Here is a 56453-nt window from a genome sequence, read left to right on the forward strand (position 1 = left end):
ATTTCTTTTGAAATCTGTCATTTTTTGCAGAATCAAGCCATTCAAGAAAAAACGCGGTGCCCTGTAACACTTAGGCTATGATTATTTTTCTTAGCTCTGTTAAACTTGGCTGTTGATTTGCGTTACAGGCACTCGCTTTCCACTTCAATCAACTGGTTTTAAAAATCAATATTAGGCTTTAACAGTGTCTTTTTCTTTGCAAAAAGAGAAGCTTTCCAGTAAGCCCCTTTTATAGATGTCTACCCGCTTGTTTTCACTGATTTCCGTTCCAATCAGCCTAATCCATTTATTTAGATCAAACGATTTCTCACAATAAAACCCCCGGTATGCTTCAAATCATGAAAGCATACCGGGGGTTTTCTATTCCACTCCATTATGTTCTGACAGCATCTTAAGCGCGGCTGTACAGATTAAAAAAATTATATTGAATGAGGCTAATTTCCTCTTTGGGATTCTCCGCTTTTCCGCCATCCGATTGTGTCTGTTTTCCGAGATTCTCAACCATTTTTAATAACGACTTATGCCTGAACTTCTTCAACTGGCTGATTGTTTATGAATTTCCGGTACTTGGCGACTGCAAAAGCAATCGTTCCTGCCCATAAAATGAGAATTGCTGCATAAATGAAAGGGTGAAGACTCTGATCTGGGACCCAGATTTGCAAAAGGGTTTTTGCATTCGTGAGAACAATAAATCCTCCAACCAGCACTCCAAGCAGATGAGCCGGAATTTTCCTGACAAGCCAGGCAGCTATTGGTGCAGCAATGACTCCTCCAAGCATAAGCGCACCTGCCCAAAGCCAATTTACCTGCTCCCACCCCAGAGATAAAATGAAGCCAATGGACGCCGATAAAGCAATGGCAAATTCACTTGTATCCACGGTACCCACTACTTTTCTTGCTGACGTCCCTTTTTGTGAAAGAAGAACCGGAGTAGCGATCGGTCCCCAGCCCCCGCCCCCGGTTGCATCAAAGAAACCTGCTATAAGCCCAAGGGGCACAGCTTTCTTGGCGGAAATCTCCAATTTGTCTTCCACTTGTCTCTGATGGCGGACAAGGAATAAGAATCGAATGGTTACATAGACTCCAAGAGCAAGCAAAAACACGGAAACATACGGCTTGATCAAATCACCAGGAAGATTGCTCAAGAAGCAAGCCCCGGCAAAAGCACCGATGGAGCCGGGGATAATGAGTTTTAACACTGTTTTTTTATCCACGTTTCCGAATCGAATATGGGAAGCTCCTGAGGCTGCGGTTGTGGCAACTTCCGCTATATGAACGGAAGCAGAAGCAACCGCCGGAGCTATTCCGAACGACAGCAGCAGAGTAGTGGATGTGACTCCATAGGCCATCCCAAGAGCTCCATCAATAAATTGCGCTAGTAACCCTACGATAATAAAAATAATGAGCTTATTCATTTTTTACTCCTCCTCTTCCACTGACCGAAAAAAGGTCCTGAACGTTTATACGTTCAGGACCTTCGGTTGACCGATCAGTCTCTGTTACTATTAATGCAAGTTTATTCAAATAATTCCGATAAGTCAACTATGTTTTTAACGACATTTTTTTCTGTGTACTTATTGTGACATTTTAAAAAATGGACATGATGAAGACAGAGGTTTGTATATAATGTAGCTAGATGCAGTAAGAAGGGAGCAAATTTTATGATTTCAACACCTGTACAAAGACTTCGCTTAATTGGAGCTATAGAAGGAATCTCATTTATTGTTCTGCTGGCCATTGCCATGCCTTTAAAATACTTTGCAGACATTCCGTTAGCGGTTACCATTGTCGGTTCCCTTCACGGACTGTTTTTTGTCCTGTTCCTGCTTGCAGTGGCAAACGCCGCATTCAGACATCGCTGGAGTATCATCAAAACGGGAGGAGCCCTTGTCGCTTCGGTCATTCCATTTGGGACTTTCATTCTTAATAAACGGCTTCCGGAAAAATAAGGAGAACGGGTTCAGTATGAGCCCGTTCTCTTTTTGTATCTTAATTAGCGGTGATTGTTTTTCTTTTTTTCTACTGCCTCTTTTAATGGATCACCTTGAAGAGCCTGTTCTGCGTCTGAAAGAGCAGACTGTAGAGCCTGACTGTCATTTTGGCCTTGGCCGGCTTGCTTTTCTGATTTGTGTTCTTTTCCAAATAAGCCCATATGCTCACCTCCTGAGGATTGAATCCTTCTTAATATGGGAAATTCCTTCTCTGTTTATTCAAGAAAACGAAGTGTTCTTGACAAAATCTAACGTTAACGTTAATGTTATATATAGAAGGAAGGATTGGTGCGGATGGATAAATTTAAAATTGATGACGCGGCAAAAGAAACGGGACTTACGAAGAGAACGATCCGGTATTATGAGGAATTGGGCCTTATTAAAGAGCCTGAGAGAACGGACGGCGGCACCCGCATGTACAGCCGGGAAGACATTGAGCGCTTAAAAAAAGTCGTGCTGGCAAAAGATATACTGGGTTTCTCCCTTCAAGAGCTCCAGGATTTTGTGAAGCTCAGGGAAAAAATTCAGCATCACCGGGAGGATTATCAAAATTCAAGCGACATGGCTAAACGAAAAGGTGAGCTTGATTTTATCTCGCAAGGGCTGGCTGAACAGATTGAAATGATTGATGCAAAAATGGATCGCATGCGGGATTTTAGAGATGAACTTTCCCAGCTTCAGGACAAAGTAACACAACTTTTGAAAGAGTAAGGTGATAAGAATGAAAAAACAGGCATTTGCCCGGAATATAACCGTATTTGCAACCTTTCTTGCCTTTATGGGAATTGGTGTCGTTGACCCGATTCTTCCCGTTATCGCTGACCAGATCGGCGCTACACATTGGCAGGTCGAACTCCTTTTCACTGCATACATTTTAACGATGGCGATCATGATGATCCCTGCCGGAATCTTCGCAAGCCGGTTTGGTGATAAAAGAATGATGGTGATCGGCCTTGCGATCGTAACCGTGTTTGCCTTTATTTGCGGAATTTCAAACACCATCACACAGCTCTCCATCTTCCGCGCAGGATGGGGCTTCGGAAATTCTATGTTCTTCGCAACCGCTATGACCCTGCTGATTGCGCTTTCTGCAGACTCGCATAAAGCGGTCGGTTTGTATGAAGCAGCAATAGGGCTTGGGATGGCGGGGGGACCTTTGCTTGGGGGCGTACTCGGCGGCCATTCGTGGAGATTTCCTTTTATGGCAACAGGTCTTCTGATTTTTGCTGCTTTTCTTTTGGTTATGCTGTTTGTATATGAACCTTCTGACAAGAAAGCACGCAAACCTGCAGGGTTTAAAGAAATGAAGAAGCTATTTGGCTACAAACCATTCGTCAAAACTTCTCTTGCAGGCATGCTTTATTACTATGGGTTTTTCGTCGTGCTTGCCTATTCACCGCTGGTGGTCAAACTTGACACCATCCAAATCGGTTTCGTTTTCTTCGGCTGGGGACTTTGCCTTGCCTACGGTTCTGCAGGACTTAGTCATACCCTTGAAAAGAAATGGACGGCAAAAGAAATTCTTCCTGTTACATTAAGTATTTTTGCGGTTCTGCTCTTGCTGCTCTTTTTCATAAGCTCTACTCCTCTCATGATTGCGATCATTATTCTTTCAGGACTTGTCTCCGGACTGAACAATGCATTGTTCACCAGTCATGTGATGGAAGCTCCATTTGAGAGAAGCATTATTTCCGGGGGCTACAATTTCCTCCGCTGGCTTGGGGCGGCATTTGCCCCCGTTGTATCCGGATTAGTCGGACAGGCAGCGGGTGTGAAAATTCCATTTTTAATTGCGGCCATCGTTGGAGTCATCGCTTTGATTCTTGCCTATTCACCGAAGAAAAAAACAGAAACGACTATTTAAAGAGAAGGCTGGGACAAAAGGTTTTCGGCTAATTAAAAAACCGAACGATTACGTAATCGTTCGGTTTTATTGTTTTTCATGCTTTCTTCAAAAGCGCTGTTAAACTTGGCTGTTGATTGCAGCTAGCAGTCGTTCGCTTTCCGCTTCAATCAACAGGTATGAAAAATCAACAACATTCTTTAACATAGCCTTTTCAAAAGACTATTCGGCTTTAGGACAACAATTTTAGTTATGTCCCAACCTCCCTTTTTCTATCCATTTTACAATTTGATCGACAATTTGATCCTGCTGCTGTTTAGCGGGTATTTCTGCCGGGTTATCCCCTTTCTGTTTGCCGTACATGCCGAATTGAGCATGATTGCCCCCCTGAATTTCATAAAACAGCGCATCATCCGGCAAATATTTCTTCGAATTCTCTACATCAGTAAGTGTGGTCAGACCGTCATTCGTGCTGTAAATCGATAAAACATCAAGCTTCGATTGTCTAAAGCTTGCGGATTCTGCAGGATAAGAACCAAGAAAAAATAGACCTGCTAATTTCTTCTCATTCTTTTTGGCATAATTAGCCGCAGCGACCCCTCCAAGAGAGTGTCCTCCAATATACCATTGCTGCACTTCAGGTCTTTCCGAGATAATCCGGTCTGCTTTTCCTGTTCCGAAAATAGCAAAGTGAAAAGGCATTTTCGGGATGGCTGTCGTAACGCCCCTCTCAGCCAGCTCTTGTCCTATATAGGCATAAGCTTCCGGCTCTACTTTTGCGCCGGGATAGAGAATGACTCCCGCTCCGCTGCTGCGTTCAGGATCAAAAAACAGCGTTCCGTCCTTTTCCTTATATGCATCCTTCTCAGTCAGGACTGACAGTTCTTTTGAAGGCTTATAGGTAAATTGAGACCAAATGAAAAAAAAGCCAGCCATCAGCAAAATCAAACTTACTAAAACAACGATCAAAATCCTGAACCATTTTTTCATAATGGGCCTCCCTTTTTTATATGTACTCCATCTTATTTTAACCTTCAGTGCGGACGAAAATAAAAAAATACGGTTAGAGAAGGGTATTTGAGGTTAAATATACACTGTACTGAAAACCCTGGAGGGATGATAGAGATGAAAAAGATACTAATGGTGCTGACAAATTCAAGTCAGATTGATCAAGATCATGAAACAGGATTATGGCTTGGAGAATTTGCCGAGCCGTATAATGAATTTGTAAATAACGGATTTCAAGTAACAGCAGCGAGCCCTAAAGGGGGGAGAATTCCGATCGATCCGAATAGTGTCGAAGGAACACCTCCGGATGAGTGGGATGATGCCATTGCGATGCTTCAGAATACGGAAGTGCTGTCTGCGCTGAACCCGCAGGATTATAATGGAATCTTTCTTCCTGGGGGCCATGGAACGATGTTTGATCTTCCAGAAGATGCCGCTCTTCAAAAAGCGCTTGTGCATTTTGCTGAAAACAACAAGGTGATTGGAGCGGTCTGCCATGGACCTGCCGGTTTTGTCGGCACTAAGCTTTCAAATGGCAAATGGCTTGTAGATGGAGTGAGTATGACCGGATTCACTAATGAAGAAGAGCAGCAGACCGGGCTCGATTCTCTCATGCCTTTCCTTTTGGAATCCAAGCTAAGAGAACAAGGTGCCCAATTTGAAAAAGCAGCCGCATACTCAGACCATGTTGTAGCAGATACGCGGTTTGTTACAGGACAGAATCCGCAGAGCAGCCAATCGGCCGCTGAAGCATTTGTGAAGGCTTTACATTCATAAGAAAAAAAATCGATCCAAAAGAAGGCTGCCCCTGACTCGTCAGCCTTCTTTCTATGCACAGCCAAATTTTTACCCAGGATCCTCTAAAAAAGCAGCGTCCCTATCGGAATAACGATCACGGACGCTGCTTTTTAGGTTATTCTTCTCTTTCCACCATATTCAGAAGCATATGTGCCAGCGCATGCTGCTGCTCTTTATCCCCTGATTTCCAAAGCTCTTTCAGAAGATATTCCTCTCTATTTTTCGGTTCTACGTGATTCGCCAGATAATTGGCTACCCGCTCTGTTGTTTTCGCCAGCTGCTCTTCACTCAGCCCTATTTTTTTGCCGACGTCTACTTTCTCACGGAGGTAGGTTTTAAATCCTTCAAAGCTTTTTAGAATTTCTTCCTGCTTATCGCTGCCTATCCGGCTTACTACACTTTCAATTTCTCCGGGATTCACGTCGCCTGTACGGTCAATCATATGATGTTTCTCTGACAATGGAACCACTCCTCTTTTTTTATGCTATTTATCCTTTCCCTTACCCCGCCGGTTGAAACACATTTTCCCGAAATGAGCAAGGAGAACAAAAGCTGGAACAAAACGATTCCATGAAAAAAACCGGCATAATCGCCGGTTTTCCACCTAACTCTCTGTTAAGCCGGTCTGCAGGAGTCAATCTGACGGCTTTAAGCGTTCATTGCTTCCCATTCCTCTTTGCTCGGGCCGTACATTCCAGGCACTTTTAGACCAGCCTGTCTCATTAGTACCGTCAATTGTGCACGATGATGGGCCTGATGCTGAATAAGCAAATGAAGAACATCCTGAACAGACATCTCGCGGCCAAACAGGTCCATTCTTTCGTCCAGCTTTTCATCTGTAAGCTGCTCAGATACTCTTTTAACTAAGCGGCTGTTTAAAGTATTGTAAGTGTCGGTAATTTCCGCTGCCGATTCAGGGCCTTTTTTTTGTAAATCCGGGTGTTCAAATTCAATCCCGATCTGTGAAGGGAAGTAATAGAGAGAACCCGTAATGTGCCATGCAAGACTGCCGATGCTGTAGAGCCCCGGTGAAACCTCCTGATTCAGGGAATCATCCGTTAATCCATCCAGAACCTTTTGCGTTAATCCCGATTCATATTTCCATTCATTCAGAAAATCAGCTGTTCCTTTAAACATGTTTAACCATTCCTCCTCTTCTTCTCTTCTATCCATATATTTTTTATTGTATCACGGCATGGCTGCTGTAATCGCTGTTCAGCAGATTGTCTGAAAAAATTCTTATGAGGTAAATGGCACGAGACTCAATTTTCAAGCCTGTCATTGACTTTCTTAAGCCTGTCCTTAATCTGTTTCATTTGGTCGTTCTCTTTTTTAATCGCCTTAAACAGTTCAATTTCCTGTGAAAGCTTCCATTCTTCCAGCTTTTCAATTTCTTTGCGATAATCCGCTTGTTTGCTGCTTGCTTTCTTTTGAACGGATTGGATAATCCCGCTAAGATCCATGTCGCTTACGATTTTGTCCGCGCCCCAAAAAAGGCGTTCTTTTGGCTGTTTTACAGCAGATTCCGCAATTTCCCTTACCACACTGCGGTCAAAATGGTAGCTGTACCATTCATCTTCTATTTGGTAAAACAGCTCATCCAATGCGGCCTGCCCTTCTCCCTTTTCAAGAGTTTCAATGATCTGGCCGAGCAAGGTTACGTTCTTTTGAAGCTCCTCATGGGCAAACACCGGCTGTGTTCCCCAATCCAGTTTCATTAAATCCCCTTGAGTCATCTGAAAAATGGCCATCATTTCTTTTTCCGCATTTGCCAGTTCCTCTTTATTCCGGTTATTTTCAAGATTGATGTTTTTCAGGTGTGCAGACAGTACGTCCGCCAGTGCAGTGGCTTCGGCCGTTTGATTTTTCAATTGTGACGGATCGATTCCTGCAGACTTCAGCTCGTCCTCTTTTATACTTTCAAGGAACCGGTTAAGCTTTGTACTGAAATCAATCGGCATGATTGGAAGCTGGTCCGCATAAATGACCATCGATCCATACAGCTTTACGTGTTCACCGAGGATATTCTGATCTGCATGTTCCGCATTATCAAACTGCGTATGATACAAACGGCTGAAGAATGCAGATCCTGAACGGTCATTGGCTGCTGTCGGCACCCCGGCAATCGAATAGCTGAAGTCGTCAGAACCGGTGCTGTTGTTCCCCGAAACCTTATATCCTTTTGGATACACATTCTGATTCACATCGGGAGCACCCTCTTCCAGATACTGATTCACAAAACTGGTAATTTCATCATTCGTACTGAATCCATCTTCATCCTTTAGTTTAATTCCGGCAAACTCCGTATTCACAAACAGCCTGGAGTTCCCCCTCCATTCAGGATGCAGCTTATTAATCATATTCCAGCTGCCCACCTGCCAGTCAAAATAGGAGTTAATTGCACCGTATTCTTCTGCAGCATGGCCCACAAAATAAATCGGATGCTCCGGTTTATATCCGGAGTCTTTCATTGCCTTCGCTGTGCTGAGCATAAGACCGATGGATGCTGCGTTATCATTGAACCCATCGAAATATCCGTCCAGATGGCCTCCGATGATAATTCCGCCGGTATTTGCTTTACCCGGAATTTTCCCTACGACGTTATAGCTTTTTCCGCCTTTTGAAACTTCGTTTCTGTTTTTTATATGAATGGGCAGTGATTTTTTCTTCTTCAGAAGCGCTTTAAGCTGGTCTCCGTTTCTAACCGAAACATTCATCGTCGGAATGGTAACGGGTCCGGTAAAGTCAAATGTGTTTAGCGAATCAGGGCTGACCGTACCGTACGTATCCCGGACAATGGCGATTACTCCTGCGGCTCCCTCTTTTTTAGCCTGCAGCGCCGGGTAGTTGATCCACCAGTCGTTCTTCAGATCTATATCAATGAGAACAACTTTTCCTTTTGCACGGACCTTCTTATAATCCTCTTTCGTTCCCTTCCCCGCATAGATAAGGTCGGCACTCAGCCCCTTTTCGGATGTTCCTTTCGTAGCGTATGAAGCAAGTTTTATTTTTTTGGAGGGATGACCCTTGACCGTCATTTCTGCGCCCTTAAACTCCCATTTGTCTACCGCAAACGCTTCTTTCTTTACATCTGAAAGCCCGATTCTCAGCATTTCCTGACGGACGTATTCAGATGCTTCCTGCTCAGCTTTACTCCCCGCTGTCCTCCAGCCCATCTTATTGCTTCGGAAAGTGGTTAGTTTCGAGGCGGTTTGAAATGCATACTCTTTATCTACCTTTTCTCTGAATTGATTCAAGGCAGACTCTGTCGTGTTCCCCGATTTCGCTTCAGCAGGATGCCAGAATGAAGGCACGATCAGACAAGCGGCAAACGCCATTTTGCTGCATTTTTTCATGATCTCTTTCATTTTTATTTTTTCCTCCTCATTTCATACCGAGTTTTCTGTTTGTATACTTATTACTTTACCTCATAAAATCAGGAATTAAAGGGTTAATTTTCTTACTCTCTCTAAAAGCCGGCTGTCCGGCATCCGCTTTCTGTTCTTCTCTTCTGCGCATCTAAATCTGGTCCCTGTCTGGATGATCGAAAGAATTTTGCCCTTTCCAATTCTTATTCTGACCGTAAAAAAGAACCGGGCCTCTGCCCGGTTCCTGATCCGCACTAAGGATTAGTATACTTCTGCACCCTCAGCTCTTTGATTATTGTACGTTTCTGAATCAAGCTCTTTCGTAACCCGGCTTGCTACAATACCGGCAGTCATACTTCCGCTCACATTTAACGCGGTTCTGCCCATATCGATTAGCGGTTCCACTGAGATAAGAAGACCTGCAAGCGCAACAGGCAAGTTTAATGTAGAAAGGACGAGGATTGCCGCAAACGTTGCTCCGCCTCCTACTCCCGCTACTCCAAACGAGCTAATGACAACGACGGCAATCAGTGTAAGGATAAAGGATGGATCCAGCGGATTAATTCCCTGCGTTGGTGCTATCATAACAGCAAGCATGGCCGGATAAATTCCTGCACAGCCGTTTTGGCCGATCGTCAGCCCGAATGATCCGGCAAAATTGGCAATCCCTTCAGGAACGCCCAGTTTGTTCGTTTGTGTACTTACATTAAGAGGCAATGTTCCTGCACTTGATCTTGAAGTGAAGGCAAAAGCAAGAACCGGAATGATTTTCTTTACATAAAGAATGGGATTCAAACCTGAAATAGAGATGATCACAAGATGGATAATAAACATAACAGCCAGTGCGATGTAGGATGCGGCGACAAATTTTCCAAGCTTTAATATGGAATCGAAATCACTCAGCGCTACAGTGGAGGTCATAATCGCCAGAACACCATACGGCGTTAAACGGAGAATCAGGGTCACAATTCTCATGACTACCGCATAGAAAGCATCGACGATTTTGGAAAATAATTCGGCCTGCTCTGGCTGTTTTCTTTTCACGCCTAAAAATGCGATTCCGATAAAGGCGGCAAAAATGACAACGGCGATCGTAGATGTAGGCCGGTTCCCTGTTAAATCAAGAAATGGATTGGCCGGCAGAAGCTCTACAACTTTTTGAGGGAATGTTTGCCCTTCAATTGCGCTGAATTTTTTCTCGAGCTGTGCCGCTCGTTCCTTTTCAGCTGTTCCTTGATCAATTTGAATCGCTTCCAGTCCGAATCCGTTTGCTGAAGCAATTCCGATGGCTGCAGAAATAGCGGTGGTTCCCAATAAGACGGCTAAGATAAGCGCGCTGATTTTCCCGATATTAGCGGATAGCTTCAGCCGTGTAAAGGCGGCGACAATGGAAATGAACACCAGGGGCATAACAATCATCTGAAGAAGCTTCACATAACCGTCCCCAACAATTCCAAACCAGTCAATGGATGAGATAAGTGCTTCTGATTCAGCCCCATAAGCGAGCTGAAGAACATAGCCGAAAACAATCCCGGCACCTAATGCGGTAAATACCCTTTTAGAAAAAGAAACGTGCTTTTTCTGCATGTAAAAAAGGCCTGCAATAATGAGAAGCAGGAAAACAATATTTAAAATAACAAAACCCATGCCTGTTTCCTCCCAAAATTTTCTTTTGACTTTTTGTACTATAATACTATAATTCCAATCAGTCAAGTAGGAATTACTCTTACTATGCTAATCTTATATGCTATTTTTACCGGAATCATGCCTAAGTTTTCGTTTGCAGAAGATTTATCCAATCGCCCGGTACATGCTGCATTCGCCTACAGCCGGCATAAACTGGAGTATCTGCCTTATTGGGAGGAACTCTCATGATCATTATTCAGAATAAAGAGATGGACTACAGCTCGCTCAAAAAGGAAGCAAAATCAGATGTGCAAAAAGAAATGATCATAAAAATGGATCAATATAAAGAAAGATATGTGTTCGTAAGCAAAGATCAATTTTCATTTGAATTAAGTATGAGAAGCCGTGTCATCGAAGCAGCAAGGACTTTAGCCTATAATGGAGCCCAGTTTGCGACCTTTGAGACGTCGATGTGCAATCCTGCACTGTGGATTTTGACTGAGAGGGGAGCCTTTATTTTAAGGCCCGGAGTTCCTTCATCGGCTGGAATAAGGGATATTTTTCAAAATGGAAGGCTTTATGCATTTGAATGCGCAACCGCTATTGTCATCCTGTTTTATAAAGCAGCTTTGGACAGTTTAGGGGCGCAGGCTTTTGACAGGGTATTCAGAGGAATTATTCTGAGGGACTGGCGGCATGATGAGGACTTGAATATACGGACACAGAGAGGCAATGACTATATACCCGGAGACTGTCTTTATTTTAATAATCCTGATTTTGATGCGCAGTATCCTCAATGGAGAGGTGAAAATACCATCATGATGGGGAATAAAGAATTTTTTGGCCATGGCATGGGCCTAAAAGATGCCGACAGCGTCATTAAGAGTTTAAATGAGTACCGGTTTCCCGGCTCTAAGCGCTCTGCGTATCTTTTATCCCAAACAACAAGACCGGACTTTAAATATTTATATTTCTTCAGCCCGGCCAACAGCGGATTGCCTGTCTACTATCAAAACAGAACGATCGTCTCGCGGATCGGAAGCTCTACAGCAGCCGTATAATCTTACTCTGACTCAGAGGGCTGCTTAAATGCCCTCCTGCGCTTATACCAGGCTTCCAATCCAAAATGCTTGTTCACAAGCCATTCCATGTGTTCTAGATCAGCCCGTTCTACAATGGGATCACGGTCGTCCCATTTTACATAGCGTACAAAGAAGTAATTCTTAATTGGACAGAGGAGCACTCTTGAATGCGGGAAAGGGGAAAAAACAAATTCGACATTGCCTCTCTTTTTATAAGCATAATTCACAATTTCCAAATTCATCACCCTCTTCAGTGTATGACACTATGCGCAGAATTCAAATGTGAATGTGCTGGAAACAGTCAATCACCTCTTATTTTCACTATAACCTCACGGGTCCTCGGGCCATCAAATTCGCAGAAATAGATCCCTTGCCATCTCCCCAGTACGAGCTGCCCGTCTTCGATCAGGATTTGTTCAGACGCTCCAACGGTACTTGCCTTTAAATGGGCAGCCGTGTTTCCTTCCATATGGCGATCTGAATCCATTTCCCAGGGGTAGACTTGCCGAAGGCGTTCAATCATATCCCTCCTCACGTCGGGATCGGCATTTTCATTAATGGTAATTCCAGCAGTTGTATGAGGGCAATAGACAAAGACAAACCCCGTTTCGATTCCAGAGTTCGTAACCTCCCTCTGAACAAGCTCTGTAATATCCTTAAACTCATCATGTTTTGCTGTTTGGATAGAGTGTTTAATCATAGCAGCAGCTCCTTTTTTGCTTTATCAAACCGTTTTCTTATCCATATCACCAATCCTTTTATCTTAAACCAAAAGAGGAGAGCGATCGTTTTAAAATTATGCTCTGTTAAACTGGGCTGCTGGTTTCCGTTGCAGGCGCTCGCTTCAATCAACTGGTGTTAAAAATCAACATCAGGCTTTAACAGAGCCTAAAATGAAAAGAGGAGCAAATAATTGAACCCCCCCGGAGCACTTCGTGTATGCGCATCCAGGGGGGCTGTATTTAACATGTAATTTAAAACAATCTTGGTACAGGCTGATTGGAGCGAAATCCCCCTAACAAACGAAAGCAGAAAAGGCATGAAGTTTCAAATCGGACTTATTGGACAGCCCCCTCTATTTCATCTGTTTCATCTGCGGGAATCAGAATCTGACCATTTAAATCCCGCTGCAGCAGAGTCTGGAGAATCAGCTTTGATAAAAGACTGGGCTGATAAGGTTTAATCAGATAATCCCTAGCTCCGAGTTGAATGCCTTTTTCTTTTTCTTCAAGTGCTGAGGATATAAAAATGGGAACGTGCTTCATTTTTTCACATCTTTTTACTTCCTCGAGCAAATCCCATCCGGTATAGGAAGGATCATCAAGCATAATATCGAGAACCACGGCATCCGGACGCTGTTCACCGATGTGTCTAATGGCTTCTTTGCCATTTGTGAAAATTTCAACCTTGAAGCGGCTTTCTTCGAGTTCTGCTTTGAGAAGGTTTGCAAGATTCAAGTCATCTTCAATGATTATGACATGGTTATAGGCATGATCGGTATCCTCTTCCGAATTTGGCTCATTCTCTATTTGGATGACGAGCGGAAGGCGGACTGTAAATACACTGCCTTTTCCAAGCTCGGATTGAACACTGATTGTTCCTTCATGCGCTTTGACGATTTCTTTTGCAATAGCGAGCCCGAGACCCGTTCCTCCGATTCGGCGGCGGTCGGAGTTATCCACCCTGTAAAATTTATTAAATAATTTATCCATCGCTTCTTTCGGAATGCCTAATCCTTCATCTTTGATGGAAATGTTCAAATATTGTTCTTCTTCGAATAATCGAATTTCAATGCTGCCTCCGTTTGGAGAATATTTAATCGCGTTGCTGATTAGATTGCTGAAAACTTGCGAGAGTTTATCTTTATCTCCAAGCACAATGGTTTGCTCAGTGAGACGCTCAATCCTTATGGCATGGTTTCGGGTTTGAATTTCCTGCAGCTCTGCGAGTTGCTTCAAAATTGGAAACAGATCATCGTATTTTTTTTCATACGTCTGTTTTCCCGCTTCCATCCTCTGAACATCCAAAAAGTCATTTATCAGTGCCGTAAGCCGCTTTGCCTCTTGAAAAATTGTCGTTAAATACTTTTTTTGTCTTTCCGGCTTCAGTTCTTTATGAAGCATTAACTCAGTAAATCCCAATACACTTGCAAGCGGAGTCCGAAGTTCGTGGCTCACGGTGCTTACAAATTCCGACTTCATTTTGTCCACTTCATATTCCCTTGTAATGTCACGGTGAACGATCACGGTTCCAATTCGGTGATCCATCCGGTAAAGAGGCTCTACATATACTTTTATTACCTTCGTTTCATTGTCTCCGCGGAGCACGTATTGGAAAGGTTCATTATCTTTTCCTTTTGCTTCTGCAAAAACTGCCTGCTGAAAGAAGTGGCGGAATTCTGCCTGGTTTTCTACATTCGGCTCAAACAGGGACATCCACTGACTGAACTGGGAACGTTCAGCCGGCTGCTCCTTCCAGTCATGAATGATTTCATGCATCGTTTTATTCATGAGCAGAATCGTTCCCCGTGTATCAACGAGCTGAATGCCTTCATGGACAGTATTCATAATGTCCCGGTTAAGCTGTCTTTCTTCCTCTGTCTGCTCATATAATTTAATTTTTTCGAGGGAAATCGAGATGTTTTTGGCCAGGGCCATATAACTGTTCATTTCTTCCTGAGAGAAATCTCCGGAATACCTTGTAAACAGCAGGACCGCTTCCAGTTCATCATTTGATGAGAAAACCGGCAAAAACAGATCATAGCAAAACATGTGTTCGATGTGGTACCCTTTTTCTATTGGCTCCATCCCTCTTTTGACTGTAAACGGCTTCCTCATTTCCTTTAATTTACTCACGAATCCGGAATGAAGGTTTTTAAGGAATTGTTCTTCCTCTAAAGCTGCCGCACCGGAAGATGCATGATCCTGATTCGGGTTCATCAAGACAATCATTGCTTTATCAGCCCGGGCAATCGGCGCAAGGGAATCGATGATGCTTTTTAGCAGTTCTTCTTTATTGAGCGTATTGGACATTCCATTGATCAGTTCATTTCTGAGCTTCAGCTGATTTTCCCGGTCCCGCATTTGCTCCAATACTTCCTCAAGCTCTGCCTGCTGGGCCTGAAGCTCATCTTGCTGGGCAAGCAGCTCTTCATTCTGGGCACTAAGGTCCTGTTCCTTTTCATGAATACTGTAGCTCATTCTTTCAAATGCCTGATGAAGCACTCCAAGTTCATCGTCCCTGCTTGTCCTGTTTTCAAACAGAACATCCTTGCCTGAAGCAATATTGCTGGCTGCAGCTGTTAATTCTATTAAAGGTTTGCTGATTCTGCGCGTTAACAGCCTGATGAGGACAGACATGCATCCAAGAAGAAGAACAAGCAGGATGGAAAACCCGATCTGGCGGTTCTGCATCCCGCTAGTATATAACTCTTCATTATCTTCAAGTTTCCGGTCCAGGCTTACACGGTAATTTTTCATGCTCGTTTGAAAGGCACGGACATTTTCAGAACCTCCGCCCTGGATCGCAAGCCTTGCCACACTGTCTCGGTCTCCTGATTCATACAGCCGAATAGCTTTAGGAGCTGTTTGTTCAAAATAATACTGATAAAAGCTCCGGGAAGCCTCATAGAAGGCACGGTCTTCTTTCTCCGTAGCTTTCGTTGCAAATTCATTTAGAGTAAGCCTAATATTCTCCTGCTGTTTTAATGCATTATTTTTATAAGATGATTCGCTTCTGCCGCTGCTGAATGCGAAATACGCCCTGAATTCAGAAATGGCCAGATTAAACCCATAATCCAATTCAATGGCCAGGTTCTCCTTCTCATTGAGTCTCTTATTTCTATCACTGAATGAAGCTGTAGCTTTATTCTGGACAATTAAAAACACGGCGAACAGCAGAGCGAATATAAGCAAAATGGAGATGGTTAAAAAACTGAATTGCCTCGTCAGGCTTTTTTTTGCTGATTTTTTCATCTTATCCGAGTATCTCCTCTATTTTGGCGGACAGCTGAATCGGACTGAACGGTTTTGCCATAAAATAATCAGCCCCGGCCTGAAGAGCCGCCTGCTGATCGGACGCCTGGCTTTTGGCACTGAGCATAAGAATCCTGGCATGCTTTTTCCCGGCGAGTCCCCTGACCATTTCCATTACTTCAAGCCCTGTGTATACCGGCATCATATAATCCAGGATGATTAAGTCGTATTCATTTGCCTTTATTTTTTGAAGTGCCTCTTCCCCATCATGAGCTTCATCTATTTCATGTCCGTCATCTTCAAGCGTATCCAAAACAAGCATCCTTAGGATTTCTTCATCTTCTGCAAGCAAAATGCGCGCCATCCTCATTCCCCCTCATGTTTGCCCACTGGCCGGCAGTTAATGGTTTTCCTTCTTTTTATCGGTTTGAACCATCCATTTCTTCACTTGTCCGGGATCAGCTGCTGATTTTTTTTAGAAGATGGCGAATCCTTGATTCAATTTCTGCCAGCTTAAAAGGTTTCGTCAAATAATCATCCGCACCAAGCTTTAATGCCTTTTCAATGTCTTTTTCACTCGTCCTGTTTGTAAGCATCACCACTGTATATCGTTCCTGATCTTTAAGACTTCTGATCATCTTCAGGACTTCAATGCCGTCCATTTTCGGCATCATCCCATCCAGTATGATAAAAGAGGAAGCATCTTTTCCTTCCTCATGCCATCCGGATTGGCAAAACACGAATCCATCTTCAAAGGTTTGGATGGATAAGGTGAATTTCTTTTCCAGGCCGCTGTTTTCAAGAAGGTCTTTCAAAATGGTTCGGACAATGGGATCATCATCTACAATGGCAAACCGCAATGCTCTGCGAACCGGCTTGATTGCCAATGGATTTTGTTCAGATAGAATTTTTGCCCGCCCTTCCTGCTTCGCTCTGTATAGAGCATGATCGGCGGTCTCAATCGTCTTTTCCATTCCCTTTCCTCTGTCTGCAGAAGCTACCCCGGCAGAAAAGGAAACCGAAAATGTGTCTTTATTTGCCTTAAATTCCTTACTCATAAACTGATCAAGCATCCGGTGAAGGATTTGCTCTGCCCTTTGCGTATCGGTCCTTGGAAAAAGAACAAGGAACTCTTCTCCCCCATAGCGGAAGGGAAGGTCTCCTGTGCGGAGATCCTTTTTCAGCATTTCAGCAAAATCCCTCAGGACACGGTCTCCCATTAAATGCCCGTACGTGTCATTAATGGATTTAAAATGATCCAAATCAATTAAAGCTGCACTAAACGGCTGATTTTCACGTTCCATTTGTTCAGCAAGGCGGGTAAAAGACGGGAGCAGATGTTTTCTCGTATACACTCTCGTCAACTCGTCAAGCATAATCAGCTCTTTCATATTTTTTTTCTTCGTGACCAGCCTGCTGACACGCAGAATCAATTCATCGAGATCAAAAGGCTTTGGAATAAAATCATCCGCATCAAGCTGATAACTTTTCATTCTTGTTTCCTTTGTATCATCGACGCTCATCATCACTGCCGGTGTAAAACGGTAATTTGTATATCGTTTAAATTCTTCTAGTATATCAAGTCCGCTGCTTTCCTCCATGTGTACATCAATAATGACACAGGAAGGATCAAGATCAAAAAAGGCTCTTAATGCCTTTGAGGCCTCTGTGAAGGCCATTACAGCAAAGCCTTCCTGCTCAAGCGCATCCTTTACATACATCAGGAGGGCAGGATCATCATCAATAAGCATGACAAGATCTTTTTCTTCCGCAGTAAAGCCAGCAGACAGGGAATGACCTGCCTCCCTGTCCGCTTCTTCATCGTAAGCAATGGAAAGCAATGGGGAAAGAAAGCTCTGAAGGAGTTCCTTCGGCCATTTTTCTGACATTTTCTCTTCCGCTTCTTTCATCAGGACGGCCGCAGAACGCCCGATTTTAGGAAGTCCGATCGTCGGAGCGGTTCCTGCTAAAGAGTGGAGAAATTTATAGAGCTCTCCTCCCTCTATATCATTGGCTCCGTCATGCCAGCTTTGGAGCTGCTTTCTGATATTCTCAAGCAATTTTATTTTATATTTTTCCATCATAATCCCTCTGTTTTTATAGGTTCCTCTTTATTTTACCGATAGTTGCCTCTTAAAGCGTGAGCATTATGGGTAAAAGAAAAAGGCCCATTAAGCAAACAGAAAATCATTCGCTTAATGAGCCGCTGTATCCTTCTTGGTAAATAAAACTGGATTGAACTAGGTCAAATATACCATTTTATTCTGCAAAAAGATAGACACGGGTTTCATATGGTTTTAACGTTTCAGACGTCATATGTTTATGTGATCCGCATTCATAGTTTGATAACAGAAGGGACTCACTTGATAAAGGCAGTTTACTATACTGATAGAATGCTGGTTTAGAACTGATGTTGCTCATAATGAGTGCTTTTTGGGACCCAAGTGTTCTTGTATAAGCATAAATTTGTTTATCTTCAGGCAGAATTAAATCATAATCTCCGTAAACAAACACTTCATTTTCTTTTCGGATTTGAATTAATTGCTTAAAGAAATGATAAACAGAATCCGGGTCCGCCATCTGCGTCTCCACATTGATCGTTTCATAATTATCATTGATGCCGAACCATGGGGTTCCAGTTGTAAATCCGGCATTTTTTTCTTTATTCCACTGCATCGGTGTACGGGAATTATCACGGCCCTTCAGCCAGATAACTTCCATAATTTCCTGATGCGGACGGCCCTTCTCTGTCTCAAATTTGTAGAGATTTTTCATCGCTACATCATCATAATCATTGATGGACGGGAAGCGGACATTTGTCATTCCAAGCTCCTGCCCCTGATAGATGAACGGCGTACCCTGCATGAAGAAATACATAGCAGCAAGCGCTTTTGCACTCTCCGTTAAATATTCTTTATCATTTCCCCATGTTGAAACAGAACGGGGCTGATCATGGTTTTCAAGGAAAAGGGCATTCCACCCGCTGCCTTCAAGACCTTTTTGCCATTTTGTCAGAGTGTTTTTTAACTCAACGAGGTCTACGTGGCCTTCTGTGCCATTGTCCCATAACCCGAGATGTTCAAACTGGAAAATCATATTGAAGATTCCGTCTTCATCTCCAACCCAATCTTCTGCCTGCTCCAGTTTAACTCCGTTCGCTTCGCCTACTGTCATAATGTCATAGCGCGCAAACGTTTGCGCTTTGAGCTCAGTTAAATACTCCATGATTCCGTCTACGTTCATGTGATAATCAAACGAAGAGACGTAATCCAGACCATGCGGATTAGGCAAATCCGGGAAGTTTTCTTTTTTATTAATGTGCGAAATCGCATCCACTCGGAATCCGTCGATTCCTTTATCCAGCCACCAATTAATCATGTCGTAAACAGCTGTGCGCATCTCTTTGTTTTTCCAGTTTAAATCCGGCTGTTTCGTCGCAAATACGTGCAGGTAATACTGGCCTGTCTTCTCATCCAGTTCCCATGAGGATCCGCTGAAAATACTTTCCCAGTTGTTGGGCTCTTTCCCGTCTTTTCCATCTCTCCATATATACCAGTCTCTTTTTGGGTTGTCCTTTGAAGAACGGGATTCAATAAACCATGGGTGCTCATCACTGGAATGGTTGACGACAAGGTCAAGAATCAGTTTCATGCCCCGTCCGTGAACCTCTTTCAACAGGAGATCAAAGTCTTCCATCGTTCCGAAATCTTCCATGATATCCTGGTAATCACTGATGTCATACCCGTTATCGGCGTTAGGAGACTTAAAAATCGGACAAATCCATATGACATCGATTCCAAGATCCTTTAAATAATCCAGTTTTGAGATAATTCCCTGGATGTCGCCAATTCCATCACCGTTTGAATCCATGAAGCTGCGCGGATATATTTGATAAGCCACCGCTTCTTTCCACCAGATTCGTTTCATGTCATGCCACTCCTTTATTTGTAAGGACATCTGCCCTATCGCGTATTCGCTTACATTTTAATCATTTAGAAGAGAAATTTCTAAATCATATTATACTCTAAAAATGTTAAAGATTGAACATATTTTGAGAGAAAATGAGGGAACTTATGAAAAGCGGAAGCGTTTTGAAAGAATGCCATACAGGTAAAGTGCACAGCGTTTTGCATACTCCCGTAAAATCTTAGACGCTGAAGCTGGACAAATCCATCCAACACATGGTGCTGATTGAACCGAAAAGCGCGAGAGCAGCAGACAGTCTCCATGCATGCCAAGAAAAAGCGAAAGCAAGCGTGGAATCTTTAGCCGATAATAACTGTGCTTATAAAAAAAGCTCTGTTACACTTGACTGTTGATTTCCGCTGCAGGCGCTCGCTTTCCACTACAATCAACTGGTGTTAAAATCAGCAAAATGCTTTAACATAGCCATAAAAAAAGCCCAGAAAATTCTGGGCCTTTCCTGATTAAGCCGTTTTGGACATCAGTTGGTCCGCGCGCTTTTTCATCCAGTTTTTACCTTCCACTACTCTCGACACAAGCATTCCCGCTGCGTTATCCCCTGTTACGTTCAGCATGGTAGCCGGAGGATCAATAATCGTTGAAATGGCTGCGATAATCGGCAGTGCTTCAGGAGGGAAGCCGTACAATGATAAGATGAGCATTTCACCGATCATCCCCCCGCTTGGAATCGCCCCCATAACCGTACCGACCAGAATGGCCACAAGTACAATGCTTGTCAGCGTTCCAAAATCAGAAAAATCTTTTCCGAATATCCCGAACAGGAAGACAATTTTTAATACGCCTCCAAGAACAGAGCCATCTTTATGAAGAGCCGCTCCAAGAGGAATGGTCGTTTCACTGATATCAGGTGCAATGCCCATTTTCTTTGTTGCTTCCAAGTTAACCGGTATCGATGCAGCACTCGAGCAAGTGGCAAGTGAGGTAACGGTTGGTGAAAGCATATTTCTCCAAAACACTTTAACCCCTTGTTTCTTCCCTGCCATAAATGCATATACGGTAAAGGCCGCAAAGAAATAGACAAAAGCAGAAATGTAATAAATGAGGCCTGATTTAAAATAAGTGCCTAAAAGCATCGGGCCATACTCTCCTACGAGTGTCGCAAAGTAAGCACCAAGGCCGATTGGAGCGTAATACATAATATAGGAGACAATTTTCATCATTACTTCAGAGCCTGAAGTCAGGAATGAGGAAAATGGCTTTCCTTTCTCCCCTATTGCAGAAACAGCGATCCCAAGCAGAACCGAAAAGACAATGAGGGAAAGCATATTGCTTCTTGAAAATAGGTCGGCAAAATCCGGAACGGTAAACGTACTTACGATTTGATCCGCAAGACTTACCTCTTCTACGGCGTCCGGTTTTTCTAAAGCCATTTTTACTCCTTCAGCCGGAGGGAATATATTGACAATGACAAGCATATAAAGGGCAGCAATGAATCCGGTGAATAAAAACACCCCAAGCATACTTCCCATTATTTTACCAAGACGCTTCGTCCCCCCCATCTTCGCAATAGATGATGCAATTGTAAAAAATACTAAAGGAACGACGACCGTGAACATCGCATTTAAGAAAATGTCGCCGAACGGTTTAAGGACAACAGCCTTTTCTCCAAAAATTAATCCAATTACCGCTCCAATAATGATGGAAGATAAAAGGATAATCGGAAAGCGATAAGCTTTCATAATAGAACCTCCATCCAATATCTCTAATAAGTGCAGAACAGGATAATGCTATCAGAAATAGTGGATGAATACAATGGTATTTCTTTTTAACAATCTTTGTTTTTCTCTTCCGGTACCATACTTGCCGCCGACTTTTTTACATCAATGAGTTTAATGTGATGTCCCTCAATTTCCATCACAAGGAAGGTCAGTGTGCCTTCGGATATGAATTCCCCCTGCTGAATATCAATTTTCTTTGTCAGCATCCAGCCTCCTAATGTATCCACTTCGTCTTCTTTAAGGTCGGAGCCGAGCAAATCATTGATTTCCTCAAGAAGGATTTTTCCGTCCGCAATATAATGTCCGTCCGCAATTTTCCTGATATAAGGCTGCTCATCTGTATCAAATTCGTCCCGGATATCCCCAACAATCTCTTCGACAATATCCTCTACCGTGACAAGACCTGCCGTACCCCCGTATTCATCAACAAGAATAGCCAGATGAATGCGGTCTTTTTGCATCCGGATCAGCAAATCCTGAATGGGAATGGTTTCAATTACTTTTATGACAGGCCGGATCATATCTTTCATCTCGACTTCATTGTTCACATAAAGCGCGTGGAAAACTTCTTTTATATTGATAATGCCGACGATGTTATCTTTATCCTCAGCCTGGACCGGATACCTTGTATACCGCTCATTTCTCATGATCTCCATATTTTCCCGGACACTTGCGTTTTGTTCGACTGTTACCATCTCCGTTCTCGGCACCATAATTTCTCTTGCAAGACGGTTATCGAATTCAAAAATTTTGTTTACATATTTGTATTCAGACTGATTGATTTCTCCCTTTTCGAAGCTTTCCGACAAAATGATCCTCAGTTCTTCTTCACTTAATGCGACTTCGTGCTCTGAAGCCTGATGAAAGCCAAACAGTCTGACAATCGCTCGAGCGGATCCGTTCAGTGCCTTAATGAACGGGAACATGATTTTATAAAAAACGAGCAGCGGCCTTGCAAATAGGAGCGTGACTTCCTCTGCTTTTTGAATGGCAACCGTTTTTGGCGCCAATTCTCCGATTACAACATGCAGAAACGTAACAGCTGAAAAGGCAATGACAAAGGAGAGGATAGATGAAAACGGTTCCTGCAGCGACAGTTGATGAAAGAGCGGGTGCAGCAGTTTTTCTACCGTTGGCTCGCCAAGCCAACCCAGTCCTAATGCCGTAATGGTAATTCCAAGCTGGCAGGCTGAGAGTGCCTCATCAAGATTTGTAATCGCTTTTTCCACGAATACAGCTTTCTTGTTTCCTTCAGCGACAAGCTGATCGATACGCGATTTCCTTACTTTTACAACAGCAAATTCGGTCGCAACGAAAAACGCCGTTGCGGCAATTAATAAACATACAAGTGCTACATTGATCACAATCATGAAAGATCAAGCTCCTCCTCTTCCCTGTTCCTCTAAGCAAATATCATAATAAGCACGGCAAGCGGCAGAGATTCCGATACAGGTGCTTCTGAACGCTTGATAATCTGATTCCACGGACATGGCGGGCAGCCGCCGGCCCTTTCCATCATTGTTTTTTCCTTTATACCGCACCAGCCAAGCCAGTCCGGATGCCAAAGGGTTCTCTTAATTGTACGGTCAGCAGTTCCTGCTAGTAGTTTCTGCAGTTTTTTCTGGTCTATCCAGAAAGAAGATGCCAAAACGGGTGCATACTATCGGTAAAGGACCGATTACAGAAGGTGAAACGATGAAAATATCCGGCAGGGAAAAAGAGAATTTAAGCGAAGCCATTGACCAGATGAATGAAGCACTTGATGTGTTTATTCAAACATATAATCAATCTGAAGAAGATAAACCTGTCATTCGATTCACACAGGATACAGAACAATCCATTCGATCCGCTATGAAAATTTACGGAGAAGCAGTCATTGAGAAAAAAATCAATACGCTCATCAAAGAGTTTCTATCTTTTACTGAAAACAAAGCGGGTAAAAAGGATGGGTAAAAAATGGGTGATTCTGTGGCAGAAGCTCCCTGTTTATGCCAGGATTGCCCTATTTGTCCTTCTGCTCATATTTGTATTCGGAAATTTAATGACATGGATTGAGCCTGAAACCTATCCTACTCTGTTTGATGGTTTATGGTGGACGGTAGTGACCATATCCACCGTAGGCTTTGGAGATCTCGTCCCTAAAACGGTTTTAGGGAAAATGACCGGCATGATCATTATTTTACTTGGAGCCGCTTTTGCAACAGCCTTTTTCGCAGCATTTGCCGCTGCCGCTGTGGAGCTCCAAAATGGGCTGAAAAGAGGGAAGCTGATGTTTAAGGATCAAAACCACGTTGTCATTGTCGGATGGAATGCAAAATCAGCTGAAATCGTCCGATCTATGCTCAAAGCCTCTCCATCACAGCCAATTGTACTTATTGACCAAACACTTGAAGAATCCCCAAACGATCAGCTTCATTTTATTAAAGGCCCGGCCATTCAGGATCAAACCCTTATGCAGGCAAATATTACAAAAGCTAAAAGTATTGTGATAACCTCAGACCACCATAAAAATGAAACGGATGCGGACATGCAGACCATTCTCGTTATATTGGGGGTTAAAGGAATCAGCCCGGATACCTATACGATTGCCGAAATCCAAACCTCGCATCAGGCAGTTAATGCGAAACGTGCGGGAGCGGATGAAATTGTCAAAACCTTCGAACTGTCCAGCCATATAATGGTGAACGGCATTTTGCACAAACATTCTATTAAAGAAAGCACAGAAATGATGAACCCGGGAGAAGGAAAGCATATTGAAGTGGATGAAATTCCGGCTTCGCTTCATGATGTTCCATTTAAAGAACTGAGCCTTTTTTTTCTTGAACAAAACAGCATCCTTCTTGGAATTAAGCGCGGAGAGGAGCTTTATTATAACCCGCCTGCCCATTTCAGCATCCGCCAAGGAGATCAGGCCATTTTATTTATTTGCTGATCAAAGAAAAAGCTGGCCTAACCGGGAATCTCTTCCCTGCTTGGTCCAGCTTTTTCTTTAGGTGATTCTCCCGCTTAATCTAAATCAGAAAGAAAAGCAGTACAGGGATTTTATGAAAGCAGAACTGTTTCCAGCTCTTTTACAAGTGCTTTTCCTAAATCGATATATTTCTCCGGAAAAGAAGCGTCCTTATCCTGCGGCTCCGAAAATTGATTAAACGATGCCTGAAAGTTGCCAATCCTTGCATGATCATCCAGGCCGATTTGATATTTGTGGGATAATAAATAAGGTGTACCGAGCTCTACGGTTGTATTTCTGGAGTCCAGGGCCCCGCTTGCTGCAAAAAATGGGAGCCTTAGAAACTGATACCCCACTTCATCATCTATTTTGTAATCAAACGACCCTTTTTCATAATCCCAGCCCCCGCCGATGGAATAGCCCAGCGGTTTAAGTTCAGATTCCAAATCAAATAAATTATACTGCTGCCCTTCAAGCCTTGAAGGAATTTCAATCATTGGAACACCTCCGTTCTAACAGGTAGGTTTTCCTTTAGACACGCTTTCATGCAAAAAGGAACTGCCCAAAATTGGACAGTTCCTTTTGTCTTCTTATTTTAAGCGTTTTTCAAGCTCTGCTTTCTTCTCTTCAAATCCAGGTTTGCCAAGCAATGCAAACATGTTTACTTTGTAAGCTTCTACACCAGGCTGATCAAATGGATTCACTCCTAGCAGGTAACCGCTCATCGCACATGCAATCTCAAAGAAGTACGCAAGATAACCGAATGTATAAGCATCCATTTCTGGAACATTTACAATCAGATTCGGCACATCTCCATCTGTATGGGCAAGCATTGTTCCTTCAAACGCTCTTTTGTTAACAAAGTCCACGTTTTTTCCGGCAAGATAGTTCAAACCGTCAAGGTCATTTTCTTCCTCTTCGATCAGCAATTCATGACGGGAATTTTCCACGTTCAAGACTGTTTCAAACAGATCTCTGCGGCCTTCCTGAACGTATTGTCCAAGAGAGTGCAAGTCCGTTGAGAAGTTAGCTGAAGAAGGGAAAATGCCTTTTTGGTCTTTTCCTTCGCTTTCCCCGAAGAGCTGTTTCCACCACTCGGAGAAATATTGCAGACCAGGCTCATAATTGATCAGCATTTCGATGGTTTTGCCTTTGCTGTAAAGAACATTGCGGACTGCGGCATATTGGTAGGCAGCATTTTCTTCAAGCTCTGAACTGGAGAAATCGTTCATTGCATCCGCTGCACCCTTCATCATGGCTTCAATATCGTTTCCTGCGACCGCAATAGGAAGAAGTCCGACTGCTGTTAATACAGAATAGCGTCCGCCTACATCATCAGGGATTACGAAGCTTTCATAGCCTTCTTCATCAGCAAGCGTTTTAAGGGCACCGCGGGCTTTATCTGTTGTAGCATAAATGCGGGTACGCGCTTCTTCCTTTCCATACTTTTCTTCTAAAAGCTTGCGGAAAATACGGAAAGCAAGGGCAGGCTCTGTCGTTGTCCCCGATTTTGAAATAACGTTGATGGAGAAATCCTTATCTTTAAGAACGTCCATTAAATCTCTCATATAAGAAGAGCTTATGTTATTTCCAGCAAAAATGACTTGAGGAGTTTTTCTGTCTTCTTTAGAAAGAACATTGTAAAAAGAATGATTCAGCATTTCAATGGCAGCACGCGCTCCCAGGTAAGATCCGCCGATACCGATCACAATCAGAATATCGGAATCCTCTTTAATTTTCGCTGCACTCTTTTGGATGCGGCTGAATTCCTCTTTATCATAATTGACAGGAAGGTCTACCCATCCTAAGTAGTCACTTCCGGCACCTGTTTTTTCGTGTATGGAATGATGCGCTACTTTCACAAAATCGCGCAGATATGTAACTTCATGCTCATTGAAAAATGACAGCGCTTTGGAATAATCAAAACGAACATGTGTCATGGTTTCATCCTCCGATACTAAATTATTTGCCTCTTTCACTTTAACCAAAGTAAATCATGAAATCAAGCCAAGCCCGCACTGAAAGCGGTGCCATCAAAAAAATTCTTTTGATTCCTCCCGAAAAGCTGATACATTTATAGTTAGATGGTCATTTTTCGCTTATCGGAGGAATTCATGAGAACAACAATACGGTTTGCAACGATGGCAGATGCCTATAAAATGACGAGATACATTAAACGAATTCTTGGTGAAACCCCTTATATGATCAGTGAAGCAAGTGAATATCATCCTTCAATCGAAGACGAAGAATACTGGCTGAATCAAACGTATCAAGACGGAGGAATGATTCTGCTCGCCTTTTCAGGCAGGAGCCTGATTGGAATGCTGAGCGTTAACCGGCACAAAAGAAACCGGAGAAATCATGTCTGTTCCTTCGGCATTTCCGTCAGCAAAAGTTTTCAGGGACGCGGCCTCGGAAAAGAATTAATGAGAAGAATGATCGAGTGGTGCAGAAGTGAACCGGGCCTTGAAAAAATAACCCTCGAGGTATTCTCCAACAATCACCATGCCATTCAACTGTATGAAAAACTTGGATTTCATGAAGAAGGCCGGTTGAGGAATGAGATTCGCTATCCAAACGGGCAATACGCCGATATGATCACGATGGCCCTGTTCCTTCACCGTGGATCCATTAGATAAGCAAGTCCTGGATAGAGAAATGAATGAAAGGGAAACCCCCCGGTAAGCCGGGGGGTTTTTTTGTATGAATGGTTACTGAACAAACCCTTTGGTAAACAGCAGCAGTCTTTTTTATAAAGAAGCCTGCAGAATGTCTACTACGTCTTGTTTTTTCAAGGACTTAAAGCGTCCAAACTCACCATTGATCATTGCCTTGTCGGCAATTAAGTCAATGTTCTCATCATTAATGTCATAATCCGCAAGACGTTCAGGAGCTCCCAGACTGCTCCAGAATTCACGGAGACGGCTGATCCCTTCAAGCGCTGTCTCTTCATCTGATTTTCCTTCTGGATTCACATCAAATACACGTACAGCAAGCTGCTTGAAGCGGCTTACATCCACATGGAGATTATGCTTCATCCAGTTCGGGAACAGAATCGCCAATCCGCCTGCATGCGGGATATCGTATACAGCTGATACAGCATGCTCGATATTATGAGACGCCCAGTCTCCTGGTGCACCCATTTGGAGAGTCCCGTTAAGAGCAATCGTTCCATTGTAGAGAATGGTTTCGCGATGTTCGTAATTCTCCAGATCTTCCAGCAGTTTAGGAGCTGTTTCAATGACGGTTTTCAAAACAGATTCGCACATGCGGTCCTGAAGAGGTGTGTTCTCTGCACGGTTGAAATACTGTTCGAATACATGGGACATCATATCCACGATCCCGTAAACTGTGTGGTCTTTAGGAACCGTAAATGTGTTTACCGGATCAAGAATAGAGAATTTAGGGAATGTCAGCGGGCTTCCCCAGCCGTATTTCTCCTGTGTTTCCCAATTTGTGATAACAGAACCGGCATTCATTTCTGAACCTGTTGCCGCAAGGGTAAGAACTGTTCCAAATGGAAGCGCGTCTGCCGGAGTATATTTTTTTGTAACAATATCCCATGCATCCCCGTCATATTTAGCACCTGCTGCAATGGCTTTTGTACAGTCAATTACACTGCCTCCTCCGACTGCAAGGATTACATCGATTCCTTCCGTCTTACAGATGTCTACACCTTTTCTGACCGTTGTCAGACGGGGATTGGGTTCAACCCCTGCAAGCTCAGAGACTTCTGCGCCTATTTCATTCAGGACAGAAAGGACCTGATCATAAAGACCGCTTCTTTTAATGCTTCCGCCTCCGTATACAAGCAGAACTTTCTTCCCGTACTGAGGAAGTTCATTTTTCAGCTGCTCGAGCTGGCCTTTTCCAAAAATCAGCTTTGTAGGATTGTAGTATGTAAAGTTATCCACAATAAATCGCCTCCTTAAATTTACACCTGTATTATGGACTCTCAGCTATCCCCTTGTAAAGAAATGCGCTCCAGTTAGTATGTCTTTACAAAGGGATGTTATGATTTTTTTTTCAAGCATCATCCATGCATAATTTTTTTCTTTCATCACAAATTAAAGGGGAACTACTTAACATCAGGAGGTATTAGCATGAGTGGAATTCAGCGTGCAGCGCTTGTTCTTACGATTATCGGAGCCATTAACTGGGGACTGATCGGATTCTTCCAATTCGATTTGGTTGCGGCCATTTTTGGAGGGCAAAATGCAGCTCTTTCCCGCATTATTTACGGCTTAGTCGGAATAGCTGGTTTAATCAACCTTGGGCTTCTGTTTAAGCCGGCAGCGGAATTGGGCCGTACCGAACCTAAACCGGAAGTCAGATAGCTAAAAGCAGGACACCCCTTACCGGGTGTCCTTTTTTTACGCAGCGCCAACACCTTCATCCGTTTAAAAATTGTCCAGCAGGCTATATTCATTATAAATTTTTTTAAACGGAGAGGGTTTTACCATGGAAAATACTGCCTCCCAGTCCCGGGACGGATTAAACGTCATCCCTATAGTCGCTGTCCTCATTTCAGGAGCGTTCATCGCTATTTTAAACCAGACACTTCTCGCCACTGCACTCCCCCAAATTATGAAGGATTTACATCTATCCTCCAGCACAGCCCAGTGGCTGCAAACCATTTTTCTTCTTGTAAATGGGATTATGATTCCGATTACCGCGTTTTTAACCGGAAAATTTAAAACCCGTTTTCTTTACCTTAGTGCCGTGGGGCTTTTTGCCTCAGGTACCTTTATCTGCGCGGTTGCACCTGGATTTGCCGCATTGATGGCAGGCCGGATTCTGCAGGGAGCCGGAGCAGGAATTATTATCCCCCTCATCCAGACGGTACTGTTCGTGCTTTTTCCGATTGAAAAACGCGGGCAGGCTATGGGTTTTTTTGGTCTTGTTATTTCTTTTGCACCGGCAATCGGACCTACTCTTTCTGGCTGGCTGATTGATCAATATTCGTGGAGATCCCTTTTTTATGTCGTGCTTCCAATTGCCATTATTGACTTTATCATCGCCTGGGCTGTTATTAAGAATGTAACAAAGCAAACGCATCCCCATCTTGATTCCGCTTCAGTGATTCTATCCACAGCAGGTTTTGGCGGACTCCTGTTTGGTTTCAGCAGCGCTGGAAACACAGGCTGGACCAATCCTGCTGTGCTTGGCGCACTTCTCATCGGAGCGGTTTCCCTTACCGTTTTTATTTCAAGACAATTTAAACTGAAGGAGCCCATGCTTGAATTTAAGGTGTTTCGGAATCCTGTCTTTTCTGTCACGACAGCCATCGCTGCTATCGTCTTTCTCGTTATGATATCAAGCGCCACTATACTCCCGATTTTCATGCAAAACATGCTCGGCTATTCAGCCCTTAAATCAGGACTGATGCTGCTGCCGGGAGCGATTGTCATGGGGGCGCTGTCCCCAATTTCAGGAAAACTGTATGACCGGATTGGCGCCAGAAAACTGGCCATCCCGGGGCTTATCATTGCAGCCGTTACGACATTTATGATGAGCCGCCTATCGGCTTCAACGACATTTTTTTATTTATCAGCCGTAAATACCATCAGACTCTTTGGAGTTGGCCTCGTTATGATGCCTGTTACGACAGCAGGATTGAACCAGCTCCCTGATCACCTTATTTCCCACGGGACGGCTATGAATAACACGATGCGTCAGATTGCAGGGTCTATTGGAACGGCGATTCTTTTTACCGTAATCGCTTCTTCAAAAACGCCTTCTCATGGAGCAGAAGGAATGATTCACGGTGTAAACGTATCATTCATCGTAACAGGATGTATATGTGCTCTTGGTATCGGATTAGCCTTTATGATCAAAGAAAAAACGGATCAATAGTGGAAGAACAACGAAAAAGGCACCCTTTAGCAGGGTGCCTTTACATAATTAATTATTTTTTGGATTGTTCGATCCATTCTTCAAGCTTTTCTTTCAGTGTGTTGAATCCTTGAGAAGAATCACCTGAAGAGTAAGAAGTTGCTGCTGATGCTGCAGCCGGCTGTTTCTTTCTTGGCTGTTTTTTCACTTCCGGACGCTCTGGAGCATCTTGAGTAGCACGGATAGAAAGGCTCATTTTCCCAGCTTTTTCATCAATGGAAAGAACTTTAACTTGAACTTCTTCCCCAACTTTCAAATGCTCGTTAATGTCTTTTACAAAGCTATGAGTTACTTCAGAAATATGAACAAGGCCTTGAGTATCGCCATCAAGCGCTACAAACGCTCCGTAAGGCTGAATGCCTGTAATTTTTCCTGTATATACATTTCCAACTTCATAAGTGGCTGTCATCATTAAACACTCCTAAAAATTTATATTTCGCTCTACATATACGCAAGTAAAAAGTATATCATAAGTTGCTTATTTTTTCAAAAGACTCTTTTTAAAAGATGGCGGCTTTTCATTTAGTTCTTTCATGCGGAACCCTCTTTCCATTTCTCTGTGAAGGACTTCGCTTGGAGCCATGAAAAAGAGGCTGGCACAAAAGGTTTCCGGCTAATAAGAAAACTCTGTTTAACTTGGGTGTTGATTTCCGCTGCAGGCGCTCGCTTTCCGCTCCAATCAACAGGGTTAAAAAATCTTTAACATAGCGAATAAAAAAACCGAACGATTATCTGAAACTCTGGTATAGAGCTTCGTAATCGTTCGGTTTTATTGCTTTTCATGCTTTTTTCAGGACTACAATTTTAGTTTTGTCCCAGCTTCTTCCCGCTAATCTGTCACTGCCTTAAGATGAGTTGATTGTCTTTTATGGAAAAAGTCTTCTCTTTGCCTTCCGAAGAATACAGTTCAATGATTGTCAGACCTTCCTCTGATTGAGAAGATTCCGTAGAAATATACCGGACTTTATGATTTAAACTTTTATATTCCGGTTCCGCTTTTTCTGCTTCCTGTATAAATTCAGCTTTGGATTTTTTCTGATCCGTAAGAATATAAGCGATATCATAGTCCTTGTTGAGCACTGCATAGAAGTACATTCTCAGCGCGACTGCTTGTTGTGAACTCATGCTCCCTAAATATGGCCCTTCAGAAATCGATGCCTGCCCATCCTTCGAAGCTTTTAATTCCCCGTATTGATCTTTCATCTGGGCAGTTAAAGGCAGCAAATAGGCAGGAGACACATTTTCAGGGATCGAGGTCTGAAGGGCAGAAGAAATTTTCACCTTTTCACCTTTTTGAAGGGTTCCCTCTTTATACTTCTGATAGAGCGGAGCGATACTCTTGTATGTCTCTGATTCGGAAGCGTTTTGCCTCATTTTCTCTATGCTTGCCGTAAATTCAGGAGACGGGGACTTTATATTTGGATCAAAAAACCCCTTCAATATATAGTTTTGCAATAAATTGCGGTATACCATTTTTACTTCTTCCATTCGTCCGAAGTTCGGATTTTTTAAGGTGAATTCTTCAAGTTCCACAAGCCTTTCCGCTAAATCGGGATAGCTCTTTACGGAATTGTCAGCCAGAAACGGACTGTTTAAACTCAAATCTGACCAGTCACTAAAGGACGCCGATATCCTCCCGCCAAGCATCTTTTTTGGCCAGGTATAGTCCGGCTGTATATTTATCATCCCTTCACCTGCGTCAAAAAAACGGTATCCGGCTTTTCTGATCTCAGTTACGATTGGCTGCAGCTCTTTATTTCCATATGTTCCATCATTCATCGATGCAATCGCTGACTCGAAATTTTCCATATCAGCTGTAGCTTGGCCGGAAATCACTTCCCATTTTTCATTGTATCTCTCATACATCTGATCCTGCTTGGAAAGAAGAAGAAGAAGCTCTTCATCGGAAACCGTCTCCCCTTTCTCCGCCTTTTTCTGAAGCCCCGCCATTTGCTCATCGATTGTCGATACGTGTGATTCAATTTTCTCCTTAAGTTTTTCTGATTGAGTATCCAATTCCTTTTCGTTCGCAAAAGGCTGGTTTTCAAACTTCGCAATTGCTTCATTAGCTTCCTGCACGAATGGATACAGCCCCGCATCTTCATTATTCAGCTTTTTCTTTAACACTTCCAAAAGATTGCTGTAGTAGGCTTTAGCCTCTTCTGCTTTTTCCTTTATTTGTTCCTTTGCCGGCGGATGCTGCTCTTGCTGCATGATTCCCGGTTTTCCTTCACCAGGCGATGATTCCGGATGCTTCATCATTTGAAACGAAAGGAGGCCCCCGATTAAAACCACTCCGGCAAAGCTCGCGGCTGCTGGGAGACTCATGTAGCGAAAGCGTCTTTTTTTGCCTTCTTTCCCGATGATCCCTCTTGTGATTTCCTGTGCGTTCAGCCTGTCAGGCATCTCTTCATACGCCTGCTTCAGCCCGCTCAGCCGTTCTTCAAACATTTTGTCATCCATGTGTTTCACCTTCTCTCCTCTCAGATTCCTCCAGAGCTTTTTTAAGCATTCCTTTTCCTCTCAGAATTCGTGTTTTCACTGCCGGCAGGGTGAGTGAAAGAATCTCTGCAATCTCTTCGTATTTCTTTTCGTGGAAATAGAAGAGGATGATCGGCACCTTATATTTTTCATCCAGACTCTGAAGACAAATATGCAGAGTCCGGTCACTTTCATTTTTAAGAACGATTGCTTCTGCAGCAGGATATTCTTCCCGCTGTTCTTTCTGCAGCTTAAACACCTTTTTTATAGCTGAAGCCCTTTTTCTCCCCGCATCCCTTGTTACATTCAACGTAATTTTGTAAAGCCATGTTGAAAACTTCGCCCGCGTAAATTGATCGAGAAATCGATAGACACGGATAAATACTTCCTGGGTAATATCCTCTATATCATCCTGCCGATTTCCAAGCTGGTACGCGAATCGTTCAACGACCGGGCGGTAAATTTCTACCAGCTGCTGAAAAGCTGCGGCATTGCCCTTTTTGGCTCTGGCTACAAGTTCTTCTTCCTGCATAAAACTCTCCCCCCTTTCGCACATAAAACGCAAGCTTATACATAAAGGTTTCAAAAGGAATGCAGCAAATTTTTCGCGCATCAGGGATTTCAAATCATGCCATATGTAACCAATGCGTATTTAAAATGAGGGTTGCTCTGCTACACTTGGCTGTTGAATGCACGCCCGCTTTCCGCTCTAATCAACAGGTGTTACAGATTAGCATCATGCTGAGAAAAAAAATAAAAAAAGAGAAAAACAGGTTTATTCAAATAAACGGGGGGGAATACTAAAACCATCAAAGGCTTTCTAGTATTCCCCCCTTTTATTATCTGACAAAGCGAAGCGGCTTTGTCCTTTTTTTTGTTCAAAAATCCTGAAGAGTTCTCAGAGGTGCGGCTGCCCCATGCCTTCTTTTCATAAAAGCAGACATCCTTTTCAATGCTTCTTTAAGCTGGGGAAGCGAGGAAGCATAGGAACAGCGGATATACCCTTCTCCGGACGGGCCAAAAACGTCTCCCGGGACTACTGCTACCTTTTCCTCCAGAAGCAGCTGCTCAGCGAATTCTCCGGAAGTTAACCCCGTATATTCAATAGATGGGAACGCATAGAATGCTCCGCCCGGTGTCTGGCATGGATATCCCGCTTCATTCAGTGACCGGACAAAATAGTTCCTTCTTCTCCGATAGTCTAATTTCATCCGCTGCACATCTTCTTCCCCATTCCGAAGAGCTTCTAATGCAGCATGCTGAGACATCGTTGGGGCACACATCATTGCATACTGGTGAATTTTGAGCATACCCTCCAATAGTGGTGCAGGGGCAGCTGCAAAACCCAGTCTCCAGCCAGTCATTGCAAACCCCTTTGAAAACCCGGATATGGTAATTGTTCTCTCCTTCATGCCCTCGAGTGAGGCGAAGCTTGTAAATTCTTCGTCATAGCTAAGCTCCGCGTAAATCTCATCTGAAATGGCAAGCAAATCATATTTCACTAAAATTGCGGACAATTTCTCCAGATCTTTTTTGCCCAGGCTTGAACCGGTCGGATTATTCGGCGAACAGATCAGAACGGCTTTTGTTTTTTCTGTAACGGCTTTTTCAATTTGGCTCGGAAGCGTCTTAAAACCGTAATTTGCATGAGCCGGAACGTACACCGGAATTCCTCCGGCCAGTTTAACAAGAGGTCCATAAGCAACAAAGCACGGCTCCGGAATGATGACTTCATCACCGGGATTAAGAATGGCTCTTAATGACAGATCCAAAGCCTGGCTCGCCCCTACTGTGACCAGTATTTCATGATCCGGACTGTAAGCCGTCTGAAATTTTCTTTGGAGGTAATAACTGATCTCCTGCCTCAGCTCCAGTATTCCGGCATTAGCTGAATAAGACGTATAGCCGTTTTCCAGAGAGAGGATACAGGCTTCCCTTACACTCCATGAAGTAACAAAATCAGGTTCTCCGACCCCCAGTGAGATGACTCCTTCCATACTTGCTGCGAGATCAAAAAACTTCCTGATGCCTGAAGGCTTAAGCTCAGATACACTGCTGGATATAAATCGCGAACTATCCATTATGGAGTTACCACCATCCGCTTATCCTCATCCCCTGTACCATAGATGCGTCCATCGTGTTTGTATTTTTTTAAAATGAAATGAGTCGTTGTGGAAAGAACGGAATCAAGAGCCGACAGTTTTTCTGAAACAAACCTCGCCACCTCAGACATAGATTTCCCTTCAATCACAACGCTTAAATCATATGCACCTGACATTAAATAAACAGACTGAACCTCTTTAAAACGGTAAACACGTTCAGCGATTTCATCAAATCCCACACCCCGCTTAGGTGCTACTTTCACATCGATCATGGCCGTAACCCCTTCATGGCCATCTACTTTTCTCCAGTCAATTGCCGCTGCATAATCAATGATAATTTTTTCCTGTTCCAATTTATGAATAATCTGACCGGTTTCCTCTTCAGAAATGCCTGCCATTTTTGAGATTACGGTGATTGGCAGCCTGCTGTTTCCTTCCAGGATTTCCAGCACCTCAGTTTCTTTGTCGCTCAGCTTCATGCTATTCCCTCCTGTGTTAAAATCTTCAGAACATTATAACATGAAAATGAATATCAATGACTGAAAATTCTGTTTTCCGAAATCGTTTTAGGGGTATTTTTTACATGAGTGGGACCCTGTTTCAAGGACACAATAATAAAAAATCGGCCAAACTTTGTTCATAAAGGACATGTTTCGCCATTTCTTACAAATACCTGTTACTAACTATCATTGCTGGAGTGTTGATTATGAACCCGACTTTTTTTCATTCTACAATGAATCTGCAGGGCATCAATATTCATTATGAGCTTTATGAAAAACATCCCGAAAAACCGACGATGGTTTTACTCCACGGTTTTTTATCTTCCACCTTCAGTTTCAGAAGACTGATTCCGCTTTTGCAGGAAGAATTCAGGATTATCGCTATAGATCTTCCCCCATTTGGAAAAACGGAAAAATCAATCCGTTTTGTTCATTCTTATTCCAATATGGCAAAAGTAGTCATTGAACTGCTGGAAAAGCTTCAAGTAAAAAATGCGATTCTGGTGGGTCATTCTATGGGAGGACAAGTGTCCCTTTATGCAGCAAAGGAAAGACCGGAGCTCTTCAAAAAAGTGGTGCTTCTATGCAGCTCCGGCTACTTAAAGCGAATGAAGCATTACATGATTTGCGGTTCTTACGTTCCTTATTTTTATCTTTGTATTAAGCACTGGCTGTCCAGTCAGGGCGTTTTCAAAAATCTCTGCAATGTTGTTTATGACCAGTCCTTAATTGACCAGGAAATGATGGACGGCTATTTACAGCCTTTTGCAGATGACAGAATCTTTATGGCTTTGACACGGATGATCCGTGACAGAGAAGGAGATCTTTCTCAGGAGGACTTAAGGAAAATTGAAGTGCCAAGTTTGTTGATTTGGGGGCAAGAGGATAAAATTGTGCCGGTGGAAGTCGGGAGAAGAATGAGTAAAGATTTGCCCAATGCATCACTGTTTGAATTAGCTCAAACCGGACACCTCGTTCCGGAAGAAAGGCCGCTGCATGTGATGGACAGAATTATGAATTTTTCCCATGCATAAAAAAGAAGGGCTGACTCATTAATAAGGGTCGGCCTTTTTTAATTGTGACGATAATAAGGACATCTTTTAGAGGGAAATAACCGAATTTCTTTCAACGTTCGTTTCGGTTTTTTTGCCTCTGTGCCGCGCCCTTCCTTTCTAAAAGGCTATGTTAAATAGGTTGCCATGGCCCTTGGCGGTTTCCTTCATACCTGAAGCTCACCGCCCGCCAAGCGGAAAGAGAGCACCTGAACCGGAAGCAAAGGTTTAAACAGTAAAAGGGGCCCTGCTCCGCTGATTAAAGGGCGATTTCACCTGATAGAAGGGTATTATTTTCTCCTTCATTAACCCTCTATCTTTTGATCAGCAGCCCGCCTGTTCCTTAATTGCTAGCAGCTGTACCGCCATTTTCATGCACTCTTCCATTGGAATCCATTTTTCAGAAGAGTGCTCATAAATTGCCTGAATTTTTTCAGCAAGCATGCCGGGCTGGTCCAGAATATGAACAGCCTGAACCACGTCCACTGCTTCTGTATCATGAAATCCTTCACCGAAGCCAAAAGGATCCCATTTATATAAAATTTCCATCATGATCTCATTCGCAGCTTGCGTTTCCATTTAATCATCACCCGTTGCTTATTTTTGCAAATTCATTTTAACACATTTACCATAGTAGTGAGTAAACCGTATATGAGGTGAAAAAATGAGTCAATTTGATGAAGTCATTCAGCGCCAGCAAACGAATTCTGTAAAATGGGACTTAACAGCAGAAATATTCGGGAGATCTGATGTCCTGCCAATGTGGGTGGCGGATATGGATTTCAAAGCTCCTCCTGAAGTTCTTGAAGCTTTGAATAAAAGAATCGGACACGGGGTATTCGGATATTCCTCAATCAGCGACAAGACAAAGAACGCCGTGATGGAATGGAGTAAAAAAAGAAATGGATGGAGCTTTGAAAAAGAAGCGATCCTATTCAGTCCTGGAGTTGTAACCGCTTTAAGCCTTGCCATTCAGACCTACTCGGCTCCGGGTGAAAAAATTCTTCTGCAATCACCCGTTTATACACCTTTTTTCGATATGGTTAAACGGAACGGCCGCATCGCTGTGAACAGTCAGCTTATTCTTCAAAACGGCCGCTATGAAATAGATTTTGATGACTTGGATGAGAAAATGGGGAATCCGGACGTTAAACTGATGCTGCTGTGCAATCCTCATAATCCAGGCGGCCGCTCATGGAAGAGGGAAGAATTAATCAAAATAGGACAGCTCGCTCAAAAACATGATGTGCTGATCGTCTCGGATGAAATTCATTCCGATATGATGCTTTTCGGCAATAAGCATGTTCCGTTCGCTTCCATCAGCAAGGAATTTTCAGACCTTTCCATTACCTGCTTCGCTCCGAGCAAAACCTTTAACCTTGCGGGTCTCCAGGCTTCCATCATGGTGATTGAAAACGACTCTCTGAGAAGAAGAATGGATGAAACCCTTCACAGGCTCGGATTTTTCACACTAAATGCATTAGGAAGTATTGCCATGGAAACAGCCTATCGCTTTGGCGGAGAATGGCTGACGGAACTGACCTCCTACCTTGAAAAAAATATAAACTATGCCATGAAGTATATCCAAGATGAAATCCCGGGGATTAAGGCCATAAAACCTGATGCTTCTTATCTTCTATGGCTTGACTGCAGGGACCTTCACCTTGATGACAAAGAGATAAAAAGACTTCTGCTTCATAAAGGAAAAGTTGCCTTAGAGGAAGGAACAAAATACGGACCCGGCGGCGAAGGATTCGTCCGGCTTAATGCAGGCTGTCCGCTTGAGACTCTAAAAGATGGTCTTTCCCGAATTAAAACAGCCTTCCACCGGGATCCTGAAAGATAAACCGCCTCATCCGGCTATTATCGCACGGATCCTTGAGACATTGTCCCTTCTCAAACATCTTTTGCTTCATCCATATTTATAGGAGCCGCTGCTTCAAGGAAGATTACAATCTTTTAAGCGGGCTTCTTTTTTTTGCTGGAGCCCCGCTTAAAACAGCATATTTTTCCTGGTAATGGTATAATAAAACCATCACTTTTATAGGAGACCGTTATGGAGAATTTAAAGGATTTAATTTTGCAAGTGACGTTTATCCTGTTCCCCATCTATCTCTATCAGGCACTCTGGCTTAACCGGCCATCTCCCAATATTCCTAAGCCCAATTTAATTTTAATTTATTTGCTTTGCAGCCTGTCTTCCATCATGTGCATGATTTTTCCGATTTATGTTCTTGACGGAATTCCGTACGGTCTTCATTACATCCCTTATCTTGCTGCCGTTTTATACGGGGGGCCGCTGACAGGTATTTCGGTTGCCGCAACAGGGATGCTGTACCGTTTGTACTCAGGTGGAGATATCATATGGCTTTCCATCATCGTGACTCCTCTGTTTCTAATCTTTCCCCTTATGCTGCACTCAAAATGGAACAGCTTTCGGATTCAGACAAAGCTTTCGCTCGGTGTCATGCTCAGCGGAACAAAGACCATACTCACTTACACAGTAAGCTATATTTTAACGATTTACGGATTTCCCTTTTTGCTGGCAGATAACCTTCTCGATTTGTTATTAAGCTTCCTTTTGTTTACTTTTGTCCTGCTATTGACCATTTATTGTGTTAACTCAACGAAAGAAAACGCTTTCCTCCGGGCCCGGCTCATAAAATCTGAAAAACTTTCCATCGTGAGTGAACTCGCAGCAAGCGTCGCCCATGAAGTTCGCAATCCGCTCACAGTCGTAAGGGGGTTTATTCAGCTCATTGGAACCGACCGGACAAGAATGGATCCAAAAAATGATGAATACATCTCCCTTGTCCTCTCTGAATTGGACCGCGCCCAGGAAATCATTACGGATTATTTAAATCTGGCAAAACAGCAGTATTTTGAAAAAAATGAGCTCTCCTTAAGCCAGCTGCTCGATGAAGTCGTTAAAATCATGACTTCCTATGCCAATTATAAAAATGTCCATTTTAAAAACAGTATTGCTCCTAATTTATACGTGTATGGAGATGCTGCGAGACTTAAGCAGGTTTTTCTGAATTTACTTAAGAATTCAGTTGAAGCCGTATCGGAATCAGACGGCGAAGTGAAAATATCCGCCTATTCTTCCCACGAATTTATCCGCATCAAGATCAAGGACAACGGAATCGGAATGACACCGGAGCAGCTCGAAAGAATCGGAGAACCCTATTTTACGTTAAAGGAACGCGGCACGGGACTCGGTTTAACGGTCACATTTTCAATTGTAGAGCAGCATGACGGAACCATCCGGTTTAAAAGCGAACCGGGGGCCGGAACCTCCGCAACCGTTTCTTTGCCAATCTGCGAACTGAAGGACCGTCAAGCATCTTTACAGTAAAAAAGCCCTGAGATTCAATCAGGGCTTTGCTTCGATATCGATTTCTTTTTTATCCCGGCGGTTCGCTTCCTTCTCCGTTATTTTTCCGCAGGCAATCCTTGCACCGGATTCCCCCGCAGGCTGAGACATTCCGTCATCTTTCGTTTCCGTAATGACGAGGGATGTTCCTCCTTTAAATAGAAGCGAGTTTTTCGAACCTTTTTTGAGCGTCAGCTTCGGTCCCATAATTTCCGCCTGCGTTTTCCCGTCACTGTCTGTTATGATATTGGGCAGATCACCCAGATGGGCCCCTTCCGGATTTAGAAGTCCGTGTTTTTTATTGTCAGGATTATAATGGTCCCCTGCTGTGACAAAGTCCGGTCCTTCGCAGTCCGGATTTTGATGAATATGGACACCGTGCTCTCCAGGCTGAAGGCCTTCCAGTACGATATCAAACTTCACTCCCTCAGGCTGTTCAGACAATTTAACGGTCCCTAATGAATCCCCATCCTGATTAAATAATTCCGTCCCCATCGAAGTCAGATCCTCCTGACCGCAGCCTCCCATAAGCAGCAGTGCAGCAGATATGCACATCATCTTTTTCACAGCCGTCCCTCCATCCATAAGTTTCTGGTAAGCATTAGTTTTTTCATAGGATGGGTGATTTATGCAGAAGCTGAGAGAACAATGAAAGGGTTCAGGAAGACGAAGCTTCTTCACAATGGCCCGCAGGCATAGAGTCCATAGAAAAACCGCTGGGCGCAGGCCTGTCAGCGGTCACTGTTCTTCGTCATTCATATGCTTGTATTTTTCATTAACTTCCCGTTCTTCCTTTTTCGAAAGCCTGATAATCATACGGAAGACAAGGACAGCCATTAGCAGGAAAATAGCCATATTAAAGGCCGCAGGTATATACTCCGTTTTATCTTCAGGAAAATATAGAAACAAAGATAGGACAAAACCCATGTAAGCGGATCCACCTTTCTTGCAGAGTCTTGTCTCCACTATACCTCCTGATGGGGATTTATACCATATCCTTTTGCTTCTCTCTCCCTATTTTATGATAAAATAACTAAATCCCCGAGGAGAGGAGCTTAAGATTGATGGAATTTCAGCCAGGTGATCATGTTACAGGAATTTATAAAACAGGCAAATACGCAGGTATTGTAACCGCAATACGCCCGATGCATATCCTTGTCCAGGTAAAGGCTGTTCTGAAGCATCCCGCACAGGGTGATCTGCACAGCCCAAAAGATGCGGACGTCCCTCTTTTTCATGAAAGGAGAGCGCTCAGCTTTAATGAACAGACGAATGTACCGAAAAATATGGTGAAACCATTTGACGGAGATTTCCCGAATTACAGTGAATCTTTGCGGGAATCTATTGAGAGCCTGAGGGAAGTTCTCAGCGGAGATGATTCCATGTGGGCCCAAAAATCCCTTGCAAATCTTCAGCAGCTTGAAAAAGAGTACACATTTTAAAAAACATAAAGCCAAATCACATGGTTTAGTGATTTGGCTTTATGTTGCAAACTTATTGAGAAGTTTGGAGAAATCAACACGATCCCCGATCGTGGTCGGATTTGGCTTTTCAAGATATCTTTTATCTTTTTCAATCAGATTATAAATTTTCATCGTTGTCAGCGCGTCATCCAGAGCACGGTGGTGCTGCCCCGTTCCTTTCTTGCCATATTCTTCAACCGCTTTCCAGAGACCTGTCTGATTTCTGTCCCCAAAGAACTTTTTATATTCCATAGATAAATCGACGAACTCATCTAGTTCAAAAGGGAAAGGACAATGGTTTTTCTCGCAGTTCATCCTTAAGACCTTCATATCCATGTTTCCCCACGTAACTACTTTTTTGGGACAATCCAGCTTGCTGAGCGCTTTAATCAAATCAGAAAAGGACATTCCCTGATCTACTTGCTCCTGGCTGATTCCCAAAAATGATTTGCATCTTTCCGTCAGCCGTTTCCCTTTAACAGGCGAAACAAAAGAAGAAAATTCCTGCTCTACTTTCCCATTTTTGAAAAATACAAGACCTGCTTCAATAATTTCAGCATAAAAGCCTTTATTGCCTGAATTCCTGTCCGGCATGCTGAATTCAAAGTCAATAAAAAGCAGGGGTTTCGATCCATTCATGCTTATCCTCCTTTCTTTTATTCATTTTATTACCATTATATCACCGCCCTTCTTAATTTAACTGTATTTTTAGAAAAATTTTCATTGGAAAAGCACACATTTTTTCTGCACATTCACCTTGTCTCTGTGCGCGAAAATTTTCTTCTCGGATTTGGAAAACAATGCTAGGATAAAATCATACTTCCAGCAGCGGTCCCCTATTTTTCCGATTCTTATCCCCACAAATGGGATGCTTTATTCTTATCGGGACTGCTCCGGTTTTGTTTTCCCCACCTTTCCTTCTTTCCTCTGCAAAAAGCCAGGGATGGCTGGTTGAGAATAATGAAGGAAACGGATTCTAATAGAAAGAGTGTGACTGTATTGCGAAAATGGTTTGGATGGATTTTTATCCTGTTATTAATTCCTTTGTTTTTATTTCTGCTGCTTAGCTCCGGACAGGCTGTTGAAAGCCTGAAATCCATTCCTGCCGCACTGGATGAAAGAATTCCTCTCAATCAGGCGCCTGCTGTTTTGAATAGCTATATAAAAGATTCGGAAGGAGCCGTGATATCCGAACTGAAAACGGAAGGTCAAAACAGAATCTATGTTCCGGCCTCACAAATCCCTCCGCAAATGAAAGAGCTGTTTCTGCAGTCGGAAGATAAACGCTTTTACGAACACGCAGGTCTGGATTTTGAAGGAACGGCAAGAGCCCTCCTTGTAAATGCCAGAAACAATTCCCTTGATCAGGGCGGAAGCACCATTACCCAGCAGCTTGCCAGAAACTTATATTTAAACCATGACCGGACTTATAACCGCAAGCTGAGCGAACTTTTGATCTCGGTCCAGCTTGAAAGGAAATGGTCTAAGGAAAAGATCCTGGAAAGCTATTTGAATACGATTTATTTTCAAAATAATATCTACGGAGTCGGGGCAGCAGCGGACTATTATTTCAGCAAACCGCTGAAAGCACTGACTACTGCGCAAATGGCGTACCTTGCAGCTATTCCGAACAACCCTTCTCTTTATAACCCGCTGAAACATCCGGAAAAGACGAAGAAAAGGCAGGAACGCCTTCTGGAGCTCCTTGCCGAAAGAGGGATGCTGACTGCGGGTCAGCTGGAGGAGGAAAAGAGCCGCAGCATAAAATTAAATCTTAAAAAGAAGCAAGAACCGTATCCTGATTATACCGACTATGTGATGGAAGAACTGAAGCAGGCGGTTAAAGTTAAGGAAAAGCTCACAGATCCTGAACAAATCAGCCAAAAAACCCGGGAATGGATCCAATCAGGAATCACGATTGAAACTTACTTAAGCCCATTCCTTCAGGAGAGAATGTACAGAGCCAATGAAGCCTACCTGACAGAGGGGCATCAGTCTGCGGCGGTGATGATTGATCATCAGACTCATCAGATTGTTGCGATGAGCGGCGGAAACCATTATAAAAAACATGAGTTTAATCGGGCCTTTCAAGCATACAGACAGCCTGGTTCGGCCATTAAGCCGCTGCTTGATTATGTTCCTTATATTGAAACAAAGAAGGCGGATAAGAACAGTCTGATTAATTCGGACCGGCTGTGCATCCAAGAGTTCTGTCCCGAAAACTATTCAAAAAAGGAATACGGATGGGTCACTATGGAGAAGGCATTCAGCCAGTCATACAATACCCCGGCGGTGAGAATGCTGAAGGAAGTCGGGATTGGGCGGGCCATGAACTATCTGAAGCCCTTTCACTTTAAAGGAATTGCGCCTTCAGACGGTTATGCTGCAGCTCTCGGTGGTGTGGAAACCGGTGTTTCTCCTCTGGAGCTGGCCAATGCATACACCTCTTTCGGCAACGAAGGACAGTATCAGCCGGGAAGAGCAATTAAGCGGATTCTTGCCATGGATGGAACCGTTTTGTTTGAATGGAGAGACCGGCCCGTCCAGGTCTGGAGTAAACAAACCAATACAGTCATGAGAGATTTGCTTCAATCTGTTATTAAAAAAGGGACAGGAAAAAAAGCATCCTTTGAGTCGGCCTATCTTGGGGGGAAAACAGGAACGACCTCCGACTACTATGATGTATGGTTCTCCGGCTTGTCCGACCGCTATACGGCTTCCGTATGGTTTGGAAAAGACAAAAACGGCTCGATCCAGTCGATTTACGATCAAGGGAGCCATTTGAGGTATTGGAAAATGATCATGGGAGGAGATGAGCAAGCTGGTGCCGATCGGTAAGGAAGAATCCCCCCTCATTTTATTTGATGGTGTCTGCAATTTTTGCGAAGGGGTTGTCAAATTTATGATCAAGCGCGACAAAAAAGAAGTGTTCCAATTTGCTTCCCTTCAATCTGAAGCCGGACAGAAGCTGCTTAAAAAACATCAGCTGGATCAGGAAAATTTCGATACGTTCATTTTATCTTATCAGGATCATATCTATGTGAAATCAGAAGCTGCACTGAAAACCGCCGCACTTCTCCCCTTCCCATGGAGCATATTTCGGATTTTCCATGCCGTCCCGAGACCGGTAAGGGATGGCCTTTATTCCTATGCCGCGCGGAACCGGTATAAATGGTTCGGCAAAAAAGAGAGCTGCATGATACCTGATCCATCTGTAAAAAACCGATTCTTAAAATAAACCTGTTCTCGTAAGTATTGTTGCTATTTTGACAAACAGCATTTTAGTCTTTAAAAAGGAGATGCGGATTTGAAATTCGTTGAATTTGGACTAGGAAACAAGTGGCTGATAAGGACGGAAACAGAATTAAGTGATGGCAGCGAATTTGAAGAAAAAGGAATCGTGCGGCCGATCAAACCTCAATCCTTATATTTAAGGGTTTGGATAGGAAAAACAGTTACTATCTTTGACTCAAAAGAAGGTTTCAAAAAGGTAAGAAAGAACCGAAATGAAGTCAAAATAATATTGGGGATTAAGAGTCTATAAATTTTATGTTAAAAAACAGCCATCTTTGCGAAAATAGCCTGAAATAAATGCTCTGTCAACTTGCCGGCTGACTGCAGCTGGCAGGCGTTCACTTATCCTAGCGGGCGGTGAGCCCCTTCCCGGCATGCAGCACTGTGGATCTCACTGTGCCGCTGTTCCGCTGTTCCACGGGAGCCTCAGACAAACTACAAAAACAGCCGTCTTTTCTTCACTGGAAAAGACGGCTGTTTTTATATCGGCAAGCTATTGATGACGCCATTATAAAGACGGAGGAATAAATAGAACAAGCCAAGGGTAAATACAAACCAGAATAAAATATTGAACAACACCATTCCAATGAGGGACCAGGATGTCACCATTGAGCTTGCCTGATAGATGGTGAAGACAAAATAGCACAGGGTTGATAAGAGGAAAACCGCCGCAATCACCCAGCTGAATTGGACGAGGAAAAGGGAAACCGCTCCTCCCGCGAGATAGAATGCCGACCCTGCCCTGATTTTTTTCAGGGTCACTCCCTCTTTATCCTGTGAGAAAAACAGAAAGGAAAGCTCTGTCACCGTATTGGCGATTAGCTTCAGGGCAGCAAAAACCATAAAATAGAAAAGAGCAAAAAGAGCAAATAAGGCAATCTTCATTTCACTTTCTGAAAAGAAATCGAGCATACTGCTGTATATCCCGACTTTTTTTAGCAGCTCTGACACATACATCACAGTCGAAATGGAAAAGGATGTGCTGAAAAGCAGCAGAGAGATTAAAGGAAAATAGCTGGTAAAGTATGTATTTCTCATAAGGACGTCCCTTCCATAAGCATTCCTTTTCATTATGCTCAGGAGGGAAAAATTTGTAAAGTCCCTTTTAACGGGAAAGGACTTTCACATACTCTCGGGGTTCGAAAGTTTCTGTCCAGAGCGGCTCACGATTATGCCACGTTCCTGAAAAACTTTCTGATTCCATCTCACTTACCAGCCGCTCCGTTTTCATAATATACGGATTGGTATATTTTTTGTCCAAATGAAGCTGGGCAAAATATATGAATATGAACAGAACAGTGAAAATAGCCAGTCCCGCTGCAGCTTTACGTTTCTTCATCGATATCACTCCTTACTGATCATCATCGCTAGAAAATCTTTACGTTATACAACATGTTCATCTTTTGGTATGATTATTATGAGTTCATATGACCTTGAAAATTCTTGATAATATTTTCCAAAAAGCTCATACTAAAGCGGAACTTTGCTATCCAGAAGGGAAATTATACGTCGGACAATGGCCGTACTGATCAGCGGCTAAGATTGGAGGAAAAACATGTCTTTTTTGCATTTAGCCATACTTCTGCCTTTTATCATGGCTCTTTTTGTTCCATTCTTTTATAAATGGTTCAAAAACATACATACAGGATGGTTTGTTCTTATACTCCCAATTATCCTCTTTATTTACTTTTTCCAATACATTAAGCCTGTGAGCAGCGGCAGCAATACATACTCTACCGCTGACTGGATCCCCTCCCTGGGCATTCAGCTCACCGTTTATATGGACGGACTGGGTCTTTTATTTGCTCTGCTTATATCGGGAATCGGTGCACTCGTTATCCTTTATTCCATTTATTACTTATCAGGAAAAAAAGAAGAGCTTCACAAATTCTATGTGTATCTGTTGCTGTTTATGGGTGCCATGCTTGGAGTGGTCCTGTCGGACAACATGGTGGTTCTATACACGTTCTGGGAACTCACAAGCCTCTCATCCTTTTTGCTGATTGGATACTGGCATACCCGGGAGAAATCTAGATATGGTGCACTGAAGTCCATGCTGATCACCGTTTTCGGCGGATTGTGCATGCTCGGCGGCATCATCCTTCTTTATCTGGTGACGAATACATTCAGCATTAGAGAAATGGTCACGCAGGCACCTATTATTATGGAGCATGCCTATTTTCTCCCTGCGATGCTGCTGTTTTTGCTGGGGGCTTTTACAAAATCCGCTCAGTTTCCGTTTTACATCTGGCTCCCTGATGCCATGGAAGCGCCGACCCCTGTCAGTGCCTATTTGCACTCAGCCACGATGGTAAAAGCAGGAATCTATTTAACTGCCAGATTCACACCGGTCTTCGGCCTTGCTCCGGAATGGTTTTGGCTTGTAACCGGCATCGGAATTTTTACGCTCGCCTGGGGATCATTCCATGCTATAAAGCAAACAGATTTGAAAGCTATACTCGCTTTTTCCACCGTCAGTCAGCTTGGATTAATCATGTCGCTGCTCGGTGCAGGAGCGGCATCGCTTCATTTTGAATCCATCGATAACAATGTTTTTACAATCGCAACCGTTGCTGCAATCTTTCACCTGATCAATCATGCAACCTTCAAAGGGAGCTTGTTCATGGTCGCCGGGATTGTTGATCATGAAACCGGTACGAGGGATATCCGCAGACTCGGCGGATTGATGACACTTATGCCGATCACCTTTACGATCGCAATCATTGGAGCATTTTCCATGGCCGGCATTCCTCCGTTTAACGGATTTCTGAGCAAAGAAATGTTTTTCACGGGAATGGTCAATCTCTTGGAATTTGACTTATTCAATGTAGATACATGGGGCATTTTATTCCCGATTTTAGCCTGGATCGGAAGCATTTTCACTTTTATCTACAGCATGATCATTGTATTTAAGCCATTCACTGGAAAGCATCAGCCGGAGAAATTGGAGAAAAAACCGCATGAAGCACCTTTTGGAATGCTGATTTCTCCCATTATCCTTGCTTCACTCGCTGTATTGTTTGGAATTTTTCCAAATGTGCTTTCCTACAGTTTGATTGAACCTGCTGCTGCATCCGTCCTGCCTTATTTATTAGAAGAAGGAGAGTCCTTCCATGTACATATTTCCCACTGGCATGGATTCAAAATAGAGCTGTTTATGACGCTTGGTGTAATCGTACTTGGCCTTCTTCTTTACATTTGGCTGGCAAAATGGAATAAGATATACAGGCTTTTCCCTCAAAAATGGACATTGAATAATGCATATGACCGCTCTTTAAGAGGACTGGAGAAAGGGTCGCTGAAAATCCAGGAAGCTTACATGACTGGTTTTCTCCGGGACTATCTGGGATATATTTTTACTTTTGCTGTTCTGATGACAGGGTGGGCCTTATTTTCCAAATCGGCTTTCTCATTTAAGACCGATGGAAATGCACCTGTAGGGGTTTATGAATTTGTACTGGCTGCCGTCATGGTAGCAGGGACCGTGACGGTTCTGTTTGCAAAATCAAGACTCACTTCCATTATCGCTCTTGGATCAGTAGGCTATGGCGTTTCGCTGTTTTTTGTCTTCTTTCGGGCACCTGATCTTGCGTTAACACAGCTTGTCATCGAGACTGTCTCGGTCGCTCTTTTTCTGCTTTGCTTCTATTACTTGCCTGAGCTGCAGAAACGCGAAAAGCTGCCGTTTAAACTGACTAATTTTATAATCTCTCTCGGCGTCGGTACAGTCGTTACTCTGGTGGCCTTATCTGCAAACAGCCAGAGAGTTTCAGAAACCATCTCAAAATATTTTATTGAAAACAGCTACAAAGAAGCAGGCGGCAAAAACATGGTCAACGTCATTCTTGTTGATTTCAGGGGGTTTGATACCTTGTTTGAAATTACCGTGCTCGGAATCGCCGCACTCGGAATTTTTTCCATGATCAAGCTCCGGATGTCCAGGGGGGAAAAATCATGAAACGAACCAACTTAAAAACAAATGACCTCATCTTGCAGACGGTCGTAAAAGTTGTATTTTTCATCATCTTTATTTACTCGGTCTATATCTTTTTCGCCGGGCACTACACTCCGGGGGGCGGATTCGTCGGCGGCCTGATGACGTCATCTGCCATCGTCCTCTTGCTGCTTGCTTATGATGTAAAAACCGTCGCAGCTGTCATACCCTTTAACTTTCTGAAAATCGCGGCTACCGGTCTGCTTCTTGCCCTTGGTACCGGTATGGCATCCTTTTTCTACAAAGTACCGTTTCTGACTCACGCTCACGGCCCGGTACACCTTCCTTTTTTCGGAGAGGTTGAGCTTGCCTCTGCCACTGCATTTGATCTGGGGGTATATTTGGTTGTTGTCGGGGTTACGATGACCATCATTCAAACGATAGGAGAGACCGAATAATGGAAGTCATGATGTCAATTGTATGCGGAATTTTATTTATGGCCGCCACTTATTTAATGCTCTCAAAAAGTCTGCTTCGGATCATTATCGGGACAGGCCTCCTCAGTCATGGCGCTCACCTGCTGATTTTAACGATGGGAGGGCTGAAGGGCGGAGCGGCTCCGCTGCTTGGGGAAAAAGCAAAAACATATGTTGACCCGCTTCCGCAGGCCCTGATTCTGACAGCCATTGTTATAAGCTTTGGTGTCACTGCCTTTATGCTTGTCCTGGCGTACCGCTCGTATCAAGAGCTTGGTACAGATGACATGGACCAAATGAGAGGAACTGATTCACATGAGTAATAACCTGGTTATGATGCCGCTCATTCTTCCATTAATAGCGGGCATCCTATTAATTTTCTTTAATCGCAAACCAATTCTTCAAAGAATAATCAGCACGGTTTTTTCTCTGGCTGCTCTTATTTTTTCACTCATTCTTACCGCTTCTGTCTATCAGAGCGGAATTCAAATTGTAGAGATTGGCGGATGGGCTCCGCCTTACGGTATTACGTTTGTGGCAGACATGTATGCAAGTCTGCTTGTCCTGACCACTAGTCTTATAGGGTTAACAGGTATCCTTTACTCGTTCAGGACAATCGGCAGGGAACGGGAGTACTTTTTCTATTATCCGGCGGTTCAGTTCCTGCTGGCGGGTGTTACCGGCGCGTTTTTAACAGGAGATATTTTCAACCTGTTTGTCTTTTTTGAAGTTCTGCTAATGGCTTCCTATGTATTAATGGTATTGGGCGGCACAAAAAGGCAGCTGCGGGAATCCATCAAATACATTGCAGTAAATGTCTTTTCTTCGGCGCTGTTTGTTATAACAGTAGCCTTTCTCTATGCGGTCACCGGAACGCTTAATATGGCGGATCTGAGTGTGAAAATCAGCGAAAGCGGACAAACCGGATTGCTGACGGTTATCGCCATTTTATTCCTTATTGTGTTTGGAATGAAGGGAGCCATTTTCCCTCTTTATTTCTGGATGCCGGGATCTTACAATGCCCCGCCGGCCGCTGTATCTGCGCTTTTCGGCGCCCTTCTCACCAAAGTAGGGGTTTACGCCATCACCAGAGTGTATACACTCATCTTTATTCATGACCAGGCCTTTACCCACGGGCTGCTGGCCTGGCTTGCTGCTTTGACCATCCTTTTCGGTGTGATCGGGGCAATCGCTTATTGGGATGTCAAAAAAATTGTGATCTACAATATTATTACTGCGGTCGGAGTGATTCTCTTCGGAGTAGCAGCCGCTAATCCTGCCGGAATTGAGGGATCCATTTACTATTTGATTCACGATATGATTATAAAAGGCGCTCTGTTCTTCCTGGCTGGAATCATGATCAGCATTACAGGAACTTCTGACCTGAGAAAAATGGGCGGATTGATTCACCGCTATCCTGTCCCTGGATGGATGATGTTTGTGTCCGCCATTTCACTTGCAGGCATTCCCCCTTTAAGCGGATTTATCGGGAAATTGAAAGTGATTCAGGGAGGATTTGAAGCGGGCGAATATGCCTTCGCTTTTGTCGTCTTACTGTCGAGTCTGCTCGTTCTTTACTCTGTGATGAAGGTATTCATTCATGGTTTCTGGGGCGAGGAAAAACCCATTCAAGGGAATCCTTCTGTCAAAGGAATGGTTTATCCGGTGGTTATTCTCGTCGCATTGTCTGCGGCAATCGGATTGGGAACGGAATTCATTGCACCTTTTGTCACCCAGGCAGCAGAAACCCTATTGGATCCGTCTATTTATATTGATGCCGTTTTGAAGGAGCAGTGATGCAAATGGCTTTCCAAGTACTATTGAATTTTTTTATCGCGTTTATGTGGATGTTTCTACAGAATACGTATACCCTCGGCACATTTGCCGTCGGCTTTTTCTTCGGATTGCTGATGATTTTTGGGATGCGCCGTTTTTTCTCAAGCCGGTTTTACTTTTTAAATGTACTGGCGGTTCTGACTCTGCTCATGATTTTTATTAAAGAGCTTATAAAAGCGAATTTATCTGTACTGCAAATTATTCTGACTCCTAAAATGAAAATGACACCCGGTATTTTTGCTTATCAAACCGAGCTGAAAAAGGATTGGGAAATAACCGTTCTGTCCAACCTGATTACCCTTACACCGGGCACACTTGTCGTAGAGGTATCGGCCGATAACCAAACCCTCTATATCCACGCCATGGATATCGGCAGTGCAGAAGAAGCAAAAAAAGATATCCGCGACTCATTTGAGAAGGCCATTAAGGAGGTAAGCCGCTAATGTTTGATATGGTTATGATGCTGTCTTTGCTGATATTAGCTGTCTCTACGCTCTTTTATTTTTACCGTCTGGTAAAAGGGCCTACTGTACCGGACCGTGTTGTCGCTCTTGATGCTATCGGCATTAATCTGATTGGAATGACCGCCGTCATCTCCGTTGTTCTGAAAACCAATGCCTTTTTAGATGTTATTCTCTTGCTCGGAATTCTTGCTTTTATTGGAACGGTGGCCTTTTCCAAATTCCTTGAGAAAGGAGAAATCATCGAAAATGATCGAGATCAGTAAATTTATTATTGGCGCATTCATTCTCCTCGGAGCTTTGCTTTGTTTAATCGCATCGATCGGGGTCCTTCGTCTGCCTGATGTATATACCCGCAACCATGCTGCTTCTAAAGGTGCAACACTCGGAGTGATGAGCTTGCTGCTTGGTGTTTTTCTCTATTTTTTCCTCGTTCAGGGCCATTTTAATTCAAGGGTCCTCCTCGGCATCGTGTTTGTGTTTATCACGTCTCCTGTTGCCGGGCATTTAATTATGAGAGCCGCATTCAATACAAACGTGCCTTTGTGGGAGAACAGTGTCCAAAACGATTTGCAGAAGAAAAAAGATGAAGAAATGAACCAGCATGACAGCTGAATCTGAGCGCTTCGGCAAAATAAAGAAGCGATCGGAAGGCAAGCGCAGCCTGTCCAGAGAGTGTATTTAAATGGCTTATCAGCTATTTGACTGCGCAGGTAAAGCTTATTCCAATTTAGTGCGGGGTGGGCGGTCCCCCCTCCTCCTCAATCACACTGACACGAAAACAGGGAAACGCTGAGAATGCGTCTCCCTGTTTTTAAAATAAACATTTCCGCCTTTCTTTCATAGTTATCTGGAATTGCCAAGCTGGTTTTGAAAGAAACTGCTGCCGTCTTGAAGCCAATACAAAAAAGAGCAGCATCAGCACTGCTCCTTCTCTCTATTTTTTCTTAATAACCGCCATCGTGCATCTCGAAATGCAGATAAGCTGATCATCTTCATCCGTAATCTTAATATCCCAAACCATGGTTGACTTCCCTTTGTGAAAAGGGACCGCCCTTGCGGTAACAAAACCGTCTTTTTTAGACCGGATATGATTGGCGTTAATTTCTAAGCCAACACAAATTTCTGTCTCCTGGTCAATAAAATGGAAGGCGCCTATACTGGCAGCCGTTTCAGCCAGTGCGACAGATGCTCCCCCATGCAAAATACCGAATGGCTGGCGGGTTCTTTCATCTACTGGCATTACCGCTACTACACCTTGATCAGAAACCTCTTTTACTTCTATCCCTAATGCTTCAATCATTGTATTGGATATATCCATTTCTCCCCCTCCTTTCTCCTCATCCCATCTTCTATCATAACGCGTTCCCTGCGAGTATGTCTGTTATTTTTTTAATACGTTTGCCACAAAACAAAAATAAACAGCCAGCAAAAACAATGCGGGCAGCGCCGCCAAAATATTCATTTCATCCCCCTAATACGATTCACTCATAATGAATACCATCATACGGGATGAATATCACTGCAATATTGAGAATTTGTTTATTTTTTGTAAAGTTCTGCTAGATGGAGACGATTTTAGCCATAGCGATATTGAACACGCACCTCTGCCGATACCGTTAATGAACCCGGAAAGACAGGGGAGGGGGAGGACGCAGACGCCGCAAATGCACTGGCTTCCCTTTCAAATGGAACAGAGCCTTTTGAAATTTCTGTCACTTTTACCGGTACAGACTGAAGGGAAACCTGGTAGCTCTGAGTAAGAACCACAGCTTTTTCATACCCCTGCTTAACCGCCTCTCTCAGCGCTTTTTCTAAATAAACTTGAGTATTCTCAAGCTGAAATTGGACACGGTCTACCCGATTTATCCCGTTATTTACAGCTGTATCGACGATGGCGCCAATCTGGTCAAGCTGATTGGTTTTTACCGAAAGCAAATTGACTACCTCATATCCTTCAAGTGTTTGTTTCCCATCCTGAAAAGAATACTTCGGGGAGATATTATAGGAAATAGTTTGAATATCTCCTTTATCAATCCCCTGTCTGTAAAGAGCATTCACTGCTTTTTCCAGTCTTTTTTTGTTTTCGTCCTGTGCCGTCTTAACATCCTGGGATTCCGTCACAATCCCGAGCTGGATGAGAGCTGTATCAGGATTTGCTTCTGCGCTCCCCTGGCCGGTAACCTCCATAATATGGTCTTTCCGGTCCCTCGCCTGTCCTCCCGGAACCTGCATATACCCTCCATATTGCATACACTCACACATCCTTTAAGAGAATTTTCTCTAAATATATGTGAGCGTCGGACCGTTCTTGTCATTAATCAATGATGGATTCCGACTTCGCAATCAAAACGGCCTCCGTACGGGAACCTACATTCAATTTATTAAAAATGGAAGTCAGGCTATACTCGATTGAGCGTTTGCTCAGATGAAGATTATCGGCAATTTCCTGATTGGTATGCCCCTTTTCCACTTCCTGCAAAATCGCCTTTTCTCTCTCATTTAAGCATTCGGTTTCCAGACTGTGTTCCGTCTGCTTAATCTTTTGCTGCGATAGAATACTCTGAAGGTATTTGTAAGGCAAAATGATTTCACCATTAATGGCATGACGGATGTAAGCAAGGATTTTTTCCTTTGATTCTGCTTTATTTATCGCTCCATGAATTCCCATTCGAATGGCTTCTTCAAAATAATCTTCCACATCATACCCTGTATATAGAATAATTTTACAGCCGCAGTTCTGGTCAACGATTCCTCTCGATAGCTCCATGCCATTGATGTCTCCTAAATTCAAATCCATCAGGATGACATCATACGGATTAAAATCCATGTTCTCAACAGCCTCAAGCGTAAAAGGAGGACTCATAAAATCTACCACAACTTCTGGATCCTTTTCTAAGATGGCTTTCGTTCCCTCACGGACTGCCGGATGATCATCGACTACCAAAATATGTATCATAGCGTTCCTACCTCTCCTCGGAGCTAGTCTTATTGTATAAAAAAGACTTGGCATTAGCCAAGTCTTAATTTGAAAAAGTTATATTTCAATTACTGCTTTAAATCCTTCGCCTCTGGACGTCTCGATTGTCAGCGTGCCTTTCAGTGCTTTTACCCGTTCCGTAATGCCGGAGAGCCCCATACTTTCAGAACTGTAGCTGATTTCGCTTTGATCAAACCCAATTCCATCATCCTCATAATGGAGGACAATTTTGTCCTTGATACAAACAAGCATAATCAGAACGTTGCTGGCATGTGAATGCTTATTGGCATTATTCAATAGCTCCTGAATAATCCGGTACAAATTCAGCTGAACATCCAAATCCGTGTTGGGCTGAAACTTGCCGGCATTCATTCGGATTTCGAAATCTGCTATTTCCTGGTATTGACTCACCAGTTTATTTAAAGCTTTCACCAGGCCTAAATCATACAGCAGCTGAGGACGAAGCTCCTGACACGTTTCTCTTGTCGTTTTAATAATCTTCGTCATATTATGGTTCATATCCTCAAGCTGACCTTTCAATGCGGCAGGAGCAGCCTCCAGTTCAACGAGCGCCACCTCACATTGCCTCTTCAGTGAAATCAAATCCTGCAGAACCGAATCATGCAAATCTTTGGCAAGATTCGACCGCTGTTTTTCCTCAATTGAAAAGAAGAGCTTCGTCAGCCATGATGGATTTGTGCCTTCCTTCTGAACGGTTTCCAGATGATTCATGAGTTCTTCGATTTTCAGGAAGTTCTCAAGCGACACATTGGTGTAAAAGGACAATGCTTTAAGCCAGGATATTTCATCCCTTGTCAGTTTGGGTGTATTAATGGATGAGAGACAGAGGAGGATGTAATTGTGTCCTTTTGATTCTCCAATGTGAATTAAAAAACCTTTGTCAACTTCATGAATTTTTCCTATTTCAGTCACCACTTCGGAAACAAAAGGTAAATGGTCATCAACATCTCCATCTTTATCAAAAAAATCTGTACTAATTAATTTGCCTTCTTTATTAACCTCTATAAAATATAATTTGTTTACCAATAGCACATCTATTATTATTTTCTTTAGAATATCTATTAATTGATTTAATTTATTTGCTTTTCTTATTTCATTAGTATATTTAAAAATACTATCTTGATAGTTGTATTTTTCAGAAAATCTTCTTAATTTAAATCTAAAATCAACTATCTCTTTAAAATAAAAAACAAGTAGCATCAATAAAAAAACGAATGCTGATAATTTTATAGGAGTAAAAGTGGATTCAAGTGATTCAGGAATATATTCACTTTTTGAATCAGTATTTAAAAATAGCATAAACCCTACTATAGCAAGAGTGGGTATAATTGCTAGGAGAGTATAATATCTGATCCTTCCCAGCAAAAATTCAATATCGTATATTTTAGTAGCTACGAATTGATAAACGAGAGAAAATGGTATTAATAGTAAAAACGCTGCCAAAACTATAGGAGGAAAAATATAACGGTCAAATAGTAAATATGGCACCAAATAGAAAACAATAAATGGAAGAAAAGAAAATACGTTCGTAATAATAATGATTTTAATAAAATATGCTTGTGGCGCATATTTTATTTTTCGTAATCCGTTAATCTTTAATATGAACACCATTATAATTAATAGTAAAAAGGAAATTAAGTTTATGATTCTTGCAGGAGAGAATTCAATATTAAATAATTCGATGTATATTTCATACGAAAGGTTTGAGAGAACTAAAAGATATCCAAAGACTACATATTTAACACTAAATAACTTTTTCCCAAGTTCAACGAAGTATTGATAGATGAAATGTAAATAGCTGACTGGAACAGAGAGAAAAAGTACCAAGTTTATAAACCTGCTTATTTGATCTCCTCTTGAAGAACCTGTACTGCTGAAATAGGCTAATGAAATAATCAGCAAAAACACATTAAGTATTAATGCAGATTTTAAATTTAACCTTATATTAGTTTTGTAAACGAAGTAAATGCAGAATAAACAAAGAAAGTAAAAAGTATAGGGGATTATTAATAAAAATAGATTCTGAGTATTTTGCAGTGAAGCAAAGTTCCCTTTAATCTGGTAGCTTTTCACTTCATTATCGCTATTAATTATTTTAAAATCCTTAATTTGTTCAAGCATTCCATACTTTACTGTTACTGTATGCTTAAAGGGACTATCACCATTGATTTCAATTATTTCATCGCCATTTTTTAAGCCTACTTTTGATGCCCAAGTTTGAGATTCAACAATATTTACAA

58 protein-coding genes (1 of these 58 running past the window's edge) are annotated in these 56453 nt (G+C 43.0%); 25 read left to right on the forward strand and 33 right to left on the reverse strand.

The window, feature by feature from the left end; translation table 11 throughout:
* Positions 1–518: 518 nt before the first annotated feature.
* Positions 519–1415, reverse strand: coding sequence for a sulfite exporter TauE/SafE family protein (locus CEF21_RS18450; RefSeq protein WP_123918895.1), 897 nt, complete (start codon positions 1413–1415; stop codon positions 519–521).
* Positions 1416–1661: 246 nt separating this feature from the next.
* Between CEF21_RS18450 and CEF21_RS18455 the strand changes: the two genes are divergently transcribed.
* On the forward strand, positions 1662–1949 hold the full coding sequence (locus CEF21_RS18455) for a DUF3817 domain-containing protein (RefSeq protein WP_123918897.1): 288 nt from the start codon (positions 1662–1664) through the stop codon (positions 1947–1949).
* A gap of 44 nt (positions 1950–1993) precedes the next feature.
* Here the strand turns inward: CEF21_RS18455 and sspJ are convergent, their stop codons facing one another.
* Positions 1994–2152: a small acid-soluble spore protein SspJ gene (sspJ, locus tag CEF21_RS18460; RefSeq protein WP_123918899.1), complete on the reverse strand. Its 159-nt coding sequence runs from the start codon at positions 2150–2152 to the stop codon at positions 1994–1996.
* Positions 2153–2285: 133 nt separating this feature from the next.
* Between sspJ and CEF21_RS18465 the strand changes: the two genes are divergently transcribed.
* On the forward strand, positions 2286–2702 hold the full coding sequence (locus CEF21_RS18465) for a MerR family transcriptional regulator (protein ID WP_123918901.1): 417 nt from the start codon (positions 2286–2288) through the stop codon (positions 2700–2702).
* Between the two features lie 10 nt (positions 2703–2712).
* On the forward strand, positions 2713–3855 hold the full coding sequence (locus tag CEF21_RS18470; RefSeq protein ID WP_123918903.1) for an MFS transporter: 1143 nt from the start codon (positions 2713–2715) through the stop codon (positions 3853–3855).
* Positions 3856–4080: 225 nt separating this feature from the next.
* Here CEF21_RS18470 and CEF21_RS18475 read toward each other — a convergent pair whose 3' ends face one another.
* Positions 4081–4824 carry an alpha/beta hydrolase gene (locus CEF21_RS18475; RefSeq protein WP_123918905.1) on the reverse strand — a complete coding sequence of 248 codons (744 nt, stop codon included), beginning with the start codon at positions 4822–4824 and terminating at the stop codon, positions 4081–4083.
* Between the two features lie 135 nt (positions 4825–4959).
* On the opposite strand from CEF21_RS18475, the gene CEF21_RS18480 reads away from it, so the two are divergent.
* The gene (locus tag CEF21_RS18480; RefSeq protein WP_346773356.1) at positions 4960–5619 is read left to right on the forward strand and encodes a type 1 glutamine amidotransferase domain-containing protein; all 660 of its coding nucleotides are present in this window, start codon (positions 4960–4962) and stop codon (positions 5617–5619) included.
* A gap of 136 nt (positions 5620–5755) precedes the next feature.
* Here CEF21_RS18480 and CEF21_RS18485 read toward each other — a convergent pair whose 3' ends face one another.
* From CEF21_RS18485 to CEF21_RS18500, 4 genes are all read right to left on the reverse strand, one after another.
* Positions 5756–6100: a DUF3243 domain-containing protein gene (locus tag CEF21_RS18485; protein WP_241156708.1), complete on the reverse strand. Its 345-nt coding sequence runs from the start codon at positions 6098–6100 to the stop codon at positions 5756–5758.
* 188 nt (positions 6101–6288) lie between these two features.
* Positions 6289–6777 (reverse strand): DinB family protein, encoded by a 489-nt coding sequence (locus CEF21_RS18490; protein WP_123918907.1) that lies wholly within the window; start codon positions 6775–6777, stop codon positions 6289–6291.
* 125 nt (positions 6778–6902) lie between these two features.
* Complete coding sequence (locus CEF21_RS18495; RefSeq protein WP_123918909.1) at positions 6903–9008, reverse strand: M28 family peptidase; 2106 nt, start codon at positions 9006–9008, stop codon at positions 6903–6905.
* Positions 9009–9269: 261 nt separating this feature from the next.
* Positions 9270–10655, reverse strand: a complete 1386-nt coding sequence (locus CEF21_RS18500) for an L-cystine transporter (protein WP_123918911.1) — start codon at positions 10653–10655, stop codon at positions 9270–9272.
* Positions 10656–10739: 84 nt separating this feature from the next.
* On the opposite strand from CEF21_RS18500, the gene CEF21_RS21405 reads away from it, so the two are divergent.
* Complete coding sequence (locus CEF21_RS21405; RefSeq protein ID WP_164462241.1) at positions 10740–10883, forward strand: hypothetical protein; 144 nt, start codon at positions 10740–10742, stop codon at positions 10881–10883.
* A complete protein-coding gene (locus tag CEF21_RS18505) occupies positions 10880–11695 on the forward strand; it encodes a protein-glutamine gamma-glutamyltransferase (RefSeq protein ID WP_123918913.1) in 816 nt (271 codons plus the stop codon). Before CEF21_RS21405 ends, CEF21_RS18505 begins: the two co-directional genes overlap by 4 nt.
* 2 nt (positions 11696–11697) lie before the next feature.
* Here CEF21_RS18505 and CEF21_RS21635 read toward each other — a convergent pair whose 3' ends face one another.
* The 8 genes from CEF21_RS21635 to CEF21_RS18545 all read right to left on the reverse strand — a co-directional run bounded on the left by CEF21_RS21635 (position 11698) and on the right by CEF21_RS18545 (position 22762).
* Positions 11698–11952, reverse strand: a complete 255-nt coding sequence (locus CEF21_RS21635; protein ID WP_123920393.1) for a hypothetical protein — start codon at positions 11950–11952, stop codon at positions 11698–11700.
* A 65-nt stretch (positions 11953–12017) separates the two neighbouring features.
* On the reverse strand, positions 12018–12416 hold the full coding sequence (locus CEF21_RS18515; RefSeq protein ID WP_123918915.1) for a secondary thiamine-phosphate synthase enzyme YjbQ: 399 nt from the start codon (positions 12414–12416) through the stop codon (positions 12018–12020).
* Positions 12417–12774: 358 nt separating this feature from the next.
* Entirely contained in the window at positions 12775–15690 is a 2916-nt protein-coding gene (locus CEF21_RS18520; protein WP_123918917.1) for an ATP-binding response regulator, read from the reverse strand.
* 1 nt (position 15691) lies between these two features.
* On the reverse strand, positions 15692–16054 hold the full coding sequence (locus tag CEF21_RS18525; RefSeq protein WP_123918919.1) for a response regulator transcription factor: 363 nt from the start codon (positions 16052–16054) through the stop codon (positions 15692–15694).
* 94 nt (positions 16055–16148) lie between these two features.
* Positions 16149–17774, reverse strand: a complete 1626-nt coding sequence (locus tag CEF21_RS18530) for a GGDEF domain-containing response regulator (protein WP_123918921.1) — start codon at positions 17772–17774, stop codon at positions 16149–16151.
* A gap of 175 nt (positions 17775–17949) precedes the next feature.
* Positions 17950–19617: a glycoside hydrolase family 13 protein gene (locus CEF21_RS18535; protein WP_123918923.1), complete on the reverse strand. Its 1668-nt coding sequence runs from the start codon at positions 19615–19617 to the stop codon at positions 17950–17952.
* Between the two features lie 500 nt (positions 19618–20117).
* A complete protein-coding gene (locus CEF21_RS18540; RefSeq protein WP_123918925.1) occupies positions 20118–21353 on the reverse strand; it encodes a dicarboxylate/amino acid:cation symporter in 1236 nt (411 codons plus the stop codon).
* Between the two features lie 86 nt (positions 21354–21439).
* Positions 21440–22762, reverse strand: a complete 1323-nt coding sequence (locus tag CEF21_RS18545; RefSeq protein WP_123918927.1) for a hemolysin family protein — start codon at positions 22760–22762, stop codon at positions 21440–21442.
* Positions 22763–22970: 208 nt separating this feature from the next.
* Between CEF21_RS18545 and CEF21_RS18550 the strand changes: the two genes are divergently transcribed.
* The gene (locus tag CEF21_RS18550; protein WP_241156709.1) at positions 22971–23345 is read left to right on the forward strand and encodes a hypothetical protein; all 375 of its coding nucleotides are present in this window, start codon (positions 22971–22973) and stop codon (positions 23343–23345) included.
* The gene (locus tag CEF21_RS18555) at positions 23338–24324 is read left to right on the forward strand and encodes a potassium channel family protein (protein ID WP_123918929.1); all 987 of its coding nucleotides are present in this window, start codon (positions 23338–23340) and stop codon (positions 24322–24324) included. The genes CEF21_RS18550 and CEF21_RS18555 overlap by 8 nt, the downstream gene beginning before the upstream one ends.
* Positions 24325–24434: 110 nt before the next feature.
* Here CEF21_RS18555 and CEF21_RS18560 read toward each other — a convergent pair whose 3' ends face one another.
* Positions 24435–24839, reverse strand: a complete 405-nt coding sequence (locus tag CEF21_RS18560) for a YugN-like family protein (RefSeq protein WP_123918931.1) — start codon at positions 24837–24839, stop codon at positions 24435–24437.
* Between the two features lie 93 nt (positions 24840–24932).
* Positions 24933–26282 (reverse strand): glucose-6-phosphate isomerase, encoded by a 1350-nt coding sequence (locus CEF21_RS18565; protein ID WP_123918933.1) that lies wholly within the window; start codon positions 26280–26282, stop codon positions 24933–24935.
* A gap of 174 nt (positions 26283–26456) precedes the next feature.
* Here CEF21_RS18565 and CEF21_RS18570 point away from each other — a divergent pair, with 174 nt between their 5' ends.
* Positions 26457–26981 (forward strand): GNAT family N-acetyltransferase, encoded by a 525-nt coding sequence (locus CEF21_RS18570; protein ID WP_164462242.1) that lies wholly within the window; start codon positions 26457–26459, stop codon positions 26979–26981.
* A 111-nt stretch (positions 26982–27092) separates the two neighbouring features.
* On the opposite strand, the gene CEF21_RS18575 is transcribed toward CEF21_RS18570, so the two are convergent.
* Entirely contained in the window at positions 27093–28256 is a 1164-nt protein-coding gene (locus CEF21_RS18575) for an iron-containing alcohol dehydrogenase (RefSeq protein WP_123918937.1), read from the reverse strand.
* 189 nt (positions 28257–28445) lie between these two features.
* Here CEF21_RS18575 and CEF21_RS18580 point away from each other — a divergent pair, with 189 nt between their 5' ends.
* Both CEF21_RS18580 and CEF21_RS18585 read left to right on the forward strand, forming a co-directional pair.
* On the forward strand, positions 28446–28679 hold the full coding sequence (locus CEF21_RS18580; protein ID WP_123918939.1) for a DUF378 domain-containing protein: 234 nt from the start codon (positions 28446–28448) through the stop codon (positions 28677–28679).
* A gap of 124 nt (positions 28680–28803) precedes the next feature.
* A complete protein-coding gene (locus CEF21_RS18585) occupies positions 28804–30198 on the forward strand; it encodes an MDR family MFS transporter (RefSeq protein WP_123918941.1) in 1395 nt (464 codons plus the stop codon).
* 52 nt (positions 30199–30250) lie between these two features.
* Here CEF21_RS18585 and yugI read toward each other — a convergent pair whose 3' ends face one another.
* The 5 genes from yugI to CEF21_RS18610 form a co-directional block, all read right to left on the reverse strand.
* Positions 30251–30646 carry a S1 domain-containing post-transcriptional regulator GSP13 gene (gene yugI, locus CEF21_RS18590; RefSeq protein WP_123920397.1) on the reverse strand — a complete coding sequence of 132 codons (396 nt, stop codon included), beginning with the start codon at positions 30644–30646 and terminating at the stop codon, positions 30251–30253.
* Between the two features lie 428 nt (positions 30647–31074).
* Positions 31075–32700: a hypothetical protein gene (locus CEF21_RS18595; RefSeq protein WP_123918943.1), complete on the reverse strand. Its 1626-nt coding sequence runs from the start codon at positions 32698–32700 to the stop codon at positions 31075–31077.
* Entirely contained in the window at positions 32693–33250 is a 558-nt protein-coding gene (locus CEF21_RS18600) for an RNA polymerase sigma factor (protein ID WP_123918945.1), read from the reverse strand. The genes CEF21_RS18595 and CEF21_RS18600 overlap by 8 nt, the downstream gene beginning before the upstream one ends.
* A gap of 346 nt (positions 33251–33596) precedes the next feature.
* Positions 33597–34799 (reverse strand): aminotransferase, encoded by a 1203-nt coding sequence (locus CEF21_RS18605; RefSeq protein ID WP_123918947.1) that lies wholly within the window; start codon positions 34797–34799, stop codon positions 33597–33599.
* A complete protein-coding gene (locus tag CEF21_RS18610; RefSeq protein ID WP_123918949.1) occupies positions 34799–35299 on the reverse strand; it encodes an Lrp/AsnC family transcriptional regulator in 501 nt (166 codons plus the stop codon). Before CEF21_RS18610 ends, CEF21_RS18605 begins: the two co-directional genes overlap by 1 nt.
* 227 nt (positions 35300–35526) lie before the next feature.
* Between CEF21_RS18610 and CEF21_RS18615 the strand changes: the two genes are divergently transcribed.
* Complete coding sequence (locus CEF21_RS18615) at positions 35527–36354, forward strand: alpha/beta fold hydrolase (protein ID WP_123918951.1); 828 nt, start codon at positions 35527–35529, stop codon at positions 36352–36354.
* 342 nt (positions 36355–36696) lie between these two features.
* Here CEF21_RS18615 and CEF21_RS18620 read toward each other — a convergent pair whose 3' ends face one another.
* Positions 36697–36951, reverse strand: a complete 255-nt coding sequence (locus CEF21_RS18620; protein ID WP_123918953.1) for a DUF1871 family protein — start codon at positions 36949–36951, stop codon at positions 36697–36699.
* Positions 36952–37036: 85 nt separating this feature from the next.
* Here CEF21_RS18620 and CEF21_RS18625 point away from each other — a divergent pair, with 85 nt between their 5' ends.
* Positions 37037–38218 (forward strand): MalY/PatB family protein, encoded by a 1182-nt coding sequence (locus CEF21_RS18625; protein WP_123918955.1) that lies wholly within the window; start codon positions 37037–37039, stop codon positions 38216–38218.
* A gap of 210 nt (positions 38219–38428) precedes the next feature.
* Complete coding sequence (locus CEF21_RS18630; RefSeq protein ID WP_123918957.1) at positions 38429–39730, forward strand: ATP-binding protein; 1302 nt, start codon at positions 38429–38431, stop codon at positions 39728–39730.
* An 18-nt stretch (positions 39731–39748) separates the two neighbouring features.
* Here CEF21_RS18630 and CEF21_RS18635 read toward each other — a convergent pair whose 3' ends face one another.
* Together CEF21_RS18635 and CEF21_RS18640 are read right to left on the reverse strand one after the other, a co-directional pair.
* Positions 39749–40306, reverse strand: coding sequence for a superoxide dismutase family protein (locus tag CEF21_RS18635; RefSeq protein ID WP_277423944.1), 558 nt, complete (start codon positions 40304–40306; stop codon positions 39749–39751).
* Between the two features lie 180 nt (positions 40307–40486).
* The gene (locus CEF21_RS18640; protein ID WP_123918959.1) at positions 40487–40675 is read right to left on the reverse strand and encodes a hypothetical protein; all 189 of its coding nucleotides are present in this window, start codon (positions 40673–40675) and stop codon (positions 40487–40489) included.
* A gap of 137 nt (positions 40676–40812) precedes the next feature.
* On the opposite strand from CEF21_RS18640, the gene kapB reads away from it, so the two are divergent.
* The gene (kapB, locus tag CEF21_RS18645) at positions 40813–41190 is read left to right on the forward strand and encodes a kinase-associated lipoprotein KapB (RefSeq protein ID WP_481747683.1); all 378 of its coding nucleotides are present in this window, start codon (positions 40813–40815) and stop codon (positions 41188–41190) included.
* 39 nt (positions 41191–41229) lie between these two features.
* Here the strand turns inward: kapB and kapD are convergent, their stop codons facing one another.
* Positions 41230–41850: a 3'-5' exonuclease KapD gene (gene kapD / locus CEF21_RS18650; RefSeq protein WP_123918963.1), complete on the reverse strand. Its 621-nt coding sequence runs from the start codon at positions 41848–41850 to the stop codon at positions 41230–41232.
* A 321-nt stretch (positions 41851–42171) separates the two neighbouring features.
* On the opposite strand from kapD, the gene CEF21_RS18655 reads away from it, so the two are divergent.
* The 3 genes from CEF21_RS18655 to CEF21_RS18665 all read left to right on the forward strand — a co-directional run bounded on the left by CEF21_RS18655 (position 42172) and on the right by CEF21_RS18665 (position 44755).
* Positions 42172–44049, forward strand: a complete 1878-nt coding sequence (locus tag CEF21_RS18655; protein ID WP_241156710.1) for a transglycosylase domain-containing protein — start codon at positions 42172–42174, stop codon at positions 44047–44049.
* Positions 44042–44449 carry a thiol-disulfide oxidoreductase DCC family protein gene (locus CEF21_RS18660; protein ID WP_123920403.1) on the forward strand — a complete coding sequence of 136 codons (408 nt, stop codon included), beginning with the start codon at positions 44042–44044 and terminating at the stop codon, positions 44447–44449. The genes CEF21_RS18655 and CEF21_RS18660 overlap by 8 nt, the downstream gene beginning before the upstream one ends.
* A gap of 69 nt (positions 44450–44518) precedes the next feature.
* Positions 44519–44755, forward strand: coding sequence for a DUF3977 family protein (locus CEF21_RS18665; RefSeq protein WP_123918965.1), 237 nt, complete (start codon positions 44519–44521; stop codon positions 44753–44755).
* A gap of 230 nt (positions 44756–44985) precedes the next feature.
* Here the strand turns inward: CEF21_RS18665 and CEF21_RS18670 are convergent, their stop codons facing one another.
* Together CEF21_RS18670 and CEF21_RS18675 are read right to left on the reverse strand one after the other, a co-directional pair.
* Positions 44986–45543, reverse strand: coding sequence for a DUF5366 family protein (locus tag CEF21_RS18670; protein ID WP_123918967.1), 558 nt, complete (start codon positions 45541–45543; stop codon positions 44986–44988).
* 67 nt (positions 45544–45610) lie between these two features.
* The gene (locus tag CEF21_RS18675; RefSeq protein ID WP_123918969.1) at positions 45611–45844 is read right to left on the reverse strand and encodes a hypothetical protein; all 234 of its coding nucleotides are present in this window, start codon (positions 45842–45844) and stop codon (positions 45611–45613) included.
* 216 nt (positions 45845–46060) lie between these two features.
* On the opposite strand from CEF21_RS18675, the gene CEF21_RS18680 reads away from it, so the two are divergent.
* Genes CEF21_RS18680 through mnhG form a run of 7 tightly spaced genes read left to right on the forward strand, consistent with a single transcriptional unit; the run spans position 46061 to position 51827 of the window.
* On the forward strand, positions 46061–48463 hold the full coding sequence (locus CEF21_RS18680) for a Na+/H+ antiporter subunit A (RefSeq protein ID WP_123918971.1): 2403 nt from the start codon (positions 46061–46063) through the stop codon (positions 48461–48463).
* A complete protein-coding gene (locus tag CEF21_RS18685; protein ID WP_123918973.1) occupies positions 48460–48897 on the forward strand; it encodes a Na(+)/H(+) antiporter subunit B in 438 nt (145 codons plus the stop codon). The genes CEF21_RS18680 and CEF21_RS18685 overlap by 4 nt, the downstream gene beginning before the upstream one ends.
* Positions 48897–49238, forward strand: coding sequence for a Na(+)/H(+) antiporter subunit C (locus CEF21_RS18690; protein ID WP_123918975.1), 342 nt, complete (start codon positions 48897–48899; stop codon positions 49236–49238). The genes CEF21_RS18685 and CEF21_RS18690 overlap by 1 nt, the downstream gene beginning before the upstream one ends.
* On the forward strand, positions 49231–50712 hold the full coding sequence (locus tag CEF21_RS18695; protein ID WP_123918977.1) for a Na+/H+ antiporter subunit D: 1482 nt from the start codon (positions 49231–49233) through the stop codon (positions 50710–50712). The genes CEF21_RS18690 and CEF21_RS18695 overlap by 8 nt, the downstream gene beginning before the upstream one ends.
* Positions 50713–50717: 5 nt before the next feature.
* Positions 50718–51194: a Na+/H+ antiporter subunit E gene (locus tag CEF21_RS18700; RefSeq protein ID WP_123918979.1), complete on the forward strand. Its 477-nt coding sequence runs from the start codon at positions 50718–50720 to the stop codon at positions 51192–51194.
* Positions 51194–51478 carry a Na(+)/H(+) antiporter subunit F1 gene (locus CEF21_RS18705; protein WP_123918981.1) on the forward strand — a complete coding sequence of 95 codons (285 nt, stop codon included), beginning with the start codon at positions 51194–51196 and terminating at the stop codon, positions 51476–51478. The genes CEF21_RS18700 and CEF21_RS18705 overlap by 1 nt, the downstream gene beginning before the upstream one ends.
* Complete coding sequence (gene mnhG, locus CEF21_RS18710) at positions 51462–51827, forward strand: monovalent cation/H(+) antiporter subunit G (RefSeq protein ID WP_123918983.1); 366 nt, start codon at positions 51462–51464, stop codon at positions 51825–51827. The genes CEF21_RS18705 and mnhG overlap by 17 nt, the downstream gene beginning before the upstream one ends.
* A 322-nt stretch (positions 51828–52149) precedes the next feature.
* On the opposite strand, the gene CEF21_RS18715 is transcribed toward mnhG, so the two are convergent.
* The 4 genes from CEF21_RS18715 to CEF21_RS18730 all read right to left on the reverse strand — a co-directional run.
* Complete coding sequence (locus CEF21_RS18715) at positions 52150–52533, reverse strand: PaaI family thioesterase (RefSeq protein WP_123918985.1); 384 nt, start codon at positions 52531–52533, stop codon at positions 52150–52152.
* 257 nt (positions 52534–52790) lie between these two features.
* Positions 52791–53465, reverse strand: a complete 675-nt coding sequence (locus CEF21_RS18720; RefSeq protein WP_164462243.1) for an SIMPL domain-containing protein — start codon at positions 53463–53465, stop codon at positions 52791–52793.
* A 64-nt stretch (positions 53466–53529) separates the two neighbouring features.
* On the reverse strand, positions 53530–54171 hold the full coding sequence (locus CEF21_RS18725; protein WP_123918989.1) for a response regulator transcription factor: 642 nt from the start codon (positions 54169–54171) through the stop codon (positions 53530–53532).
* A gap of 78 nt (positions 54172–54249) precedes the next feature.
* Positions 54250–56453 carry the 3' portion of a histidine kinase gene (locus tag CEF21_RS18730; protein ID WP_123918991.1) on the reverse strand. Its footprint extends 133 nt past the window's final position, so the window shows 2204 of its 2337 coding nt (coding positions 134–2337); the start codon falls outside the window, past its right edge; the stop codon is at positions 54250–54252.

This window comes from Bacillus sp. FJAT-42376 (assembly GCF_003816055.1).
Lineage (GTDB): Bacteria > Bacillota > Bacilli > Bacillales > Bacillaceae > Metabacillus_B.

Excerpts from the sequence above, each read along its gene's own strand:
- CEF21_RS18515 (WP_123918915.1), bottom strand. The coding sequence starts at position 12,416 with ATGATTAAACACTCTATCCAAACAGCAAAACATGATGAGTTTAAGGAT.
- CEF21_RS18675 (WP_123918969.1), bottom strand. The coding sequence starts at position 45,844 with ATGAAGAAACGTAAAGCTGCAGCGGGACTGGCTATTTTCACTGTTCTG.
- CEF21_RS18720 (WP_164462243.1), bottom strand. The coding sequence starts at position 53,465 with ATGCAATATGGAGGGTATATGCAGGTTCCGGGAGGACAGGCGAGGGAC.
- CEF21_RS18465 (WP_123918901.1), top strand. The coding sequence starts at position 2,286 with ATGGATAAATTTAAAATTGATGACGCGGCAAAAGAAACGGGACTTACG.
- CEF21_RS18620 (WP_123918953.1), bottom strand. The coding sequence starts at position 36,951 with ATGGAAACGCAAGCTGCGAATGAGATCATGATGGAAATTTTATATAAA.
- CEF21_RS18560 (WP_123918931.1), bottom strand. The coding sequence starts at position 24,839 with ATGATTGAAATTCCTTCAAGGCTTGAAGGGCAGCAGTATAATTTATTT.
- CEF21_RS18690 (WP_123918975.1), top strand. The coding sequence starts at position 48,897 with ATGGAAGTCATGATGTCAATTGTATGCGGAATTTTATTTATGGCCGCC.
- CEF21_RS18715 (WP_123918985.1), bottom strand. The coding sequence starts at position 52,533 with ATGGATATATCCAATACAATGATTGAAGCATTAGGGATAGAAGTAAAA.
- sspJ (WP_123918899.1), bottom strand. The coding sequence starts at position 2,152 with ATGGGCTTATTTGGAAAAGAACACAAATCAGAAAAGCAAGCCGGCCAA.
- CEF21_RS18490 (WP_123918907.1), bottom strand. The coding sequence starts at position 6,777 with ATGTTTAAAGGAACAGCTGATTTTCTGAATGAATGGAAATATGAATCG.
- CEF21_RS18600 (WP_123918945.1), bottom strand. The coding sequence starts at position 33,250 with ATGCAGGAAGAAGAACTTGTAGCCAGAGCCAAAAAGGGCAATGCCGCA.
- CEF21_RS18495 (WP_123918909.1), bottom strand. The coding sequence starts at position 9,008 with ATGAAAGAGATCATGAAAAAATGCAGCAAAATGGCGTTTGCCGCTTGT.
- CEF21_RS18565 (WP_123918933.1), bottom strand. The coding sequence starts at position 26,282 with ATGACACATGTTCGTTTTGATTATTCCAAAGCGCTGTCATTTTTCAAT.
- CEF21_RS18655 (WP_241156710.1), top strand. The coding sequence starts at position 42,172 with ATGAAGGAAACGGATTCTAATAGAAAGAGTGTGACTGTATTGCGAAAA.
- CEF21_RS18500 (WP_123918911.1), bottom strand. The coding sequence starts at position 10,655 with ATGGGTTTTGTTATTTTAAATATTGTTTTCCTGCTTCTCATTATTGCA.
- CEF21_RS18540 (WP_123918925.1), bottom strand. The coding sequence starts at position 21,353 with ATGAAAGCTTATCGCTTTCCGATTATCCTTTTATCTTCCATCATTATT.
- CEF21_RS18605 (WP_123918947.1), bottom strand. The coding sequence starts at position 34,799 with ATGGATAGTTCGCGATTTATATCCAGCAGTGTATCTGAGCTTAAGCCT.
- CEF21_RS18640 (WP_123918959.1), bottom strand. The coding sequence starts at position 40,675 with ATGGGTTTTGTCCTATCTTTGTTTCTATATTTTCCTGAAGATAAAACG.
- CEF21_RS18615 (WP_123918951.1), top strand. The coding sequence starts at position 35,527 with ATGAACCCGACTTTTTTTCATTCTACAATGAATCTGCAGGGCATCAAT.
- kapB (WP_481747683.1), top strand. The coding sequence starts at position 40,813 with ATGGAATTTCAGCCAGGTGATCATGTTACAGGAATTTATAAAACAGGC.
- CEF21_RS18450 (WP_123918895.1), bottom strand. The coding sequence starts at position 1,415 with ATGAATAAGCTCATTATTTTTATTATCGTAGGGTTACTAGCGCAATTT.
- CEF21_RS18635 (WP_277423944.1), bottom strand. The coding sequence starts at position 40,306 with ATGATGTGCATATCTGCTGCACTGCTGCTTATGGGAGGCTGCGGTCAG.
- CEF21_RS18580 (WP_123918939.1), top strand. The coding sequence starts at position 28,446 with ATGAGTGGAATTCAGCGTGCAGCGCTTGTTCTTACGATTATCGGAGCC.
- CEF21_RS18545 (WP_123918927.1), bottom strand. The coding sequence starts at position 22,762 with ATGATTGTGATCAATGTAGCACTTGTATGTTTATTAATTGCCGCAACG.
- CEF21_RS18625 (WP_123918955.1), top strand. The coding sequence starts at position 37,037 with ATGAGTCAATTTGATGAAGTCATTCAGCGCCAGCAAACGAATTCTGTA.
- CEF21_RS18530 (WP_123918921.1), bottom strand. The coding sequence starts at position 17,774 with ATGATGGAAAAATATAAAATAAAATTGCTTGAGAATATCAGAAAGCAG.
- CEF21_RS18470 (WP_123918903.1), top strand. The coding sequence starts at position 2,713 with ATGAAAAAACAGGCATTTGCCCGGAATATAACCGTATTTGCAACCTTT.
- mnhG (WP_123918983.1), top strand. The coding sequence starts at position 51,462 with ATGATCGAGATCAGTAAATTTATTATTGGCGCATTCATTCTCCTCGGA.
- CEF21_RS18525 (WP_123918919.1), bottom strand. The coding sequence starts at position 16,054 with ATGGCGCGCATTTTGCTTGCAGAAGATGAAGAAATCCTAAGGATGCTT.
- CEF21_RS18725 (WP_123918989.1), bottom strand. The coding sequence starts at position 54,171 with ATGATACATATTTTGGTAGTCGATGATCATCCGGCAGTCCGTGAGGGA.
- CEF21_RS18685 (WP_123918973.1), top strand. The coding sequence starts at position 48,460 with ATGAAACGAACCAACTTAAAAACAAATGACCTCATCTTGCAGACGGTC.
- CEF21_RS18585 (WP_123918941.1), top strand. The coding sequence starts at position 28,804 with ATGGAAAATACTGCCTCCCAGTCCCGGGACGGATTAAACGTCATCCCT.
- CEF21_RS18475 (WP_123918905.1), bottom strand. The coding sequence starts at position 4,824 with ATGAAAAAATGGTTCAGGATTTTGATCGTTGTTTTAGTAAGTTTGATT.
- CEF21_RS18555 (WP_123918929.1), top strand. The coding sequence starts at position 23,338 with ATGGGTAAAAAATGGGTGATTCTGTGGCAGAAGCTCCCTGTTTATGCC.
- CEF21_RS18505 (WP_123918913.1), top strand. The coding sequence starts at position 10,880 with ATGATCATTATTCAGAATAAAGAGATGGACTACAGCTCGCTCAAAAAG.
- CEF21_RS18695 (WP_123918977.1), top strand. The coding sequence starts at position 49,231 with ATGAGTAATAACCTGGTTATGATGCCGCTCATTCTTCCATTAATAGCG.
- CEF21_RS18610 (WP_123918949.1), bottom strand. The coding sequence starts at position 35,299 with ATGAAGCTGAGCGACAAAGAAACTGAGGTGCTGGAAATCCTGGAAGGA.
- CEF21_RS21405 (WP_164462241.1), top strand. The coding sequence starts at position 10,740 with ATGCTAATCTTATATGCTATTTTTACCGGAATCATGCCTAAGTTTTCG.
- CEF21_RS18595 (WP_123918943.1), bottom strand. The coding sequence starts at position 32,700 with ATGGATGACAAAATGTTTGAAGAACGGCTGAGCGGGCTGAAGCAGGCG.
- CEF21_RS18630 (WP_123918957.1), top strand. The coding sequence starts at position 38,429 with ATGGAGAATTTAAAGGATTTAATTTTGCAAGTGACGTTTATCCTGTTC.
- CEF21_RS18705 (WP_123918981.1), top strand. The coding sequence starts at position 51,194 with ATGTTTGATATGGTTATGATGCTGTCTTTGCTGATATTAGCTGTCTCT.
- CEF21_RS18570 (WP_164462242.1), top strand. The coding sequence starts at position 26,457 with ATGAGAACAACAATACGGTTTGCAACGATGGCAGATGCCTATAAAATG.
- CEF21_RS18680 (WP_123918971.1), top strand. The coding sequence starts at position 46,061 with ATGTCTTTTTTGCATTTAGCCATACTTCTGCCTTTTATCATGGCTCTT.
- CEF21_RS18670 (WP_123918967.1), bottom strand. The coding sequence starts at position 45,543 with ATGAGAAATACATACTTTACCAGCTATTTTCCTTTAATCTCTCTGCTG.
- CEF21_RS18520 (WP_123918917.1), bottom strand. The coding sequence starts at position 15,690 with ATGAAAAAATCAGCAAAAAAAAGCCTGACGAGGCAATTCAGTTTTTTA.
- kapD (WP_123918963.1), bottom strand. The coding sequence starts at position 41,850 with ATGAATGGATCGAAACCCCTGCTTTTTATTGACTTTGAATTCAGCATG.
- CEF21_RS18700 (WP_123918979.1), top strand. The coding sequence starts at position 50,718 with ATGGCTTTCCAAGTACTATTGAATTTTTTTATCGCGTTTATGTGGATG.
- yugI (WP_123920397.1), bottom strand. The coding sequence starts at position 30,646 with ATGACAGCCACTTATGAAGTTGGAAATGTATATACAGGAAAAATTACA.
- CEF21_RS18480 (WP_346773356.1), top strand. The coding sequence starts at position 4,960 with ATGAAAAAGATACTAATGGTGCTGACAAATTCAAGTCAGATTGATCAA.
- CEF21_RS18535 (WP_123918923.1), bottom strand. The coding sequence starts at position 19,617 with ATGAAACGAATCTGGTGGAAAGAAGCGGTGGCTTATCAAATATATCCG.
- CEF21_RS18455 (WP_123918897.1), top strand. The coding sequence starts at position 1,662 with ATGATTTCAACACCTGTACAAAGACTTCGCTTAATTGGAGCTATAGAA.